This window comes from Arthrobacter sp. Soil736, from assembly GCF_001428005.1.
Taxonomy (GTDB): domain Bacteria; phylum Actinomycetota; class Actinomycetes; order Actinomycetales; family Micrococcaceae; genus Arthrobacter.
This window is the reverse complement of sequence record NZ_LMSB01000002.1, coordinates 1-56,017: the sequence shown is the minus strand read 5'-3', so window position 1 is coordinate 56,017 and position 56,017 is coordinate 1. Positions and strand designations below refer to the sequence as shown.

57 protein-coding genes and 4 pseudogenes are annotated in these 56,017 nt (G+C 64.4%); 33 read left to right on the top strand and 28 right to left on the bottom strand.

Annotated features, from left to right (window positions below; all coding sequences use genetic code 11):
• Positions 1 to 33 precede the first annotated feature (33 nt).
• From msrB to ASG92_RS02605, 6 genes are all read left to right on the top strand, one after another.
• Entirely contained in the window at positions 34 to 495 is a 462-nt protein-coding gene (msrB, locus tag ASG92_RS02630) for a peptide-methionine (R)-S-oxide reductase MsrB (protein WP_056624083.1), read from the top strand.
• Entirely contained in the window at positions 492 to 1,004 is a 513-nt protein-coding gene (gene msrA, locus ASG92_RS02625; RefSeq protein ID WP_056624081.1) for a peptide-methionine (S)-S-oxide reductase MsrA, read from the top strand. The genes msrB and msrA overlap by 4 nt, the downstream gene beginning before the upstream one ends.
• 56 nt (positions 1,005 to 1,060) lie before the next feature.
• On the top strand, positions 1,061 to 1,645 hold the full coding sequence (locus ASG92_RS02620) for a molybdopterin-dependent oxidoreductase (RefSeq protein WP_056624078.1): 585 nt from the start codon (positions 1,061 to 1,063) through the stop codon (positions 1,643 to 1,645).
• Entirely contained in the window at positions 1,642 to 2,367 is a 726-nt protein-coding gene (locus ASG92_RS02615) for a ferredoxin reductase (RefSeq protein WP_240986966.1), read from the top strand. The genes ASG92_RS02620 and ASG92_RS02615 overlap by 4 nt, the downstream gene beginning before the upstream one ends.
• Positions 2,367 to 2,654 (top strand): DUF6510 family protein, encoded by a 288-nt coding sequence (locus tag ASG92_RS02610; protein ID WP_056624076.1) that lies wholly within the window; start codon positions 2,367 to 2,369, stop codon positions 2,652 to 2,654. The genes ASG92_RS02615 and ASG92_RS02610 overlap by 1 nt, the downstream gene beginning before the upstream one ends.
• Before the next feature lie 209 nt (positions 2,655 to 2,863).
• A complete protein-coding gene (locus tag ASG92_RS02605; RefSeq protein WP_056624074.1) occupies positions 2,864 to 3,526 on the top strand; it encodes a dimethylmenaquinone methyltransferase in 663 nt (220 codons plus the stop codon).
• 130 nt (positions 3,527 to 3,656) lie between these two features.
• Here the strand turns inward: ASG92_RS02605 and ASG92_RS02600 are convergent, their stop codons facing one another.
• The 4 genes from ASG92_RS02600 to ASG92_RS02590 all read right to left on the bottom strand — a co-directional run bounded on the left by ASG92_RS02600 (position 3,657) and on the right by ASG92_RS02590 (position 5,416).
• The gene (locus tag ASG92_RS02600) at positions 3,657 to 3,842 is read right to left on the bottom strand and encodes a hypothetical protein (RefSeq protein ID WP_157372060.1); all 186 of its coding nucleotides are present in this window, start codon (positions 3,840 to 3,842) and stop codon (positions 3,657 to 3,659) included.
• A gap of 128 nt (positions 3,843 to 3,970) precedes the next feature.
• On the bottom strand, positions 3,971 to 4,354 hold the full coding sequence (locus ASG92_RS02595; RefSeq protein WP_056624069.1) for an N-acetyltransferase: 384 nt from the start codon (positions 4,352 to 4,354) through the stop codon (positions 3,971 to 3,973).
• A gap of 427 nt (positions 4,355 to 4,781) precedes the next feature.
• Entirely contained in the window at positions 4,782 to 4,910 is a 129-nt protein-coding gene (locus ASG92_RS30210; RefSeq protein WP_277307717.1) for a hypothetical protein, read from the bottom strand.
• Positions 4,907 to 5,416, bottom strand: a complete 510-nt coding sequence (locus ASG92_RS02590) for a hypothetical protein (protein WP_162256288.1) — start codon at positions 5,414 to 5,416, stop codon at positions 4,907 to 4,909. Before ASG92_RS02590 ends, ASG92_RS30210 begins: the two co-directional genes overlap by 4 nt.
• Before the next feature lie 170 nt (positions 5,417 to 5,586).
• On the opposite strand from ASG92_RS02590, the gene ASG92_RS02585 reads away from it, so the two are divergent.
• Positions 5,587 to 6,048, top strand: a complete 462-nt coding sequence (locus tag ASG92_RS02585) for a DUF5709 domain-containing protein (RefSeq protein WP_056624063.1) — start codon at positions 5,587 to 5,589, stop codon at positions 6,046 to 6,048.
• Between the two features lie 1,732 nt (positions 6,049 to 7,780).
• Here ASG92_RS02585 and ASG92_RS02580 read toward each other — a convergent pair.
• The 5 genes from ASG92_RS02580 to ASG92_RS02560 all read right to left on the bottom strand — a co-directional run bounded on the left by ASG92_RS02580 (position 7,781) and on the right by ASG92_RS02560 (position 11,040).
• Positions 7,781 to 8,590 (bottom strand): alcohol dehydrogenase catalytic domain-containing protein, encoded by an 810-nt coding sequence (locus tag ASG92_RS02580; RefSeq protein WP_056624061.1) that lies wholly within the window; start codon positions 8,588 to 8,590, stop codon positions 7,781 to 7,783.
• Positions 8,591 to 8,621: 31 nt separating this feature from the next.
• Positions 8,622 to 9,002 carry an MmcQ/YjbR family DNA-binding protein gene (locus ASG92_RS02575; RefSeq protein ID WP_056624058.1) on the bottom strand — a complete coding sequence of 127 codons (381 nt, stop codon included), beginning with the start codon at positions 9,000 to 9,002 and terminating at the stop codon, positions 8,622 to 8,624.
• 62 nt (positions 9,003 to 9,064) lie between these two features.
• On the bottom strand, positions 9,065 to 9,712 hold the full coding sequence (locus ASG92_RS02570) for a nitroreductase family protein (RefSeq protein ID WP_056624055.1): 648 nt from the start codon (positions 9,710 to 9,712) through the stop codon (positions 9,065 to 9,067).
• Between the two features lie 79 nt (positions 9,713 to 9,791).
• Entirely contained in the window at positions 9,792 to 10,616 is an 825-nt protein-coding gene (locus ASG92_RS02565) for an isocitrate lyase/phosphoenolpyruvate mutase family protein (RefSeq protein WP_056624052.1), read from the bottom strand.
• A 1-nt stretch (position 10,617) separates the two neighbouring features.
• Positions 10,618 to 11,040: a carboxymuconolactone decarboxylase family protein gene (locus tag ASG92_RS02560; protein WP_082579266.1), complete on the bottom strand. Its 423-nt coding sequence runs from the start codon at positions 11,038 to 11,040 to the stop codon at positions 10,618 to 10,620.
• On the opposite strand from ASG92_RS02560, the gene ASG92_RS02555 reads away from it, so the two are divergent.
• Together ASG92_RS02555 and holA are read left to right on the top strand one after the other, a co-directional pair.
• Positions 11,015 to 11,776: a ComEC/Rec2 family competence protein gene (locus ASG92_RS02555; RefSeq protein WP_240986965.1), complete on the top strand. Its 762-nt coding sequence runs from the start codon at positions 11,015 to 11,017 to the stop codon at positions 11,774 to 11,776. The two genes, ASG92_RS02560 and ASG92_RS02555, sit on opposite strands and share 26 nt — an antisense overlap.
• Positions 11,710 to 12,726 (top strand): DNA polymerase III subunit delta, encoded by a 1,017-nt coding sequence (holA, locus tag ASG92_RS02550; protein WP_056624047.1) that lies wholly within the window; start codon positions 11,710 to 11,712, stop codon positions 12,724 to 12,726. The genes ASG92_RS02555 and holA overlap by 67 nt, the downstream gene beginning before the upstream one ends.
• Positions 12,727 to 12,823: 97 nt before the next feature.
• Here the strand turns inward: holA and rpsT are convergent, their stop codons facing one another.
• Complete coding sequence (gene rpsT, locus ASG92_RS02545) at positions 12,824 to 13,084, bottom strand: 30S ribosomal protein S20 (RefSeq protein ID WP_056624045.1); 261 nt, start codon at positions 13,082 to 13,084, stop codon at positions 12,824 to 12,826.
• 198 nt (positions 13,085 to 13,282) lie between these two features.
• A complete protein-coding gene (locus tag ASG92_RS02540; RefSeq protein ID WP_056624041.1) occupies positions 13,283 to 13,858 on the bottom strand; it encodes a type II toxin-antitoxin system PemK/MazF family toxin in 576 nt (191 codons plus the stop codon).
• 193 nt (positions 13,859 to 14,051) lie between these two features.
• On the opposite strand from ASG92_RS02540, the gene lepA reads away from it, so the two are divergent.
• Entirely contained in the window at positions 14,052 to 15,905 is a 1,854-nt protein-coding gene (gene lepA / locus ASG92_RS02535) for a translation elongation factor 4 (protein ID WP_082579249.1), read from the top strand.
• Between the two features lie 54 nt (positions 15,906 to 15,959).
• Positions 15,960 to 17,189 carry a radical SAM family heme chaperone HemW gene (hemW, locus tag ASG92_RS02530; protein WP_056624340.1) on the top strand — a complete coding sequence of 410 codons (1,230 nt, stop codon included), beginning with the start codon at positions 15,960 to 15,962 and terminating at the stop codon, positions 17,187 to 17,189.
• A gap of 22 nt (positions 17,190 to 17,211) precedes the next feature.
• Here hemW and ASG92_RS02525 read toward each other — a convergent pair whose 3' ends face one another.
• Positions 17,212 to 17,628 carry a DUF4870 domain-containing protein gene (locus ASG92_RS02525; RefSeq protein WP_056624037.1) on the bottom strand — a complete coding sequence of 139 codons (417 nt, stop codon included), beginning with the start codon at positions 17,626 to 17,628 and terminating at the stop codon, positions 17,212 to 17,214.
• 163 nt (positions 17,629 to 17,791) lie between these two features.
• The gene (locus tag ASG92_RS02520) at positions 17,792 to 18,646 is read right to left on the bottom strand and encodes a DUF3097 domain-containing protein (protein WP_056624034.1); all 855 of its coding nucleotides are present in this window, start codon (positions 18,644 to 18,646) and stop codon (positions 17,792 to 17,794) included.
• 213 nt (positions 18,647 to 18,859) lie between these two features.
• Here ASG92_RS02520 and hrcA point away from each other — a divergent pair, with 213 nt between their 5' ends.
• The 3 genes from hrcA to ASG92_RS02505 are packed head-to-tail and all read left to right on the top strand — an operon-like array spanning position 18,860 to position 21,832.
• A complete protein-coding gene (gene hrcA / locus ASG92_RS02515; protein ID WP_056624027.1) occupies positions 18,860 to 19,873 on the top strand; it encodes a heat-inducible transcriptional repressor HrcA in 1,014 nt (337 codons plus the stop codon).
• Between the two features lie 58 nt (positions 19,874 to 19,931).
• Positions 19,932 to 21,056, top strand: coding sequence for a molecular chaperone DnaJ (gene dnaJ / locus ASG92_RS02510; RefSeq protein ID WP_056624024.1), 1,125 nt, complete (start codon positions 19,932 to 19,934; stop codon positions 21,054 to 21,056).
• A gap of 2 nt (positions 21,057 to 21,058) precedes the next feature.
• Positions 21,059 to 21,832, top strand: coding sequence for a 16S rRNA (uracil(1498)-N(3))-methyltransferase (locus tag ASG92_RS02505; RefSeq protein ID WP_056624022.1), 774 nt, complete (start codon positions 21,059 to 21,061; stop codon positions 21,830 to 21,832).
• Between the two features lie 28 nt (positions 21,833 to 21,860).
• Here the strand turns inward: ASG92_RS02505 and ASG92_RS02500 are convergent, their stop codons facing one another.
• Positions 21,861 to 22,775 carry a GerMN domain-containing protein gene (locus ASG92_RS02500; RefSeq protein WP_056624019.1) on the bottom strand — a complete coding sequence of 305 codons (915 nt, stop codon included), beginning with the start codon at positions 22,773 to 22,775 and terminating at the stop codon, positions 21,861 to 21,863.
• Between the two features lie 374 nt (positions 22,776 to 23,149).
• On the opposite strand from ASG92_RS02500, the pseudogene ASG92_RS02495 reads away from it, so the two are divergent.
• The 5 genes and pseudogenes from ASG92_RS02495 (at position 23,150) to ASG92_RS02475 (ending at position 28,670) form a co-directional block, all read left to right on the top strand.
• Positions 23,150 to 24,224: pseudogene (locus ASG92_RS02495) on the top strand (PhoH family protein).
• The gene (gene ybeY / locus ASG92_RS02490; protein WP_056624017.1) at positions 24,221 to 24,694 is read left to right on the top strand and encodes an rRNA maturation RNase YbeY; all 474 of its coding nucleotides are present in this window, start codon (positions 24,221 to 24,223) and stop codon (positions 24,692 to 24,694) included. Before ASG92_RS02495 ends, ybeY begins: the two are co-directional and overlap by 4 nt.
• Complete coding sequence (locus ASG92_RS02485) at positions 24,691 to 26,034, top strand: hemolysin family protein (protein WP_056624014.1); 1,344 nt, start codon at positions 24,691 to 24,693, stop codon at positions 26,032 to 26,034. Before ybeY ends, ASG92_RS02485 begins: the two co-directional genes overlap by 4 nt.
• Positions 26,018 to 26,977: a GTPase Era gene (gene era / locus ASG92_RS02480; RefSeq protein ID WP_056624011.1), complete on the top strand. Its 960-nt coding sequence runs from the start codon at positions 26,018 to 26,020 to the stop codon at positions 26,975 to 26,977. Before ASG92_RS02485 ends, era begins: the two co-directional genes overlap by 17 nt.
• Before the next feature lie 118 nt (positions 26,978 to 27,095).
• The gene (locus ASG92_RS02475; RefSeq protein WP_200951865.1) at positions 27,096 to 28,670 is read left to right on the top strand and encodes an LCP family protein; all 1,575 of its coding nucleotides are present in this window, start codon (positions 27,096 to 27,098) and stop codon (positions 28,668 to 28,670) included.
• 57 nt (positions 28,671 to 28,727) lie between these two features.
• On the opposite strand, the gene ASG92_RS02470 is transcribed toward ASG92_RS02475, so the two are convergent.
• The gene (locus tag ASG92_RS02470; RefSeq protein ID WP_056624334.1) at positions 28,728 to 30,680 is read right to left on the bottom strand and encodes a M13-type metalloendopeptidase; all 1,953 of its coding nucleotides are present in this window, start codon (positions 30,678 to 30,680) and stop codon (positions 28,728 to 28,730) included.
• 254 nt (positions 30,681 to 30,934) lie between these two features.
• Here ASG92_RS02470 and leuA point away from each other — a divergent pair, with 254 nt between their 5' ends.
• The 3 genes from leuA to ASG92_RS02455 all read left to right on the top strand — a co-directional run bounded on the left by leuA (position 30,935) and on the right by ASG92_RS02455 (position 34,366).
• A complete protein-coding gene (leuA, locus tag ASG92_RS02465) occupies positions 30,935 to 32,674 on the top strand; it encodes a 2-isopropylmalate synthase (RefSeq protein WP_056624008.1) in 1,740 nt (579 codons plus the stop codon).
• 91 nt (positions 32,675 to 32,765) lie between these two features.
• Entirely contained in the window at positions 32,766 to 33,521 is a 756-nt protein-coding gene (gene recO, locus ASG92_RS02460; protein WP_056624005.1) for a DNA repair protein RecO, read from the top strand.
• A 2-nt stretch (positions 33,522 to 33,523) separates the two neighbouring features.
• Positions 33,524 to 34,366, top strand: a complete 843-nt coding sequence (locus ASG92_RS02455) for an isoprenyl transferase (RefSeq protein WP_056624002.1) — start codon at positions 33,524 to 33,526, stop codon at positions 34,364 to 34,366.
• 43 nt (positions 34,367 to 34,409) lie between these two features.
• Here ASG92_RS02455 and ASG92_RS02450 read toward each other — a convergent pair whose 3' ends face one another.
• On the bottom strand, positions 34,410 to 35,414 hold the full coding sequence (locus ASG92_RS02450) for an alpha/beta hydrolase (protein ID WP_056623999.1): 1,005 nt from the start codon (positions 35,412 to 35,414) through the stop codon (positions 34,410 to 34,412).
• Between the two features lie 130 nt (positions 35,415 to 35,544).
• On the opposite strand from ASG92_RS02450, the gene ASG92_RS02445 reads away from it, so the two are divergent.
• Positions 35,545 to 36,618 carry a quinone-dependent dihydroorotate dehydrogenase gene (locus ASG92_RS02445; RefSeq protein WP_056623998.1) on the top strand — a complete coding sequence of 358 codons (1,074 nt, stop codon included), beginning with the start codon at positions 35,545 to 35,547 and terminating at the stop codon, positions 36,616 to 36,618.
• 142 nt (positions 36,619 to 36,760) lie between these two features.
• On the opposite strand, the gene ASG92_RS02440 is transcribed toward ASG92_RS02445, so the two are convergent.
• Positions 36,761 to 37,360: a DUF3043 domain-containing protein gene (locus tag ASG92_RS02440; protein ID WP_056623997.1), complete on the bottom strand. Its 600-nt coding sequence runs from the start codon at positions 37,358 to 37,360 to the stop codon at positions 36,761 to 36,763.
• A 130-nt stretch (positions 37,361 to 37,490) separates the two neighbouring features.
• On the opposite strand from ASG92_RS02440, the gene ASG92_RS02435 reads away from it, so the two are divergent.
• From ASG92_RS02435 to ASG92_RS02415, 5 genes and pseudogenes are all read left to right on the top strand, one after another.
• A complete protein-coding gene (locus tag ASG92_RS02435) occupies positions 37,491 to 38,921 on the top strand; it encodes a dipeptidase (protein WP_056623994.1) in 1,431 nt (476 codons plus the stop codon).
• A gap of 217 nt (positions 38,922 to 39,138) precedes the next feature.
• Positions 39,139 to 39,528, top strand: a complete 390-nt coding sequence (locus ASG92_RS02430; RefSeq protein WP_056623992.1) for an iron-sulfur cluster assembly accessory protein — start codon at positions 39,139 to 39,141, stop codon at positions 39,526 to 39,528.
• 186 nt (positions 39,529 to 39,714) lie between these two features.
• Complete coding sequence (gene coxB / locus ASG92_RS02425; protein ID WP_056623989.1) at positions 39,715 to 40,587, top strand: cytochrome c oxidase subunit II; 873 nt, start codon at positions 39,715 to 39,717, stop codon at positions 40,585 to 40,587.
• Between the two features lie 10 nt (positions 40,588 to 40,597).
• Positions 40,598 to 42,318, top strand: a pseudogene (ctaD, locus tag ASG92_RS02420) (cytochrome c oxidase subunit I).
• Positions 42,315 to 42,713: pseudogene (locus tag ASG92_RS02415) on the top strand (cytochrome c oxidase subunit 4); the annotation flags it as partial. The pseudogenes ctaD and ASG92_RS02415, both read left to right, overlap by 4 nt.
• A gap of 66 nt (positions 42,714 to 42,779) precedes the next feature.
• On the opposite strand, the gene ASG92_RS02410 reads toward ASG92_RS02415, so the two are convergent.
• Positions 42,780 to 43,073, bottom strand: coding sequence for an HPr family phosphocarrier protein (locus tag ASG92_RS02410; RefSeq protein ID WP_056623987.1), 294 nt, complete (start codon positions 43,071 to 43,073; stop codon positions 42,780 to 42,782).
• Positions 43,074 to 43,236: 163 nt separating this feature from the next.
• Here ASG92_RS02410 and ASG92_RS02405 point away from each other — a divergent pair, with 163 nt between their 5' ends.
• A complete protein-coding gene (locus ASG92_RS02405) occupies positions 43,237 to 44,028 on the top strand; it encodes a GntR family transcriptional regulator (protein ID WP_056623984.1) in 792 nt (263 codons plus the stop codon).
• A gap of 120 nt (positions 44,029 to 44,148) precedes the next feature.
• Here the strand turns inward: ASG92_RS02405 and ASG92_RS02400 are convergent, their stop codons facing one another.
• The 4 genes from ASG92_RS02400 to ASG92_RS02385 form a co-directional block, all read right to left on the bottom strand.
• A complete protein-coding gene (locus tag ASG92_RS02400) occupies positions 44,149 to 45,819 on the bottom strand; it encodes a cytochrome bc complex cytochrome b subunit (protein ID WP_056623981.1) in 1,671 nt (556 codons plus the stop codon).
• On the bottom strand, positions 45,797 to 46,867 hold the full coding sequence (locus tag ASG92_RS02395) for a Rieske 2Fe-2S domain-containing protein (protein ID WP_056623979.1): 1,071 nt from the start codon (positions 46,865 to 46,867) through the stop codon (positions 45,797 to 45,799). Before ASG92_RS02395 ends, ASG92_RS02400 begins: the two co-directional genes overlap by 23 nt.
• A 101-nt stretch (positions 46,868 to 46,968) precedes the next feature.
• A complete protein-coding gene (locus tag ASG92_RS02390; RefSeq protein ID WP_056623976.1) occupies positions 46,969 to 47,757 on the bottom strand; it encodes a c-type cytochrome in 789 nt (262 codons plus the stop codon).
• Positions 47,758 to 47,844: 87 nt separating this feature from the next.
• On the bottom strand, positions 47,845 to 48,483 hold the full coding sequence (locus ASG92_RS02385) for a heme-copper oxidase subunit III (RefSeq protein WP_200951863.1): 639 nt from the start codon (positions 48,481 to 48,483) through the stop codon (positions 47,845 to 47,847).
• Between the two features lie 148 nt (positions 48,484 to 48,631).
• Here ASG92_RS02385 and trpD point away from each other — a divergent pair, with 148 nt between their 5' ends.
• Positions 48,632 to 49,690: an anthranilate phosphoribosyltransferase gene (gene trpD, locus ASG92_RS02380; protein ID WP_056623970.1), complete on the top strand. Its 1,059-nt coding sequence runs from the start codon at positions 48,632 to 48,634 to the stop codon at positions 49,688 to 49,690.
• A gap of 57 nt (positions 49,691 to 49,747) precedes the next feature.
• On the opposite strand, the gene ASG92_RS02375 is transcribed toward trpD, so the two are convergent.
• Both ASG92_RS02375 and ASG92_RS02370 read right to left on the bottom strand, forming a co-directional pair.
• Positions 49,748 to 50,026: an Lrp/AsnC ligand binding domain-containing protein gene (locus ASG92_RS02375; RefSeq protein ID WP_056623968.1), complete on the bottom strand. Its 279-nt coding sequence runs from the start codon at positions 50,024 to 50,026 to the stop codon at positions 49,748 to 49,750.
• 72 nt (positions 50,027 to 50,098) lie between these two features.
• Entirely contained in the window at positions 50,099 to 50,512 is a 414-nt protein-coding gene (locus ASG92_RS02370) for a DUF3054 domain-containing protein (RefSeq protein WP_056623965.1), read from the bottom strand.
• A 129-nt stretch (positions 50,513 to 50,641) separates the two neighbouring features.
• Here ASG92_RS02370 and ASG92_RS02365 point away from each other — a divergent pair, with 129 nt between their 5' ends.
• On the top strand, positions 50,642 to 51,025 hold the full coding sequence (locus ASG92_RS02365; protein ID WP_056623962.1) for a VOC family protein: 384 nt from the start codon (positions 50,642 to 50,644) through the stop codon (positions 51,023 to 51,025).
• A gap of 171 nt (positions 51,026 to 51,196) precedes the next feature.
• A pseudogene (locus tag ASG92_RS02360) lies at positions 51,197 to 51,497 on the top strand (VOC family protein); the annotation flags it as partial.
• 5 nt (positions 51,498 to 51,502) lie between these two features.
• Here ASG92_RS02360 and ASG92_RS02355 read toward each other — a convergent pair.
• The 3 genes from ASG92_RS02355 to ASG92_RS02345 form a co-directional block, all read right to left on the bottom strand.
• Complete coding sequence (locus ASG92_RS02355) at positions 51,503 to 52,231, bottom strand: hypothetical protein (protein ID WP_056623958.1); 729 nt, start codon at positions 52,229 to 52,231, stop codon at positions 51,503 to 51,505.
• Between the two features lie 270 nt (positions 52,232 to 52,501).
• Positions 52,502 to 52,936, bottom strand: coding sequence for an SRPBCC family protein (locus tag ASG92_RS02350; protein WP_056623954.1), 435 nt, complete (start codon positions 52,934 to 52,936; stop codon positions 52,502 to 52,504).
• A gap of 71 nt (positions 52,937 to 53,007) precedes the next feature.
• Positions 53,008 to 54,687: an alkaline phosphatase D family protein gene (locus ASG92_RS02345; protein WP_056624331.1), complete on the bottom strand. Its 1,680-nt coding sequence runs from the start codon at positions 54,685 to 54,687 to the stop codon at positions 53,008 to 53,010.
• A 102-nt stretch (positions 54,688 to 54,789) separates the two neighbouring features.
• Between ASG92_RS02345 and ASG92_RS02340 the strand changes: the two genes are divergently transcribed.
• Positions 54,790 to 55,227 (top strand): GNAT family N-acetyltransferase, encoded by a 438-nt coding sequence (locus ASG92_RS02340; protein ID WP_056623951.1) that lies wholly within the window; start codon positions 54,790 to 54,792, stop codon positions 55,225 to 55,227.
• A gap of 68 nt (positions 55,228 to 55,295) precedes the next feature.
• On the opposite strand, the gene ASG92_RS02335 is transcribed toward ASG92_RS02340, so the two are convergent.
• Positions 55,296 to 55,697: a GNAT family N-acetyltransferase gene (locus tag ASG92_RS02335; RefSeq protein ID WP_056624328.1), complete on the bottom strand. Its 402-nt coding sequence runs from the start codon at positions 55,695 to 55,697 to the stop codon at positions 55,296 to 55,298.
• Positions 55,698 to 56,017: the final 320 nt, after the last annotated feature.

Here is a 56,017-nt window from a genome sequence, read left to right as displayed (position 1 = left end):
CTGGAAACCACTGCCAGAGAAAAGAAGGATCCAATGTCCACCCCCGATTACCGCAAAGATCCCGACAAAGTCGCGAAACTCACCCCCGAGCAGTACGACGTCACTCAGAAGGCGGCGACCGAGCCGGCCTTCCGGAATGAGTACTGGGACAACCACGACACCGGTCTGTATGTCGACATCGTCTCCGGGGAGCCACTGTTCACGTCCATCAACAAATTCGACAGCCGCACCGGTTGGCCGAGCTTCACGGTGCCTATCGACCGTAGCAACATTGTCCTCAACGAGGACCGTAGCTACGGCATAGTCCGAACCGAGGTGCGTTCCAAGCATGGTGACAGTCACCTCGGTCACCTGTTCAATGACGGCCCAGCCGCCGACGGCGGCTGGCGATATTGCATCAACTCGGCCGCGTTGCGCTTCGTCCCTCTTGACCAGCTCGAGGCCGCCGGATACGGGCAGTTCCGCATACTCTTCACCACGGAGGCAGCATCATGAGCCGCGACCACGCCATACTGGCCAGCGGCTGCTTCTGGGGCGCCCAGGAGTTGCTCCGAAAGAAGCCGGGCGTGATCTCCACCCGCGCCGGATACTCCGGCGGCAACACACCGAACGCCGCCTACCGTAACCACGGTGACCACGCCGAAAGTGTGGAGATCGTCTTCGATGCCGACGTCATCTCCTTTCGGGATCTGCTCGAGTTCTTCTTCCAGATCCACGACCCTTCGACCCGGGACCGGCAGGGCAACGACATCGGCCGCAGCTACCGGTCCGCGATCTTCTACACCAGCGACGACCAGAGGCAGGTCGCGCTGGACACCATCACAGACGTCGACGCGTCCGGGCTCTGGCCCGGGAAGGTCGTCACCGAGGTCGAACCCGCCGGCGATTTTTGGGAAGCCGAGGAAGTACACCAGGACTACCTCCAGAAGTACCCCGACGGCTACACCTGCCACTACGCCCGCCCAGGATGGAAGCTCCCGCAGCGCGAGAGCCAGACCGCGTAAACCCGGTCCCCGGCCAAAGGGCCGTGAGATCTGCATGCCGATCGGTTGAAGGAGAAATGATGGCAGTTTTCGGAGGTCGCCGCCGCGACGACAACCCGGCGCTCCCGCCCGGGCAGTACCTGACGGAGTCCTTCCCTGTGCTGTCGGCAGGCCCGACCCCGTCGATCAATACGGAGGACTGGGAGTTCTTCATCCACACCGAAGCCGGGCAGACCCACCGGTGGACCTGGGATCAGTTCATTGCCCTCCCGTCCGAGGACATCAGCGTCGATATCCATTGCGTGACCAGCTGGTCCAAGTTGGGCACTGGCTGGAGAGGCGTGTCACTGGACACCCTGTTCGCAGAGGTCGAGACGGGTTTCGATTTCGTCATGGCCCACTCCTACGGCGGCTACACCACCAACCTTCCGCTTGGGGAGCTCCTCAACGGTCGGGCCTGGATGGCCTACGAGTACGACGGCGACGAACTCGATCCCGAACACGGCGGCCCGGCACGCCTCCTGGTGCCCCATCTCTATTTCTGGAAGAGCGCCAAATGGGTACGGGGACTTGTCATGCAAAGCGAGGACAACCCCGGCTTCTGGGAAGAGAACGGCTACAACCTGCACGGCGATCCTTGGCGGGAAGAGCGCTACGCGTGACCAGCCGGGCCATCGGCTGGCTCACCGGCAACCTCGCGCGTGCACACCCGCTGACCGCCTCCGCGCGCAGCATCACCTTCACCGTGCCCGGTTGGCCCGGTAACGATGCAGGGCAGCACGTCGATGTCCGGCTCACGGCGCCGGACGGGTATCAGGCTGTCCGCTCTTACTCCATCGCCAGCACTGGTACCGGTGAGGAGATCGAACTGGCCATCGACCGGCTGCCGGACGGTGAAGTCTCCCCCTTCCTCGTCGACGACCTCGAACTCGGTGACACCGTCGAACTTCGCGGCCCCCTCGGCGGATGGTTCGTGTGGCGGCCGGAACAGACCCAACCAGTCCAACTGATCGCCGGCGGCTCCGGAGTCGTCCCATTCATCGCAATGACCCGCGCTCACGCCAGTGCCGGCAGCTCCGTGCCCATGCAGCTGCTCTACTCGCTCCGCACACCCGATGACGCGTTATTCCGTGACGAACTGTCCCAGCCCTCCGCAACCGCGCGGACAACCTGGCACTACACCCGCACGGTACCGTCGGGATGGTCTCACTCAGCCGGACGGCTCACAGCGGACGACCTGAGGAATGAGACCTTGCCACCGGAACAAGTACCACTCACCTATATCTGCGGCCCCACCGGATTCGTCGAAACAGTCTCCCATGCCCTCACTAGCCTCGGGCACGCAGCCGACAACATCCGCACGGAACGATTCGGAGGAACCTGATGGACCACCTCGACGGCAACGTCCTCGCGGGCCCGAGCACCGACCTTTTCGCTTTCGACCCGACCACGACACAGTGTCAATGTCAGTCCTGTGCCGATATCGCAACGCTGGGCCAAGCCATGGTGTACGGCCAACCAATGGGTTTCGTGGCCCGCTGTCGCAAGTGCGACAACATCCTCATCGTCATCGTCGAACGCGCCGGCCAGAAATCTTTCAACATGCGAGGACTCCGCTGGCTACGGATCGCTGACCACGCAAGAAACGACCGTATCTCAGCCGAAGATTAAGAGGAGATCCAGGTGCGCCGGACAATAATCATCGGCTCCGCTCCTGCCGGATATACGACCGGGATCCACGCCGGCCGCGCCCGCCTCAATCCGTTACTCGCCGCAAACCCAATAGAAGCTGACGGCGAGTTGCTCAAGACCAGAGGCCGAGAACTTGGGTTCCCAGGCGGAAGCCTTGGCCGCAACCTCATTGTCAAGACGGAACCGCATTGAGGGATTTTAGCAATCGCCGAAAGGGCGCCGTATCCACCGCAGCGCTGACGGATGCGCTCGGCCGCCTTTCGACCCATAGGGCCCATGTCCTGGACCTGGTCTCACCCACGCCAGGGCGCGTATTGCAGGGAAGAGCCGTCACCATCCGGTTTGTCCCCTTTCGGGAGGATGTTTTCGACGCACAGGTCAACAATTTCGCGCGGCTCTTCTATCAGGCGGTTCCCGCTCATCCTGAAGAGACTGTGCTGGTGCTGGACAGCGGCGGTCATCCCGATATCTCGGTGGGTGGCGGGACAAAATTTTCACGATTGCAGAATCGGAAACTCGCGGGGCTCCTCACAGACGGCCGGCTTCGGGATTTCGGTGAGCTTGAACGATACGAGCCTGTCTTCTACTGCAGCGGCGAGACCGTGAAGGCGGGCACGGCTGATCTGATGCCCATTGCTGCGAATGTGCCCGTAGTTATTGGAGGTGTAACTGTACTTCCCGGCGACTTCGTGTACGTAGACGCCGCAGCCGCGGTGATTATTCCATCCACGCTTGTTGACGAAACATTCCAACTCGCAGCAAGGATTGAACTGGAGGACGCTGCCTTTGTGACAAGCATCCGTGGCGAAGACCCGCGTGAGATTCGTATTAGCGGGGCCCAGGAATCCTGAGGTGCCCTCCCCGTTTCGGTGGAAACCAGAACATGAGCCCTCACGCAGGGGGCGCAGCAGAAAGCGCTCGCGCTGCGAAACAGCAATCGGGGCGGTGATCAATAGAAGTCCGACAGCGTGTCCGGGGACCTCATTGAGCAGTCCGAACCATCGCTTCCGGCCCCTGGGTGATGGGACCTGGAGCCTTGAGAATCAGATGCCAAGGGTCTGAATCGGTAGACTGAAACGCAAAGAACTGCATGACCTTTCCGGCCGGCACCCCACACCGTCTGCCAAAATCAAGGAGGACGATGTCGTTGTCCTTGATGGTGCTCACGAAATTGCGTCCATGAAGGTCACTGGTCCTCGGGAGTTCTCTCCTCAATGCCGTGGTCATCTGAGCGTCCTTCACCTCCGATGGTCGCGTACCCGGACGTGATGACGGGTGCACTGACGTGCCCGCGCCTACCCTTTGGTGATATGACCCGGCACAGCCGAATCAACAACATCGGCATACTCGGGATGTGCGCTGACGAATGCTGCCGCTAATGGACAGGATGCAGCGACGGTCTCACCCTGCATCCGCAGCCTGTCAAGGACGCTGCCGAGGAGCCAGGCGGCGATCCCCTTGCCGGGGAAAACGGATGTCGCCCGCAGTGTCAGGCGGTTACCCGCTTTGCTGTAAACGACTCCAGCGACGGCCTCACCCCAAGATACGGCCTCGTAGATACCGCCCTCGCTGTTTTCGGTGATGATGAGGTCTACTGCATCGGGCGTTATCATTGCGGGCCGGTTCACCTCATTGTTCGATGCCGTCAATCTGACCATGCCCTCAGCCTTTCCTGCCATGCTGCCTCCTAATCATTTCTCCTATCGGCCATCGGGAGCGCCCGAACGCCGGATAAAGCGTTTCTTCTCCTACTCGACGACGATCTCGAGCAGAGCATTGGCAGATCCTGCTGAGTGACCGGACCCCCAGAGCCGTACCTGCTGACGAGCCGCCGCAGGCCAGCATCTCTGCCTTGCGGATCCTGACTATGGTCCACCCCGCGCGGCCTTATGGACACCCCTGCCGTCCTGTTCGGCCGCGAGATCGCGACTGTGGACTTCGAGAGCAGCTTTTCATGGCCGCGTAGGCATTACCGCCGACCATCGAGCGGGGGTGGCGCACGACGCTGGACGAAACGGAGCAATGACCTTGGTCTCAAATGTTTGCCGTAGCTGTTTGGGTTGACTGTGGCGCTGGCGCCGAGGGGTTCGACAGTGGCCGCCTTGCTCACAGCCCGCGTTCGTTCTGTGAGATCGTCTCGGTGCCGTTGCCTTGCTGCCAGGCGGTAAAATCGGCCAGCGACATAAAGCAGTAGTAGTCGCAGTACCGGGCCTGCTGCCGCTCCTCGTGGGTCATTCCGTCCCACCCAGCTGCTCACAGCGCATGCGGGAGCGGTTCTCAACCCAGGCGCCGATGATGGCCGTGGCGCGCCGCAGCATGTGGTCCGCCGTTGGCGATGGTGTTGGGAACCTCGTACCAATATATGAGGTCACAGTCTTCGGGGTTGTGGGCCGCCTTGACGGCCTCTTCCAGATCGTTCCACGCAGCGGCGGAACGTTATTGATCAGAACATGGGTCGGACCGCCTGACAGCATGTCGCCGATAGCGATGGTGTGTTCTGTGTCATCGGTCAGATCGGCAGTCATCACACAAACCTCAACACGCGGCGCACAGCCCCTGATGGGGTTGCCGGTCTCGTCGAGCTGGTCGGCAGTACGGGCGAGAAGAATCACATTGGCTCCGACCTTGGCTGGCGACGGTACGATCGCTGCGCCGGTGTCCGGGCCAGCGCCGGTGATCAGTGCGCTCCTGCTAACAAATCCAGCTGTCACTTGACGGTTCCTTTCACGCGATGTGTGCACCCCCTCACCCTTCACCTACATCATCTGTGTCAATCTTTCGCGCCGTCTTACCAACAACCTCAAGTGAGTGGTGCTCGCCGAACAGGTGTGCGAACCTTGCCGCCAGCCTTGTAAGACGACGTGGTTTGGCGCCGCTAACTCATCAAGAACTTGATGAGAGGCGAGCGAATATGACCAACACCGATGATGGCGACAACTTCGAGAATCAGACCGAGAATTTCGGCTTGCTTCCGCCCGACGAGAGCCTCGACACCGATGAACTGGGCGACGATATAGACGAAACCGGGTACTCCCCGTTGGATTGGCGCCCGGCCGACCTCTCCTGGGGCTTCACACTGCGCGAGGCGCGGTCCCGAGAGCCTCTATCCGCCCGCCTTGCCCGAGAGATTCCCGACGAGACGGAAGAAGTTCTCGGAGACGGTATTGGAGACACCACTGACACAGACGGCGAGGTTATCGACGATCAGGTCGGTTCAGTCCGAGCTGGCCGACTGACGTGGGCCTCCCCAGAGAGCTTCGACCCGGCAACGGATTACTGGGCGGACGACAACGGCATTGACGGTGCCGGTGCATCAGCGGAGGAAGCAGCAGTCCACATCGTCCTGGATCAAGACGATCTGCGCTGGCCGTAAACAACGTCGCCGAGTAGGAGAAAAAACGCTTCATCCGGCTGTCTTGTCGCTCCCGATGGCCGACAGGACGAATGGTTAGGAGGCAGCATGGCAGGAAAGGCCGAGGGCTCCGTGCCCCAGGTCCGCTCCGGGCGCCCGGGACTGGACCTCCATCACCCCGAAGTGTCCCCCGCATGCATGGCGCCGCCCGCAGCCATTCAACGGCGGCGCGTGGGACCGGGAAGACCGGTGATGCAGACACCGGGTCCGCCCCGCCGTCCGGGATACCGGCCTATGAATGCGCCCCAGATGCGCAGCAAGCCGGGGGGCCATAATGGCGCTATCAGAAACACGAGAAGGTTGTACTCGAGCAGCTCGAACAGCAGTTCAGAATGGAAGACCCAAAGCTGACTGACTCCATGGAATGGGCCCGTTTCAGGTCCACCTGCCACATCGTTATCCGTGCGGCGGGCATCGTAGCCGGCTTGCTACTCGTGCTGCTAGGTGCAGCACTTCAAGGCCTGGTTCCGAACATCCTTGTCGGGGTCCTTCGTTTTGCCATAACGATCATCGGAGGGCGTGTCACCTTGCAGCACACCTCGGGAGGCAGTAACAAGGCAGCTGACCCCGCCGTTGCCCGGGCGGACGAAGGGCCAGATGCGCAGTCTCGATATTGCCGATAAGGGCACTATGGAACTAGCTGACGGATTCCTGCGGCTGCGGTGGAGAGAAGGCGCGACAGTAGGAGCGGACGAAGCTCAAGCAGCACTGGCTGCCATCGAGGCGTTGGGCCAGGGCGCGAGCCTTCCGATGCTCATCCATATTCAAGGAGTCAATTTCTCACGAGCTGCGAGGCGAATCCTTCCTTCAGCCTCGCAGGTTTCCCGGATTGCCCTCGTGGGGTCATCCGCGGTGGATTACGTTATTGCCCTTTTCGTTTTGCATGTGGTCCCGTTGCCATTCCCCAGCAGGTACTTCACTTCCTCCCAGGAAGCAATAACATGGCTTCGCAAGCCTCCCGAATGACCAGCTGCCCCTGCGATGACTAGGCTGTGGGAGGAACCTGTGGAACGAGTTCGTGCTTCCAAAATCGCTGCCATAAAGCACCTGTCACGGAAGCAACTTTCGGTATGGATGAGGCACGGATGTTGGATACGCGGGTGGATGAATCCGCCTTTGAGGCTGAGTTACACCCCAAGCTGACGTCAGGGCGCCTGACAAGGGAGGATTTAGCCTGTGGGCGGAGCTCCGGCTTGTTCTCAGGCGCCCGCCAATCACAACATGTGACATCGCCGCCCCCCGGCCCCAAGCGAATTTCATCAGGCTCTTTGGACTATTTCGACGATTCTCGAGCTACCCCCCCCCACCCCGGTTTCCTTCTCCTCCGACTGTCAGGGTGGGATCTGAGGACGTCATGAGCCATTGTCAACAAAACGGAATCTCGCACTAATCCGACGCCAACGTCCGTACTTCAAAGTCAAATGCTCGGCATGCTCATGACCCGTGCGACCGGTGGCAGACCGCCCGACTTCCGCGGGGTATGAAATGGTTCTATGTGGATGAAGGGCGAGTGAGGTTGAGCAGATCATCCTCGACAACGCACACCAGTGCGATCAGTGGGAATTGGGGGGGCTCGCGGTGGGGGATGAACCTCAGAATTCGAGGACGTGCTTTATCCCGCCTGAGCGGCCTTCCGCGACCCGATTCGCGATCGGGATGCCGTCCTTGACGGGCGTCGCCTGGACCTCTAGTCTCAGCTCGCCCGCGGCAGCGAGTGCAGCGAGCTCGCGAGTGCCTGCCCGTCAGGCTGCACGTACAGGTTCGAGGTGGTGATTCCGGCAACTGGGTGGGGGGCGTCCGACGTGATGGAACAGAGCCTGCCTCCGTCGACAAGAAGCCTCATCGCGTCTTCAGCGGTGCCCGTTGCGGCGATAAGGACGGCGTCGAACCGGCGAGCGGTCTTGTCCGCCCACCCTTCGACGTGGGTATCGATGACATCGCTGGCGCCGAGTGCGCGAAGCTGATCGGCGTGAGCGGGTCCCACGCCGGCCACGACCTCAGCGCCCCGGAGATGTGCCAGTTGAACCGCGAGTGAAGCGGTTGGGCCGGAAGCTCCGACTACGAGCAGGCGGGTGGAGGCGTCGACCTGGAGCTCGTCGAGAGTCTGCTGGGCGGTGAGCCCCGCAACCGGCAATGCTGCCGCTAACGCCGGAGCCAGGTTCTCAGGTAGCCGTGCGACGTGCGCGGACCTGACAAGGACCTGTTCCGCCCAAGTGCCGCTGCCGCCCGGAAGAGGTGCCTCGTGTACGACCACGAGGTCGCCCGTGCGGAACTCTGTCTCGTCTGGGCCGGTCTCGGCGACACGGCCCACGGCTTCGACGCCCAGCGCTGCCGGCGGTACGAGATTCACGTCCCATCCGCCTGTATGGAGTAGAGCATCCCACGGGCCGATGCCTGCGGCGACCACGTCCAGGATGAGCTCGCCCGCCTCCGGCTGACGGGGGTGAGGAAGATCGAGGATCTCGAGTCCGTCATTCGCGGCTCGAACACCAAGTCCAATCATGATTTCTCCTTCTGCATTGACGAATGTCAGTTCATGTTGTCGTTTTATGCGCCCGGTTCACGGGGCGCGCGGATCTCGGCAGTTTGTCGACTACGAGCTGGTAGGAGTCGGTGACGAGCTCCATCACCAGGTCACTATCGAGGCCCGGTCCGCCCGCTGCCGTGATCCAGTGCTTCTTGTCCATGTGGTAGCCGGCCGTGATCTCCGCGTATTGCTCACGTAGCACCACAGCCTCTTCCGGGTCGGCCTTGACGACCACGACCGGGTGACCCGGCATGTCGGTCATGAGCATGAAGACCTTGCCGCCCACCTTGTACGTTTCCCAGTTCGGGCTGACACGGTGCTCCACCGTCACCTCCGGCAGCCCGCTCGCATGCTCATTCGCTATGGTCTGCAGCTCCTGTCCCTCCATGATCGCTTAGCTCCTCTGCTGCTGTGTCGTCGATAGGTTCGTCATGGCCTGGCCGGGGTGGTTCAGGCGAAGGTGAACAGACGCTCAGGCTCGAAACGTGAGACCGGGGTTTTGTACTGCTTCGCCTCGTCGGGGTAGCCCAGCGCCAGTAGCACGGTCGTGGTGTGTCCGGTCTCGCGGATGTTGAAGGCTTTGTCGACGGTGACCGGGTCGAAGCCTTCAAGTGGCATGGCTTCGACGCCGAGCTCAGCGGCTGCCATCATCGTCAGACCCATCACCATGTAGGTCTGCTTCTCCATCCAGTGGTGCGTGTCCTTGTAGGTGTAGTTGCGCAGATTCACGAAGTCGCGGGTCATGTATTCCCACCGCTCCTGCTTGGTCAGGTCCGGGAACCGGCCGTCAACCCGCTCTTTCGCGAACACCGATTCGAGGTGATGCTCGGGCACGTCCGCCCGCGTGGTCATGATGATCGTGTGCGAGGCGTTGAGGATCTTCTCCCCGTTGTCGGCGAAACGTTCGCCGAGGTTCGCGGCCAGCTTCTCCTTGCCCTCTCGTGTGGATAGAACGTAGAAGTGGTTGGGCTGGATGTTCGTCGACGTGGGCGCGGACCGCAGGAATTTCAGGAGCTTCTGAAGCGTCTCCTCTGTGATGGTCTTGCTGCCGTCGAAGTAGCGGCTGAGGTGCTTGTTCATGATCGTGTCAAGATCCATGGGTGGTCTTCTTTCGTGATGAGAGTAATCGAGGTGGAATGAAGAGTTGGTGGTCGGAGTCAGGCCTACTCGGTGACGATCAGCGCACGCGGCGGCCGAGCAGGGTGCCCATCCGCTCGAAGTCCATACCTGTTGTCGCGGTCGCGAGGTCGCCGCGCAGGAGCGCACCGACCGCATCGTCAAGCGCGCCCATAGCGTGAGCGTACAGAGCCGGTCCAAGGCTGATCCGGCTGACGCCCGCAGTGCGCAACTCGGCGACGGACCGCACAGTGTCCGCCGGCGAGATGAGGACATTGACCGGAGTTGGTGCAACCGCGGCAACGATCGCGACCAGCGAATCGAGGTCGGGCGGGAATGGCGCGTGGACCACGTCGGCCCCGACCTCGGCGAAGGCGGTGAGGCGGCGGATCGTGTCGTCGAGATCGGGTCGCCCCTGGAGGTAATTGTCCGTGCGCCCCGTGACCACGATGCGGCCCTTCGCCGCCGTGACCGCCGCGCGCACCCGGGCGACTGCCTCGTCGAAGTCGCGGATGGGCCGGTCGGAATCGCCGGACGTGTCCTCGATCCCGATGCCTGCCAGCCCGTTCTCGACCGCAGCGTTCACGGTGGCCGCAACGTCCTCGGGAGTATCCCCATAGCCGTCCTCGAAGTCGCCGTTGACAGGCAGGTCAGTCAGGCGAGCGAGCAAGCCTGCATGCTCGAGATGCTCGCCGCGGCTGACCTGGTGTCGCCCGTCCAACCGACCGAGCGACGCTGCGAGGGCAAAGGAGGACGTGGCGATCGCCTCGAAGCCCGAATCGGCGAAGAGCTGCGCCGAGAGGCCATCCCACGCGTTCGGCATCACGAGGCCACCCTCTCGCGTGTGCAGGGCCATGAACTTCTCGTAAATCTCAGAGCCGGACATCTCAAGCCGTCTTCGTCGTAATGGCGGGGATGTCGATGGATGTCTGGTTGACGTTGTTGAGGTAGTTGGTGAGAAGAGACACCACCGCGGTGGTGACGATCGCGAGGATCTCCGCGTCGCTGTATGCGGCGCCACGTACCGCTGCGAGGTCGGCATCACCGACCTGTCCGCGGGTCTCGATCACCCGCTGCACGAAACGCGCCACGGCGGCGCGGCGGGGATCGGTGGAGCTACCAGTAAGCGCGAGCTCGATGTCATCACCCGCCATGCCCCCGAGCTCCGACGATGTATACGTGTGCAGGGCCTGGCAGTAGTCGCAGCCATTGGACTGTGAGACGGCCAGTGCAATCGTGTGCCGGGTCTTCGCGTCGAGGAGGCGGCTGACGTTGCTTTGTAGGGTGAGCTTCCTGTGCCTGGCGGTCATCGCCCTGCTGCTCATCGATCCTGCCCTGGGCACGAGTTTTGGGTTCCTGCTGTCTGTCTTGGCCACGCTGGGGATCATCGTGCTGGGACGGCACATCATGGACTGGGTTCCACACCCGGTCCCGCGCTGGGCGGCCGCCGGCATCGCCGTGCCCCTGTCCGCCCAGTTGCTGTGCGGACCGGTCATCGTGGTGCTGCAACCACAGTTCGCCACGTACTCGCTGCTGGCCAACATGCTCGTGGCGCCGCTGGTGGCACTGGTCACCATCCTGGGGACGGCTGCCGTGCCGTTGGTGCCGCTCCTGCCGTGGCTGGCCACCGCACTGATCGGCATGACCGGCCTCTTCGCTGCCGGGGTGGCCGGCATCGCCAGGTTCACTGCCGGCCTCCCTGGCGCGGCCCCGCCCTGGCCCGAGGGCCCGTTCGGGCTGCTTACCATGGTGCTGTTCTCCGTCCTGACCGCGCTGGCGGTCTGGGCGGCGGCCCATCCGTCCGGAACCATCCGTCTGGTGCTGGCGGCCCACTTTAAGACGGCCTGTGTGCTTGACCGGATAATGGAAGGAAAGTCCACGCAGCCCGGCCGTCTTCGCAGGAACGGCCGCGGCTTGGTGCAGCCGTTGCGCCGTGGCAGGCTTAGAGTCTGCAATCCACATCCCGGGAGGAACCAACAGTGGCCGCTGCCCAGCCCCAACGATCCAGGACGTCGGCCACCAATTCGGCCACGTGGCGGGATGTGACCCCTGCCGGAGTCGTGCTGATCACCGGTCCAGAGGAATATCTCGGCATCCGGGCCATGGACCGGGTCCGTTCGCAGGTGCGGGCGGCAACTCCGGATGTGGAGCTCACCCGGCTCAACGCGGGCGCCTACGAACCCGGCTCGCTGGCCATGAACGTCAGCCCGTCGCTGTTCGGCGAGAGCAAGCTGATCGAGGTTGAGGGCCTCGAGTCGATGAACGACGCCTTCCTTGCTGACGGCCTTAAATATCTTGCCCACCCGGAAGAGGACGCCGTGCTGGTGCTTCGGCACGGCGGCGGAGTGCGCGGCAAGAAGCTCCTCGACGCGGTCAAGGCCGGGGGCTGGCCGGTCGTCGACTGCCAGCCCCTGAAAAAGGATGCCGAGAAGACCGCTTTCGTCGCGGCCGAATTTAAGGCGGCTTCACGGCGGATCGAACCCGACGCTGTGCAGTCCCTGGTGAATGCCGTCGGCGCCAACCTGTCCGAACTTGCGGCGGCCTGCAGCCAGCTCATCGCCGATGCCTCTACGACCGTCGATGCAGAAATGGTTGAACGCTACTACGGCGGCCGCATCGAGGCGACCGCCTTCAAAGTCGCTGATGCCGCCATGGCGGGCAACGGGCCCGCCGCCCTTTCCACCCTGCGCCACGCCCTGGCAACGGGCGCGGATCCTGTTCCGCTGGTGGCGGCGCTGGCCGCGAAACTGCGGACCGTTGCCAAGGTGGCCGGCGCCCAGGGGTCATCGGCCCAGATTGCCAAACAGCTGGGCATGCAGCCGTGGCTCGTGGAGCAGGCGCAGCGTGACGTCCGCCGTTGGACTCCTGAGGGCCTTGCCCGGTCCATCCAGGTGACGGCCGAGGCCGACGCGCAGGTCAAGGGCCTCTCACGGGACCCTGTGTACGCCGTCGAACACGCGGTGACCGTGATCGCCACCGCCGCCCGAGGCCGGTAGCGACTACATGTAAACAGGCAGCGACACCGCGTTAAAGAGATGTGGCCGGCACCATCGGTGCCGGCCACAAGCATCAGTTCAGTTGAACTGGAAAACCTTAGAGTGCGTTGACCTTCTTGGAGATCGCCGACTTGCGGTTTGCAGCGTTGTTCTTGTGAAGAACACCCTTGCTGACAGCCTTGTCCAGCTTACGGCTGGCAGTAACGAGCGCAGTAGCAGCGGCATCCTTGTCGGTGGACGCAACGGCGGTGTTGACGGCGCGGATGGCCGACTTCAGCTCGGACTTGACTGCGTTGTTGCGCAGGCGAGCCTTCTCGTTGGTCAGGATGCGCTTCTTCTGGGACTTGATATTTGCCACGTGTGAACTCTCTTTTTAATGCGGAAATGGTCTAGAGGGCTTTCAGGTTGGCCATTGACTGAGCGGCGTGGGGATACCTATGGCGGCCAACCATCAGTGGCCGTCGACCTGCACGGACACACAGCTATGAATAGTAGCAGATTTCGGCCAACAGTGGCCATTTGGCGCGGGCGTGGCGCGCCCGCGATTACTTCGCAATTACTTCCAGCCGCGCAGCTGCCGAAGGCCGTCGGCCACTAGGAAAAACTGGCCCCGGTCAAGGATGGCGCCCTCCCGGCGGATGTCCGAGGGACGGATCTGGAGGACGCGGTCGAGTTTTGCCTCGCTGGGGCGCCTTTGCCGGTCCCAGGGCCCGGTGCCGATGTCGACATAGTCGCGGCGGCCGCGGGGATGGCCGTCGTGGTCCTTGCTGGTCAGCATGAGGCCGAGCAGGTACCGCCCGTGGCTGCCGACCAGAAGCACCGGGCGGTCCTTGCCCCGGGAATGGTCCTCTTCGTATGGCACCCAGGTCCACACGACTTCACCCGGGTCCGGGCGTCCGTCAGGGGAGGGGGCATACCGGATGGTGGCCGTGCCCATGAAGTCGCCAGGGTAAGTCCCGGTCAGCCCTCCTGTCCCGGTCCGGGACGTGGTCGGGGACGTGGTGCGTGCGGGCGTCCGGACCGATGTGCTTTTCGCCGTGGCCCCGCGGGAGCGCTGCGGACGCCCCAGGCCCTCGAGGAAGCGGAGGGACGATCGGAGCGCATTGCCGATGGTGCGTAGGTTCATGGCCATGTGCGCAAGGATACCGCCGCGGTGGCCGCCCGGGCCGGATCCGGGATCACGCGACGCCCGGGCATGGGGGTGCAGAATGTACTGCCACGGGCCCGGACGTGGGAGACTAGAGGTTCAGATATGCGGCAGGTGGCAGGATGGCCAGAATTCAGCCTGAACTACGCCGCGGTAATGCCAACAGTAAGGACCCTGCGTGTCTCCCATGGCCCGCACCGCCCCGGTGCCCGCCGCGACAGATCCGGCCATCATTCGGAATTTCTGCATCATCGCGCACATTGACCACGGTAAATCCACCCTGGCCGACCGCATGCTTCAGTACACCGGCGTCGTGCAGTCCCGCGACATGAAGGCCCAGTATCTGGACCGCATGGATATCGAGCGAGAGCGCGGCATCACCATCAAGTCCCAGGCCGTCCGCATGCCCTGGGAACTGGACGGCGTCAGCTACGCATTGAACATGATTGACACCCCGGGCCACGTGGACTTCACGTACGAGGTGTCCCGGTCCCTGGCCGCCTGCGAAGGCGCAGTGCTCCTCGTGGACGCGGCCCAGGGTATCGAGGCACAGACCCTCGCCAACCTCTACCTGGCGATGGAAAACAACCTCACGATCATCCCGGTCCTGAACAAGATCGACCTCCCCGCAGCACAGCCCGAGAAGTACGCGGCGGAACTGGCCAGCCTGATCGGCGGCGACCCCGACGACGTGCTCCGCGTCTCCGGCAAGACCGGCATGGGCGTCGAGGCTCTGTTGGACAAGATCGTCCGCGACCTTCCCGCTCCCGTGGGAGACCCGGACGCCCCCGCCCGTGCCATGATCTTCGACTCCGTCTACGACACGTACCGCGGTGTGGTCACCTACGTCCGCGTGGTGGACGGCATGCTGCACCCCCGCGAACGCATCCAGATGATGTCCACCCGCGCCACCCACGAACTCCTCGAGATCGGTGTCAGCTCCCCGGAACCCACCCCCTCCAAGGGGCTCGGCGTCGGCGAGGTCGGCTACCTCATCACCGGTGTGAAGGACGTCCGCCTGTCCAAGGTGGGCGACACCGTCACTAACCTTGCCAAGCCGGCCAGCGATTCCCTCCCCGGCTATGCAGATGCCAAGCCGATGGTCTTCTCCGGCCTGTATCCGCTGGATGGCACGGACTATCCGGTGCTCCGCGATGCCCTGGAGAAGTTGATGCTCAACGACGCCGCGCTTGTGTACGAGCCCGAAACATCCGCCGCGCTGGGGTTCGGTTTCCGCGTCGGATTCCTGGGCCTGCTGCACCTGGAAATTACCCGCGAGCGGCTCGAGCGTGAATACAACCTGGACCTGATTTCCACCGCCCCCAACGTGGAATATGAAGTGACGCTGGAGGACAAGAAGGTCGTCCACGTCACCAACCCCAGCGAATACCCCACCGGCAAGATCGCTGAAGTCCGCGAGCCGATGGTGTCCGCCACCATCCTTGCGCCGAACGAGTTCGTCGGCGCCATCATGGAGCTGTGCCAAAGCCGGCGCGGCGTCATGGGCGGCATGGACTACCTCTCGGAGGACCGGGTGGAAATCCGGTACCGCTTGCCCCTGGCCGAGATCGTCTTCGACTTCTTCGACATCCTCAAGTCCAAGACCCGCGGCTACGGATCGCTCGACTGGAAGGCCGACGGCGAGCAGGTGGCCGATCTGGTCAAGGTGGACATCATGCTCCAGGGCGAGCAGGTTGATGCCTTCTCCGCCATCACGCACCGGGACAAGGCCTACGCCTACGGCGTGATGATGACCGGCAAGCTGCGTGAACTCATTCCGCGCCAGCAGTTCGAGGTCCCCATCCAGGCCGCCATCGGCTCCAGGATCATCGCCCGCGAAAGCATCCGGGCGATCCGCAAGGACGTCCTGGCCAAGTGCTACGGCGGTGACATCACCCGAAAGCGCAAGCTGCTCGAAAAGCAGAAGGAAGGCAAGAAGCGCATGAAGATGGTGGGCCGGGTCGAAGTGCCGCAGGAAGCGTTCATCGCGGCGCTCACCACGGATGAGTCCAAGGACAAGGCCAAGAAGTAGTGGTTGCTGTGGCTTTCCCTGGACATGGCGCCAATCGTGCACAGGGCGGGACACATGCCTAGCGTTCTTCCCCTGGGTGACCCGGCGCCGTCGGACGGTCTCCTGCCGCCGCAGGCGCTGGACGGTGCGGCGGACCGGGCTTTCGGACTCTACGTGCACATCCCGTTCTGCGCCGTGCGCTGCGGCTACTGCGATTTCAACACGTACACCGCCACGGAGCTGGGCGGCGGCGCGTCGCAGGACGCCTATGCCTCCACCGCCATCTCCGAGGTGGCATTCGCCGCCCGCGTACTGGAGCAGTCCGGCCTTCCCGCGCGCCGGCTCCGCACCGTCTTCTTCGGCGGCGGGACCCCCACGCTCCTTCCCGCCGAGGACCTGGCCCGGATACTCGGCGCCGCCATCAGCGAGTGGGGGATCGAGCCCGATGCCGAGGTCACCACGGAGGCCAATCCGGACTCCGTCACGCCCGAATCCCTCCGGGTGCTTGCCGATGCCGGCTTCACCAGGGTCTCCTTCGGCATGCAGTCCGCCGTTCCCCACGTCCTGAAGGTCCTTGACCGCACGCACACGCCCAGCCGGGTTCCGCTGGTAGTGCAGTGGGCGCGCGAGGCGGGGCTGGCCGTGAGCCTGGACCTCATTTACGGCACTCCCGGTGAATCGCTGGAGGACTGGCGCTACTCGCTGGAGACCGCGCTGTCCTACCGACCGGACCACATCAGCGCCTACGCGCTCATTGTGGAGGACGGCACCAAGCTCGCGGCACAGATCCGCAGGGGCGAGGTTCCGGGCATCGACGACGACGACCACGCCGCCAAATATGAGCTCGCCGACCAACTGATTTCCGACGCCGGCCTCGACTGGTACGAGGTCAGCAACTGGTCCGTCACGCCGCAACAGGCCTGCAGGCACAACCTTGCCTACTGGCGCGGGGACGACTGGTGGGGGATCGGGCCCGGGGCGCACTCGCACGTCGGCGGCGTGCGCTGGTGGAACGTCAAGCACCCCACCGCCTACGCCGGGCGGCTTGCCTCAGGCGCCTCTCCGGCGGCAGGACGTGAAACCCTCGACGCCGAAACCCGCGAGGTGGAGAAGGTTATGCTCGAGGCCCGCCTGGCGTCGGGACTGGCCGTCGCTTCGCTGTCCGCATCGGGCAGGCACGCCGTGGCGGGGCTTATTGCGGACGGCCTTGTGTCACCGGCAGAGGCGTTCCGGGGCCGGCTGGTCCTCACGCTCAAGGGCCGGCTGCTGGCGGATGCCGTTGTGCGGAGGATCCTGCCGGACTAGCACTCCGCGGGATCCAGCGGCGCTACTTGATCCAGCGCAGGTTGTACTGGTACCGGTGCGGCTGGCCGCGGTTCACATGGATGCCCGCGGACACCGAGAAGCACGTCAGCGCGATCCAGATGAGGGTCGCAAGCACGGCGAAGATGTTGCCCACCACGGGAAGCAGCACCAGGACGTTCGCGAGGAGCGCCGCGATGGTGGGCGGCAACGAAAAGTTGAGGGCTTCCTTGGATTCCTGCGCGGTGAACGGCCCGCGGTCCCGGAAGATCAGGTAGATCAGCAGCGCCGGAACGCAGCCCAGGATGCCACCGAAGTGGGCCAGTGTGGCCCACTGCCTGTCCTCGCTGGCGGTCAGCGGAAGCGCGTTGGCGGGAACGCCATGGTACTGGGGCAGGTCCTGGCCGGGCGTGTCCCTGCGGTCGCGAGCGTCTTCTGCCACTTGTCTTCCTTAAACTTGCGTTGTTGCGATATTGCCGGTGCCCGCAGTGCTGGCGCGGCCGGCCCGCGGGGCCGGACGGCGGCAGCGCGTGAGGCGCCGTACCAAGAATACTGGGTCGTGCGCGGAATGGACGACCGAACTGCGGCACGTTGTGCGTTTGCGCCTACGGCACCGTGAGAAAGTCGATGACCTCTTCCACCCTGCCCAGCAGGGCGGGCTCGAGGTCGGCATAGGTGCGCACGGAGCCGAGCAGTTTCTGCCAGCCGAGGCCGATGTCTTCCTTCGTGGAGTGCGGCCAGCCGAACGCTGCGAGGATGCCCGTCTTCCAGTCGGTCCCGCGGGGCACCACGGGCCACTGTGCGATGCCGAGCACGGACGGCCTGATGGCCTGCCAGACGTCGACGTACGGATGGCCCACAATGAGCACGTTTCCGGCGGCGCCCGGAGAAGCCATGACGGCGGCGGCGATCCTGGACTCCTTGGAGTCCGGAACCAGGTGGTCAACCAGGACACCCAGCCTCCGGCCCGGTCCGGGACGGAAAGCGGCCACGGCCCCGGCCAGGTCGTCAATGCCGTGAAGAGGCTCGACGACGATGCCCTCCACCCGGAGGTCGTCACCCCAGACTTTTTCCACGAGTTCGGCGTCGTGCTTGCCCTCCACCCAGATCCGGCTCGCCTTGGCCACTTGGGCCCGCCGGCCCTCCACCCGGACGGAACCCGACGCCGTCCGCGCCGCCGTCCCGGATCCCTGCGGTTTGCCGGATGGGGCAGGGGGCATCAGCCGGATCGGCCGGCCTTCGAGGAGGAACCCGAAACCAAGCCGGAATGACCGCGACTTCCCGCGGCGGTCCTCGAGCGCCACGACGTGCATCCCGCCGGACTTCTCCACTCGCGTTACCGCGCCCACCCAGCCGGACTGGACCTCCTCAAGCACCATCCCGCGCTCGACTGGCACTTCCGGCAAGTCATTCTTTGCGGGCGCCGCGATCTCCTGCGGGCCCCAGGTCTGGTACTGCATTCGTTCACACCGCTTTGCACTAGGAAGATGCCGCCCCCGCAACGTATCCGCTGCAGGGCCGAATGGTGCCCGGAATTTCGCCCGGAGCGGTACCAATGCTAACAACGCGGCGTCTCATATTAGACTTGTTAGCACTTAGGCATGTGGAGTGCTAAAAAATGGGTTGCCGGGCGCCGTCCTAAACACCCAATAACGGTCGATCGGAGGTGGACCATGAGCGAACCACGCAAGCTCGAGGTGCTGCGCGCCATTGTCGAGGACTACGTCCATTCCCGGGAACCCGTCGGATCAAAAGCCCTGGTTGAACGCCACCATCTGGGCGTTTCCAGTGCCACCATCCGCAACGACATGGCCGCGCTCGAGGATGAGGGCCTCATCATGGCCCCGCACACCAGCGCCGGAAGGATCCCCACCGACAAGGGCTACCGGCTCTTCGTGGACCAGATTTCGGCCGTCAAGCCGCTCTCCCCGGCGGAGCGCCGCGCCATCCAGTCATTGCTGGAAGGATCCGAGGACCTCGACGACGTCCTTGACCGGACGGCCAGGCTCCTGTCCCAGCTGACCAACCAGGTCGCCGTCGTGCAGTACCCCCACCTGAGCCGTGCCGTGGTGCGCCACATCGAATTTGTGCTGCTGGCCCCCCGCAAGGTCCTCATCGTCCTTATCGCCGACAGCGGCAAGGTTGAGCAGCGGGTCATCGATGCCGGCCAGGAACTGGGGGACGACGCCCTGTCCGACCTGCGCGCGCGGTTCCTCGCGGGCGTCGCCGGCACACCCCTGATCATGCTCCCGCAGCACCTCGCGGCAGTGTTGGCCGGCTGCGGCCCCGCCCAGCGCCCGGCCGCCGTCGCCCTCAGCAGGGCGCTTGAAGCCCTCGCCCACAGCAGCCGGGAGGACCGGATGGTCATGGCGGGCACCGCCAACCTCGCGCGGTCCAACGTGGACTTCCCGCTCAGCATCGGCCCCGTTCTGGAGGCCCTCGAAGAGCAGGTCGTCATGCTCCGGCTCCTCAGCGACATGGCACAGGACCCCCGGGGCGTTGCCGTCAGCATCGGCCGGGAGAATCCCTATGACGGACTCGCCGAGGCTTCGGTGGTGGCCACAGGCTACGGCCCCAACGCCAGCGCCAAGGTCGGCATCCTTGGCCCCACCCGGATGGACTACCCCACAACCATGGCCGCCGTACGCGCGGTGGCCCGCTACCTTTCGAGGATCCTGGGACCGTGATGCCACGGCCCGGCGGTCCCCGTACCCCAGGCAGTACAACGAGGAAGAGATACGAACTTTGAGCAGCCACTACGACGTTCTTGGAGTCTCCCCGGAAGCCACCGGAGAAGAGATCAAAAAGGCCTACCGCAAGCTGGCCCGCACTCTGCACCCGGACGTCAACCCCGGAGAAGATGCCTCGGACCGGTTTAAGGCCGTCACGCATGCCTACGAAGTGCTGTCCGATCCGCAGAAACGCCGCGTCTACGACACCACGGGCAACGAGAACGGCACTGACAACGGCTTCGGCGGCGGCTACGCCGGGCAGGGCTTCGCGTTCCAGGACATTTTTGACACCTTCTTTGGCGCAGGGGGAACCTCGGGTCCGGCGTCGCGGGTCCGCAGGGGGCAGGACGCCCTCATCAGCGTCCGGATCGACCTGCGCGACGCCGTCTTCGGCGTCAACAAGAAGATCGAGGTGGACACCGCGGTCACCTGCCCCACCTGCGACGGTTCATGCTGCCGCGAGGGCAGCCACCCCGAACGCTGTGACATTTGCGGCGGCAGCGGCCAGGTCCAGCGCGCCGTGCGGTCCATCCTCGGACAGGTGATGACCGCTGCCCCGTGCGGTTCGTGCGAAGGCTTCGGAACGGTCATCAAGGATCCCTGCAACGAGTGCAACGGCCAGGGCCGGATCCGCAGCCGCAGGTCCCTGACCATCAAGGTTCCGGCAGGCGTGGCCACCGGCACCCGGATCCAGCTCTCCGGGCAGGGCGAAGCCGGCCCGGCCGGCGGCCCCTCGGGCGACCTCTACGTGGAGATCCGGGTCAACAACGACGCCACGTACGTCCGCGACGGCGACGACCTCCATGCGACCCTCAACATCCCCATGACGGCCGCGGCCCTTGGCACCGAGCTGAGCCTGGACACTTTCGACGGGAAACAGGAGATCGACGTCAAGGCGGGCACCCAGCCCGGCGAAATCATCACCCTCCGCGGCCTCGGCGTCACGCACCTGCGCGGCTACGGCCGCGGTGACCTCAAGGTGCACCTGCAGGTTGAGACGCCGTCGAAGCTCGATCCGGCGCAGGAAGACCTCCTGCGGCAGCTTGCCAAGCTTCGGGGCGAGCAGTTCTCCGAGGGCAAGCTAGCGGCCAGCGGAGGCGTCTTCGCCAAGCTGCGGGACCGCCTCGGTAACCTGTAGCGGTGAGCAACCCCGTATTTTTCACCGCCGCCGGAGCGCTGGACGAGGCGGTACCCGGTTCGCATTTCACGCTGGACGGGGCGGAGGCGCGCCATGCCGTCACTGTCAAGCGGCTGGCAGTGGGGGAGAGCGTTGACATCGCCGACGGAGCCGGCAAGAGGCTCACCGGGACGGTGTCGAGCGTGGCGCCGGCGGCGTTGACGGTTGAGTGTGCGTCCGTGACTGTTGAAGAGCGGCCGGACGTGCGCCTGGTCCTCGTGCAGGCCCTTGCCAAGGGTGACCGTGACGAACTGGCGATCGAGACATCGACCGAGCTCGGCATCGATGCGGTGGTGCCCTGGCAGTCTGAACGTTCCATCGTCAGGTGGAAGGGTGATCGTGCGGCGAAGGCCCACGCCAAATGGCAGTCCGCCGTGACGGCCGCGGCGAAGCAGGCGCGCCGTGCCTGGATACCGGAGGTGCGCTCCGCCGTCGATACCCAGGGCCTTGCCGCCGCGGTGTCGGCTGCCAGCCTTGCGGTAATCCTGCATGAGGACGCCGTCAAGCCGCTGCGCCGGGTTCTGGAAGGGTGGCGTGACGCCGGCCAGCCGGCGGACGGCGGCCCCGGGGAGATTCTCCTGATCGTCGGGCCCGAGGGCGGCATCAGCCCCAGGGAGGTCACCAGGCTGTGCGGGGCGGGAGCGGTGACAGCCCTTCTAGGGCCGCACGTGCTGCGGTCCTCCACTGCGGGGCCGGCCGCCGTCGTCGTCGCGAGTGATGTCCTGGCCCGCTGGTAGCAGCCGCCCGCCGGTAGCGTACTGACGGCTAACGTACGGTGAAGCCCCGTGAGTCCACGTTCAGTTCCTCGTCGGCGTGGGCAGGATCGATCTGGGAAACCCGGATCTCGTAGCTGCCCGGTCCGAGATTGACCGCCATGTTGAAGGCTCCGGAGGCCCCCGGCTCGGTTGCCGCGGTGGTTTCGCCGGCCAGGTAGCGTTGCTTGTCGCCGTTTTCCTGGACCTTGAGGATCTGCCAGTGCAGCTTGCCGCCGGGAACGGTGCTGCGCCCGGTGATCTTAACGCGGCCGTCTGCGACTTCCACGCCCTGCTGGGGATCGATGATCCACACCGGCGCCACCATCCCGGCGCTGCGTGACGTGGGCGAGCCGAGCTTGATGTGCTTGAAAGCCAGGTAGTCCGTGTGCCCGTCGACCAGGATCACCACTTCAATCTGCTGCCCGGCGTCGATCAGGCCGGAACTCGCGCCCGCCGCCGTCGCGGTGTAGACAAGCTGCTGGATCGCCCGCTGGGCCATGTCGGCGTCGAGATTGCTGTTGAAGGCGTCGGCGGACACATCCACAGTGATGACGTTGGTGCCCGAAATCGACGTCGCGAGGTTCTTGGGGTTCTGCCACGGCGTGAAGTAGTCCGGATCGAGGGGTGTTTCGGACATCATGGCCCGCAGGGCCCTGGTGATCGGGTTCTCCTCGTCGGGAACATCGCGGAACTCCCGATACAGGAAGACGTTGCTGTTGCTCCGTCCGATCCAGTAGACCGGTGCCTTGTTGGAGGACTGCATGGTCTCCAGCGGGGCGCTGGTGGTGGGAACACCGTCGGTGCCCGCGGCGCGCAGGGATGACGAGGGAGCATTCGAGGACGTGACGGCGGGGTCCGGATCGGCGATGCAGCCGGACAACAGCAAAGCGGCAGGGAACAGCCCAAGCAGCACCGCGGAGCGCATCCGCGAAGCTACCTTCCGGCTGGAAGTTCCTGACTGCCTGATGTCTGTGGTCCCTTCGTATCAGCAGCATGTTGCCTGCTGGGTGTGTTTGCGGCTGTGGCTGCGGGCAGGCCGAACCGTTGCCCGCTGACTTCATTTCCAGCATTACACACGGCTCCCGGGCCGCGGGGGCCTTTATCGGCTGCCGGGCGAACTGCAACGGGAACGATATGAGGCCGATACAAAGTTGATACCTAATTGCGGGAACCCGTCATGTAACCGCCGCCTCGTTGACTGCCGGGAACGGTGAGCGCGGGCGGGCGCTGGCGTAAGATGGAAGAACTCTGAAGAGTATTTTCGAACTGGAGGGAACAAGAGGCCTGCGGGCCGACACCATGACTGAATCAGCAAACGGAAAGCGCCGCCTCAACACCGGAGACCGCACTACAGGTGAATTCCCCCATACTCTCCCCGGTGTCCGGACGGAGGTGGTCATCTTCGACAACTCTGATCAGATGGTCCAGTCCCTCGGAAGCCACGACGAAGCCCTGCGCTTCATCGAGGATCAGTTCCAGGCGGTCAGTTTCCACGTCCGCGGCAATGAACTCTCCATCAGCGGTCCCTCGGCCGATGTACCGCGCATCATGCGCCTGCTCCACGAGGTGCGGGGCCTGGTGGCACGCGGCACGGTGATCACCCCGGCCGTCCTGCAGCAGCTGGTCCTGCTGCTCCGCAGCCAGTCGCTGCAGAACCCGGTGGATGTGCTGACCCATGACATTCTGTCCAGCCGCGGCAGGACCATCCGCCCCAAGACGCTGAACCAGAAGAACTACGTGGATGCCATCGATGCCAACACGGTGATCTTCGGGATCGGCCCGGCGGGCACGGGCAAGACCTACCTGGCGATGGCAAAGGCCGTGCAGGCCCTGCAGCAGAAGGAAGTCAGCCGGATCATCCTCACGCGCCCTGCGGTTGAAGCGGGCGAGCGGCTCGGGTTCCTGCCGGGCACGCTCAGCGACAAGATCGACCCCTATCTCCGCCCGCTGTATGACGCGCTACCCGGAGTCCATTCCGCGGCTCATGGCGGCGGGAACCATTGAGGTGGCCCCCCTCGCGTACATGAGGGGCCGGACGCTCAATGACGCCTTCATCATCCTGGACGAGGCACAGAACACCACGCCGGAACAGATGAAGATGTTCCTGACCCGGCTAGGCTTCGGATCGAAGATGGTGGTCACCGGTGACGTCACCCAGGTGGACCTTCCGTTCGGAACCCGCTCCGGGCTCCGCATTGTGGAGGAGATCCTCCAGGGCATAGACGACGTCAACTTTTCCTTCCTGGACTCCGCGGACGTGGTGCGCCACCGGCTGGTCGGCGACATCGTCAACGCATACAGCATCTGGGACGAAGTACAGCGAAACCGGGTCAAGCATTCCGTTCCCCGGGAGAGGCGCGGAGAGCACGCATGAGCATTGAAGTAAACAACGAATCGGGCGTCCTCGTGGACGAAGCCCAGCTGGTGGTGCTGTCCCGGTTCATCTTCGAACAGCTGTACATTCATCCCCAGGCGGAGTTGTCCATTTTGCTGGTGGACGAACCCGCCATGGAAAAGCTTCACATCGAACTCATGGACGAGCCCGGCTCCACTGACGTGCTCTCCGTCCCGATGGATGAGCTGACGCCCGGAACCCCGGACAAGCCCACCCCGCAGGGGATGCTCGGCGACATCGCGATCTGCCCCCAGGTTGCCGAAGTCCAGGCCCGCAACGCCGGTCATTCCACGCAGGACGAGATGCTGCTGCTGACGACGCACGGAATCCTGCACCTGCTCGGCTATGACCATGCCGAACCCGAAGAGAAGGCAGAAATGTTCGGCCTGCAGCGTGAGCTGCTCGCGGCGTTCACCGGCAAAGAAGCTCCCTCCGAGACCACGAAGTGACCTCCTTCCTCCTCGTCTGCATGGCGCTGGTGTTCCTCGGCGCAGCAGCGCTGCTCACGGCCGCTGAAGCCGCGTTCAGCTTCCTTCCGCGGCACGACGCCGAACAGGCGCTCCTGAAGAGCCGCGGCACCGCGCTCCGCAGGATCCTGGACCAGCCCATGACGCATATGCGGGCGCTCCGCTTCTGGCGCATCTGGTTCGAGACCGCGTCCGCAGTGGCCGTGGCTGTTCTCCTCTACAGCATCCTGGGCAATGTGTGGCTTGCCGGCCTCGCGGCGACGGGAATCATGGCGGTCCTCGGCTTCGTGATCGTTGGCGTTTCACCCCGGCAGCTGGGCCGCTCGCACTCGGCGGCAGTGGTCCTGTTTTCGGCTCCGCTCATCAGGTTTCTGGCCTGGGTCCTGGGGCCGATACCGGGCTGGCTCGTCAGGCTGGGCAGTTCCGTGGCCCCCGGTTCGCCGGGCGGGGATGAGTCCTTCTTCAGTGAAGAGGAGTTCCGGGAGCTCGTGGACCGGGCCACGGAATCGGACATGATCGAGGACAACGAAGCCGAGCTCATCCAGTCCGTGTTCGATTTCGGCGACACCCTGGTCAGGGCCGTCATGGTTCCGCGGACCGACATCCTGACCATTGATGCCGGCTCCAGCCTGCACCGCGCAATGTCCCTGTTCCTCCGCTCCGGCTACTCCAGGATGCCCGTCATCGGGGAGAACACGGACCAGATCCTGGGGATTATCTACCTCAAGGACGTGGCCGCCGTCCTTCACGACCTGGGCCCTGAGGAAGAGCCGCCGGTTGTGGATGCGCTGGCCCGCGAGGTGCGGTATGTGCCGGACTCCAAGCCTGTGAGTGACCTCCTGCGGGAGCTGCAAAAGGAATCCACGCACGTGGCGATCGTCATAGACGAGTACGGCGGCACCGCCGGGCTCGTCACGCTGGAAGACCTGATCGAAGAGATCGTCGGCGAGATCGTGGACGAGTATGACACCGAGAGTGCCGAAGCAATCGAACTGGGCGACGGAACGTACCGCGTCAGCGCCCGGATGAGCATCGACGACCTCGGGGAGCTTTTCGACATCGAGCTCGACGACGACGAAGTGGACACAGTCGGCGGCCTGCTGGCCAAGGCCCTGGGCCGCGTACCCATCGTGGGCAGCACCGTGGAAGTAGACGGCGTAACGCTGCGGGCTGAGCGGCTTGAAGGCCGCCGAAACCGCGTCAGCCACATCATTGCGGCAGCCGTTCCAAAAGGCGCCGTTCCAAACAATACTGACCTTGAAGACCTTTTCGACGAGGCCGAATCAATGCAACAGGGAGTTCCACGTGAGCAAGCAGAATAAGGCCGACGGCGGCGAACCCTTCGGCGGATACCACGCCGGATTCTCCGTTCTGGTGGGCCGGCCGAACGCCGGAAAGTCCACGCTGACCAATGCCTTGGTGGGCAAGAAAGTTGCCATCACCTCCGCGAAGCCGCAGACCACGCGGCACACCATCCGGGGGATCGTGCACCGTGACGACGCCCAGCTGATCCTGGTGGATACGCCCGGTCTGCACCGGCCGCGCACGCTGCTTGGCAAGCGGCTCAATGACCTCGTCGCCGATACGCTTGCCGAAGTGGACGCCATCGGTTTCTGCCTTCCGGCCAACGAGAAGATCGGCCCCGGCGATAAGTTCATTGCCGCACAGCTCGCAGCCGTGGGACGCAAGCCGATCATCGCCATCGTCACAAAGGCCGACCTCGTGGACCGCCAGGCGCTGACCGAGCAGCTGCTGGCCGTCGCTGCGCTGGGACGGGAAGTGCTGGGCGAGGAAGGCTGGAAGGACATCGTTCCCGTGTCAGCGACCGACGGGTTCCAGGTGGGCACGGTGGCGGACGTCCTGATCAGCCACATGCCGCCGTCGCCGCCGCTCTACCCCGACGGTGAGCTGACCGATGAGCCCGAAGCCGTCATGGTGGCGGAACTCATCCGAGAGGCCGCGCTGGAGGGCGTGCGGGACGAACTTCCCCACTCCCTGGCGGTCGTCGTCGACGAGATCGTTCCCCGCGAGGGGCGGTCCGAAGACAACCAGCTCCTCGATGTCCGCGTGAACCTCTACGTGGAGCGCCCGTCCCAGAAGGCAATCATCATCGGCAAAGGCGGAAGCAGGCTGCGGGATGTCGGCACGAACGCCCGCAAGGGCATCGAGGCCCTGCTGGGAACGCGCATCTACCTCGACCTCCACGTGAAGGTCGCCAAGGACTGGCAGCGCGATCCCAAGCAGCTGGTCAAGCTCGGATTCTGACCCAACGCGTCTGTTGCCCGGCGCCCGGCGCGCCGGGCAACAGGCGCGTTTTCGGTAAATTCCCAGACAGGGCGACTAAAATAGCCCGGATCCCATTTTTTAAGGAAAGGTACACCCTGTGCTGCGACGCCGCGACAACCGCGCACAAGGGCCGGGCACACCCCGGTCCGAGCCAGCTGCCCGGCATGCCGAAGATGCCCGCGTGGGCGCTGCCCGGCACTTGAACGTGCGCAACATGCCGCTGTGGCTGAAGGTGACTACCGCCGTCGTCTCCGTGGCCCTCCTGGGCGGACTTGCCTTCGCCGGATACTGGTACTTCCGGCTGCAGTCAAACATTTCCACGTCCGCACTCGGCGCCGGAAACGGCCGCGCGGACACCGTCGACGATGCCACCGGCCGGATGCAGATCCTGATCCTCGGCTCCGACACCCGTGACGGCAAGAACTCCGGCTACGGCACCACCGACGATTCGACGGGCTACGGCAAGTCAGACGTCATGATGCTCATGGACATCTCCGAGGACAACAAGCGCGTCAGCGTCATCAGCTTCCCCCGCGACCTGCTGGTGGACATCCCCAAATGCACGGACCAAAAGACGGGCAAGGAATACCCGGCGCGCACGGGCGTCATGATCAACGAAGCCATGGGCGAAGCCGGAATTGGCTGCGCCGTGGACACCGTCAACAAGCTGACAGGGCTGCAGGTGGACCACTTCATGATGGCCGACTTCAACGCCGTCAAGGAGCTGTCCAACGCTGTCGGCGGCGTCGAGGTCTGCATCAGCGACGCCGTCTACGATCCCGACTCCCGTCTCCGGCTGCCCAAGGGCACGTCCCCGGTGAAGGGGGAGCAGGCCCTGGCCTACCTGCGCACGCGCCACGCGTTCGCCGACGGCGGTGACCTTGGCCGCATCAAAGCCCAGCAGGGGTTCCTGTCCTCCCTGACACGGAAGATCAAGGACGACGGGACCCTGTCCGATCCGGCGAAGATGCTCACCATTGCCGACGTCGTGACCCAGAACCTCACGGTCGATGAAGGACTGGCGTCCGTTCCCGCGATGATCACCATCGGAAACCGGCTTAAGACGATCGACGTGGGGAAGGTGGCCTTTGTTGCCGTCCCCACGACGCCTGCTGCCAGCGACCCGAACCGGCTGGAGGCCGCGCAGCCTGCCGCGTCCCAGCTTTTTGCGGCCCTGAAGGATGACGTCGACCTCACTGACCCGGAGGGGAAGGCGGCGCCATCGCCGTCGGCCAAACCGACGGCGAGTGCCACGCCGTCGGCCACACCAAAGCCGACCACGCCTGCGGCCCCGTATGACAAGACGCTGCAGCCGGTCACTGTCGCCAACGGGACGGGTGTCCCCACGAGGACGCAGGAGATCGCGGAAGCGGTGATCGCGGGCGGATTCACCCAGGTCGCGCCGCTGGAAGCCGAGCCCGCAGCGAAGACCTTCGTCTACTACGGACCCGAATTCGCGGATGTGGCGGCGGATGTCGCCGCGCTGCTTGGCATCCCGGCCGGCCAGATCGCGCCGTCAGCCGGCGTCTCAGGCGTGCAGGTGTACCTCGGTGCCGACTTTACGTCCGGAACCAAATTCGGCAAGGCGACCGTGCCGAAGGACATCGTGAACCAGACCGCCGGGGACACCGTGTGCCAGCAGGCCAACCCCGAGCTGATCGTCCAGCCGTAGCCTGCCCAACGGAAAATGCCGGGCCAACCCGCGGGTTGGCCCGGCATTTCGCTGGTGTCACCAGATGCTGACGCGCTCCTCCGGCGCCATCCACATTCCGTCTTGCTCCGCGACGCCGAAGGCGGCGTGGAAGGAATCCAGGTTCCTGGCGATCGCGTTGGTGCGGAACTCGTTGGGGGAGTGGGGGTCCGTGGCGAGCCGCCGGACGGCCTCCTCGGTCCGGATGACCTGGCGCCAGCCCGCCGCCCAGGACGCGAAGAACCGCTGCTCGCCGGTCAGGCCGTCGAGGACCGGCGGTTCCTCCCCGTTGAGGCTCAGCCGGTAGGCCTTGTGGGCGATGGTGAGGCCGCCCAGGTCGCCGATGTTTTCACCGAGGGTGAGTTTTCCGTTGACGTTGTGCCCCGGGGCCGCGTACGGGGACAGGACCTCAAATTGGGCCACGAGCCGGCTGGTCAGCGCCTCAAAGGCGTTGCGGTCGTCCTCGGTCCACCAGTTGCGGAGCTCTCCCGTGCCGTCGAACTGCGAGCCCTGGTCATCGAAGCCGTGGCCGATTTCGTGGCCGATGACCGCTCCGATTCCGCCGTAATTGACGGCGTCGTCAGCGTCTGCTGTGAAGAACGGCGGCTGGAGGATGGCGGCCGGGAAGACGATTTCGTTGAGCATCGGGTGGTAGTACGCGTTGACCGTCTGCGGCGTCATGAGCCATTTGTTGTGGTCGACGGGCTTGCCCACCTCGTCAAGGTGGCGGTCGACGTCGGCGTTGTGGGCCCGTTCGACGTTCCCCAGCAGATCAGCGGGGTCGATCACCACTGCCGAGTAGTCAATCCACTCGTCCGGGAAGCCGATCTTTGCGCGGAACGCCCCCAGCTTCCTGAGCGCCTCGGCCTTGGTGTCCTCGCCCATCCACCTGAGATCGGTGATGCTTTCCCGGTACGCCTCGATCAGGTTGCCGACGAGGGTCTGCATACGGGCCTTGTGGCCCTCCGGGAAGTGCCGGTCCACGTAGATCTGGCCGACCGCCTCGCCGAGGGCCGCTTCGACGACGGCGACTCCGCGCTTCCAGCGGTCCTTGTTCCGCGGGGTGCCGCTGATGGTGGTGCCGTAGAACGCGAAGTTGGCGTCCACGAAGGCCGAGGATAGGTACGGGGCCGCCGAGTTGATGACCCGCAGCGCCAGCCATTCCTGCCAGACAGGCAGGGATTCCGAGACCAGCAGTGCAGCGGCGCCGGCGAAGAAGTCGGGGGTGCTGACCACGATCTCCTGCCGCTTTTCCGGAACGATCTCGGCGGCGTCAAACCAGGTGTCCAGCAGGGGAAAGAGTTCACTGGCCTCGCCCGCGGACTTCAGGTTGTACGTCTTCTGCGGATCACGAAGCGTGACATTGTCCCAGTGGTGCGAGGCGAGTGCCGTTTCCAAGGCCACCACGCGGGCGGCGGCGCCTTCCGGGTCCGGTACGCCGGCCAGGCCGAACATGGTGCCGACGTATTCGCGGTAGGACTGCACCAGCGGGGCGAATTTTTCCTCGCGGTAATACGACTCGTCCGGGAGCCCCAGCCCGCCCTGGCCGGTGTAGAGCAGGACGCGCTCCGGGTTGCCTGCGTCCGGGGCAGGGTAAATGTAGAACAGGCCGGACACGTCCGCGCGGAACAGCCTGCCGGCCAGCGCAAGCAGCTCGCCAACCGTGGCCGTGGCAAATACGTCGGCCAGCCGTCCGCGGATCGGGTCCATTCCCTCGGCCTCGACGGCGGCCTCGTCCATGAAGCTGTTGTAGAGATCGCCGATCTTGCGCTCAATCCCGCTGGCGTCGACACCCTTGCCTGCCGCTTCCTCGATGATTTCCTTCACCGCCAGCTCCGCGCCGTCGCGAAGGGCGGTGAAGGTTCCTTCCAGCGGGCGGTCGTCCGGAATCGTCGTGCTCGTGAGCCAGGCCCCGTTCACATGCTTGTACAGGTCGTCTTGCGGCCTGACGCCGTGGTCGATGTTTGACAGGGCGATCCCCGAATTAGGCACAGAGGCTCCTTCGATGACGGGCTGCTGCCGGCACTGGCACCGGTGCAGCGTCTGCATGGTGGACGTTGCTGGAGGTGTTGCTCCTTCATCTTACGCACCCGTGTTACTGTGAAATGGTGCGTGCAGAGCTCCTTCTTCTTAGCTGCCGCGGCGAGGCCTCAGACGCGATCTAGCGCAAGGCCCACCCTCGCTGCGGAGTTTGTGTTGCCCGGCCACCCTTTCACTCAGGAATCACAGAAAAGGCCACGATAGTAATGCGAAACGCACAGAAGCCCTCAGGAATGCCGGTCCACCGCTACGTCCCGTTCCAGGACCAGATCACGGTTGAGCTGCCGGACCGCACCTGGCCGGACAAGGTCATCACCAAGGCCCCGCGCTGGTGCGCCGTGGACCTGCGCGACGGCAACCAGGCCCTGATCGACCCGATGAGCCCCGCCCGCAAGCTGAAGATGTTCCAGCTGCTGGTCCGGATGGGCTACAAGGAAATCGAAGTCGGGTTCCCTTCCGCCTCGCAGACGGACTTCGACTTCGTCCGGCAGCTGATCGAGGGCAACCACATCCCGGACGACGTCACCATCCAGGTCCTGACCCAGGCCCGCGAGCACCTGATCGAGCGGACCTATGAGTCCCTGGTCGGCGCCAAGCAGGCAATCGTGCACCTGTACAACTCGACGTCGGTCCTGCAGCGCAGGGTCGTCTTCAACCAGGACGAGGACGGCATCCTGGACATCGCCCTCCAGGGCGCACGGCTGTGCAAGAAATACGAAGAGACCCTGCAGGACACGCACATCACCTACGAGTACTCGCCGGAATCCTTCACGGGGACCGAGCTGGAGTACGCCGTCCGCGTCTGTAACGCCATCGCGGACGTGTTTGAGGCCTCCGCCGACAGCCAGGTCATCATCAACCTGCCCGCCACGGTGGAAATGGCCACCCCCAACGTCTACGCCGACTCCATCGAGTGGATGAGCCGCAACCTGCACCCGCGCGAGGGCATCATCCTGTCCCTGCACCCGCACAACGACCGCGGCACCGGCGTCGCAGCCGCGGAACTGGGCTACCTGGCCGGCGCGGACCGGATCGAAGGCTGCCTGTTCGGCAACGGCGAACGGACCGGCAACGTGGACCTGGTGACCCTGGGCCTGAACATGTTCGTGCAGGGCATCGACCCGATGATCGACTTCTCTGACATCGATGAGGTCCGCCGCACGGTCGAGTACTGCAACCAGCTGCCCGTGGCCGAGCGCGCACCGTACGGCGGAGACCTCGTCTTCACCGCCTTCTCCGGCTCGCACCAGGACGCCATCAAGAAGGGCCTGGAAGCCCTGGAGAAGGACGCCGCCGCCGCCGGCAAGGACATTGCCGACTTCACCTGGCAGGTCCCGTACCTGCCGGTCGACCCGAAGGACCTCGGCCGCAGCTACGAGGCCGTCATCCGGGTGAACTCCCAGTCGGGCAAGGGCGGCGTCGCCTACCTGCTGAAGAGCGAGCACAACCTGGACCTGCCGCGGCGCGCCCAGATCGAATTCTCGGGCGTCATCCAGAAGCAGACCGACACCGTCGGCGGCGAAATCAGCGGCGCCCAGCTGTGGCAGGTCTTCCAGGATGAATACCTGCCTTCCGGCACGGCCGACGCGCAGTGGGGACGCTACGCCCTGGGCTCGTTCAGCACCGAGACCGACGAGGACGGTTCCATGTCGCTGCACGCAGCGCTCAAGATCGACGGCACCCCGGTCCACCGCACGGGCACCGGCAACGGCCCGATCGCCGCCCTGCTGAGCATCCTGCGCGAAGACGGCGTCGACGTCCGCGTGCTGGACTACAGCGAACATGCCCTGTCCGAGGGCGGCAGCGCCCTCGCCGCGGCCTATGTCGAATGCGCCGTGGGGGAACGCGTGCTGTGGGGCGTCGGGATCGACGCCAACACCAGCACGTCCTCGCTCAAGGCCGTCATCTCGGCGGTAAACCGGGCCATCCGGGACGCCCGCGCCTAGGCTGTCAGGAACTGCGCCGCCGGGTCATCCGGCGGCGCAGTTCTGTTTCCCGAAAGGCAGCGTTTCCCGAAAGGCAGTGCGAAGATTAACCGTGGCCCAACCATCCTCCTTTGCCTCCCGCGCCTACCGCGATGACGCCGTGGTACTGCGCACCCACAAGCTGGGGGAGGCAGACCGCATCATCACTTTGCTGACCAAGCATCACGGTCAGGTCAGGGCGGTGGCCAAGGGCGTCCGGCGCACGAGCAGCCGTTTCGGTGCCCGGCTGGAGCCGTTCATGGTGGCGGACTTGCAGCTCATCTCCGGAAAATCGCTGGACATTGTCACCCAGGCGGTGGCCAAGGGCGCCTACGGCGGGAACATCGCCGCCGATTACGGCAGGTACACGGCGGCCGCCGCCATGACCGAGACCGCCGAAAAGCTGACCGACGTTGACGGCGAAGCCGGAACAGCACAGTACAACCTGCTTGTCGGCGCCCTCGCGTCCCTGAGCCGGGGGGACCACACTCCGGAACTGATCCTGGACTCCTACCTGCTGCGCGCCCTGTCCACCGGCGGCTGGGCACCCAGCTTCACCGGTTGTGCGCGGTGCGGCGCGGCCGGACCGCACACGGCGTTCTCCGCACCGCTGGGCGGCATGGTCTGCGGAGACTGCCGCCCGCCCGGCTCGCCGGCCCCCGCCGCGGAAACCGTTACTCTGCTGGGCGCGCTGCTCACCGGCGACTGGACGACGGCGGATTCCTCGCTGCCGCTCCACCGGCGGGAAGCGGCCGGCCTCGTGGCCAGTTATCTGCAGTGGCATCTTGAGCGTGTCCTGAAATCCCTCAAACATGTGGAGCGTACCTAACAGTGTCCTTGGGAAAGAAGACCAGCCCCGCACGGCGCCGGACCGATCCGGTGGTGCACCCCTATCCCCATTCTTCGGGAGCCCTCCCGCCCTCCATTCCGGCGGAGTTCGTGCCACAGCACGTGGCCATCGTGATGGACGGAAACGGCCGCTGGGCCAACCAGCGCGGCCTGCCCCGCATCGAGGGGCATAAGGCCGGAGAGCCGGCCCTGCTTGACGTCGTCGCCGGGGCCATTGAGCTGGGCATCAAGTACGTCACCGTCTACGCGTTTTCCACGGAGAACTGGCGGCGTTCTCCCGAGGAAGTCCGCTTCCTGATGGGATTTAACAAGGATGTGCTGCGCCGGCAGCGGAACCAGTTGGACGAGTGGGGCGTCCGGATCCGGTGGTCGGGCCGCCGGCCGAAGCTGTGGGGCTCGGTCATCCGTGAGCTGGAGGAGGCCGAGGAGTACACCGCCGGAAATAGCACGTGCACGTTAACCATGTGTGTTAATTACGGCGGCCGTGCGGAAATAGCGGATGCAGTGTCCGCCATTGCGCAGGAGGTGGCTGCCGGCCGGCTCAAGCCCGGCTCAATCACGGAGAAAACCATCCAGAAGTATCTCGACGAACCGGACCTTCCCGACGTCGACCTGTTCCTGCGCAGTTCAGGCGAACAGCGCCTTTCCAACTTCATGCTGTGGCAGTCGGCGTACGCCGAGTTCGTTTTCATGGACACCCTGTGGCCCGACGTCGACCGCCGCACCCTCTGGGATGCCGTGCTTGTGTACGCTCAGCGGGACCGCCGCTACGGTGGCGCGGTGGACGCGGCGCCAAAACCGGCGGACGCAACCAGGACCGGGTAGAGCGTTCCTTCGTCCTGTAGGGCCGCCAGTCCTGCAGTCCGCGTTACGGGAGTTCCCCATCGAAATCTCCGTCGGCGGCCGCGTACCCGTGGATCCACCTGGCCAGCCGCCGGTACGCGTCTGCCCGGACCTCGGCGCGGGACAGGAACACGTCATGAAGGGCGCCGTCAATGCGCTCCACGGACACACTCCGGCCGAGGGACAGGGCCCGCGTGGCGATGACATTGACGTCCAGCACGGCATCGGTGCTGCGCATCGCCTCATTCCAGACCAGACCGTTCTCGCTTGCCCCGGAAATCATGACGAGGATGGGGATGTCGATGCCGAGGCCCCGCGCGACCTTGGCGTGGCCGGCGAGAACCGCGCTGAGCCAGGCTGCGCGGACCGGAAACGCCATGGGCGGCCGGTAATTATCGTCCAGGCTCCATTCGCCCTCGGCCGAGCTGCTGATGCTCCGCCAATAGAAGCCGCGCTCCGGCAGCCTAAGCACTGCCTCGGGACGCAGCCGGGCGAGGGGTTCCACCATGGCCCAGGCGGCACGGCGGACCAGCGTGCTGCCATGCATTTCCAGCCACGGGCTATTCAGGACCAGCTGGGACGCGACTCCGGGATGCCGGCTCACCCACAAGGCCGCCACCAGGCCTCCGGTGGAGTGGCCCATCAGGGCAAGCGACAGCGGCGCTTGCGGGCCGGACGCGGAAATCATTTCGATTGCGGTGCCGATTTCGGCGTCGTAGTTTTCGAGGTCCGCAACATAACCGCCGTGGGTATCGGGCTGAAGGCTGCGGCCGTGGTTGTGCATGTCCAGGGCAAAGAATTCGAAGCCCTGCCTGTCCCAGAAACGTGCCAGCTCAGTGTTGAAGAAGTAGTCGCTCCAGCCGTGCAAGAACATCGCGGCACGGCGCCGGCCGGCCGGCGGGGAGGGGTTTCCGTCCTTACGCGGGACGAAACGGACCAGGGTTGCGGTGCGCGTGACACCGTCGCTGCCCGTGGCATCGAAGGCGCAGGACTCGAAGTCCGCGCCAAGGATGTCACTCTGCCACTCCATGGCACCAGCCTAGACTTTTGCAGCCCCGCCGTGGCCGCACGCACGGCAGCGCACGCCGGTGTGCTGTGTAGCCGGGCGCTTGTGTCGGTCCGGGTTTGGTCTGCACCGCCTGAGACGGAAAACTAGAGGCATGCGCGTATATCCCACATTCTTCAGGCTGGCCTTTTCATGGATGGACGCCGAACGCGCCCACAAAATCGGGTTCAAGGGCATCCGGCTGGCCCACACCACCGGCGCAGGCCGCCTGCTGGAACGGTTTACCGCCCCGCCGGCGTCGCTGCAGACCAGTGCCCTCGGCATGACGTTCCTGTCGCCGTTCGGGCTCGCGGCCGGCTTTGACAAAGAGGGCCACGGCATCGAGGCGTTGACTGAACTTGGGTTCGGCCACGTCGAGGTAGGCACCATCACGGGCCGCGCCCAGCCGGGCAACGAGAAGCCGCGGCTGTTCAGGCTCATCGAGGACCGCGCAGTCATCAACCGGATGGGATTCAACAACGACGGCGCCTCGGCCGTCGCGCCCCGGCTCAAGTCCGCCCGTGCTGCCCTCCAGCGCCGGCACCCCAAGGTCCGCCCCGTGATCGGCGTGAACATCGGCAAGAGCAAGGTGGTGGAGCTTGAAGACGCTGTGGAGGACTACCTCATCAGCGCCCGCAGCCTGGCCCCGGCAGCGGACTATCTCGTGGTGAACGTCAGTTCGCCGAACACGCCGGGGCTTCGGCTCCTGCAGAATGTGGAAACGCTGCGGCCGCTGCTCAAGGCCGTGGGGGAGGAGGCCGACAAGTCGGCGGGACGCCACGTTCCGCTGCTGGTCAAGATTGCGCCGGACCTGAGCGACGAAGACATCGACGACGTTGCGCGGCTCGCGCTGGACCTGGGCCTGGACGGCATCATCGCCACTAACACGACCATCGGACGTGCCGGGCTCTCGTCATCCGCGGAAAAGGTCGAGACCTGCGGTGCGGGCGGGCTGAGCGGCGCTCCCTTGAAGGGCCGCTCCCTGGAGGTACTGCGCCGGCTGAAAGCGGCAACCGGGGGCAGGCTGACCCTGATCTCCGTGGGCGGAGTGGAGACTTCCGAGGATGTCCAGGACAGGCTGGACGCCGGCGCCACCCTGGTTCAGGGATACACCGCGTTCCTGTACGAAGGGCCGTTTTGGGCGGCCCGCATCAACAGGCAGCTGGCGAAGAGCCGCCGCGGCGCCTAGCCCTGTCCTGAAGGTGCAACTGTCCTGAAGGTGCAGCAGCCTTGAACGCAGCAGCCCCCGGCGGTACTACCGCCGGGGGCTGCTGCACTCTGGAGAGTCCTGGACTGCCCTTAGAACGGGACAGCCTGGAGAAACGGGATGATCAGGACGGGTACTGCCCGCGCTTGACCAGGGGCTTGGGCAGGCGGAGCTTCCGGAACTGCAGGGAGCGCATCGAGCCGTACCAGACAGTGCCGCGCTCCACTTCGCCGAACTTTGCAGCGAGTCGCTTGCGGAGTTTGCGCGAGAGGATGAACACGTCAGCGAAGACGGCCAGGAACATGACCCAGAATCCGCCCAGGACGTAGATCATCTGCTCGCTCGTGGACGGGACCACCAGCGAGATGATCACGAACACCAAGGCGCCGAACATGAGGTACTCGCCCAGGCTGAAGCGGGCATCCACATAGTCGCGGGCAAAGCGCTTCTGGGGTCCCTTGTCACGGATCGGCAGGAATTTCTCGTCGCCCGTATCCATGGCCTGGCGCATCTTGAGGCGCTGGTCCGCGATGGCAGCACGCTCTGCCGCCTTGGAGGCCTTGCGGTCCTCGGGCACAAGGGGGCGCTTGCGGGCGGCCTCCTGGGCCTTGCGCTTGGGCGTGGGTGCGCCCTTGCCCAAAGCTTCACTCTGGGCCGCTGCCTGGGCTGCCTGCTGGTCTACTACGTCCTGCGCCGCTGGCGCTTCCTTTTTACGTCCGAACACGACAACAGAATACCTTGCAGGACGCAGCCGCCCGTCATGCCGGCGGGCAGGCAGCACGTGCTTCGGACCCGCGCCGGGTGGCCCGGAACCGCGGTTTGTTGTGGTGTGTGACACAGGTAGTGTTTGGGCCATGACTTCATCACCAGCGGCGACCCCGCAAGAGATCGGTGGTTCAGTGGCCGGCGTCGACACCGACGCCCTGCGGAGCGCCGTAAGTGCATCCTTTGATTCCACGGTTGCCCAGTTGAAGAACCTGGTCAGTATTCCAGGCATAGCGTGGCCGAGTTTCGATCCCGCGCCGCTGGACCGCAGCGCTGAGGCTGTCGCCGCCCTCGTCCGGAGCGCCGGCATTGCCGACGTCCGTATCCTTCGGTGCGATAAGGAAGACGGCACACCCGGGGGGCCGGCCGTTGTGGCCCGCCGGAAAGCTGCGGAAGGCAAGCCGACCATCCTGCTGTACGCACACCATGATGTCCAGCCGGCGGGGGACCAGGCCCTGTGGGATTCCGAGCCATTTACCGCCGTCGAACGTGACGGCCGGCTATACGGCCGCGGCGCCGCGGACGACAAAGCCGGGATCATGGCCCACATCGCGGCCTACGGGGCAGTGACGCAGGTGCTCGGCGACGAGTTCGGGCTCGGCGTCACGCTGTTCTTCGAGGGAGAGGAAGAAGCCGGCTCGCCGACATTCCGGACATTCCTTGAAACCCACCGCGAGCTGCTCCGTGCAGACGTCATTGTGGTGGCCGACTCCAGCAACTGGAAGGTGGGCGTTCCGGCGCTCACCACCAGCCTCCGCGGGCTGATCGACGGAACCGTCGAGGTCCAGGTACTGGATCACGCCGTGCACTCCGGAATGTTCGGCGGACCCGTGCTGGATGCGCCCACACTGTTGTCACGGCTTATCGCCACCCTGCACGATGCCGAAGGCAATGTAGCGGTGGCCGGGCTGGTCAGCCGCGACGACGTTGAAGTCGATCTCACCGAAGCGGAATACCGTGCCGACGCGTCGGTGCTCGACGGCGTGCAGCTCGCCGGGAGCGGAACCATTGCGTCGCGCCTGTGGACCAAGCCCGCGCTGTCCATCATCGGATTCGACGCGCCGGCCGTGGATGTCGCCTCCAACACGCTGCTCCCCAGGGCCCGCGCCAAGTTCAGCCTGCGTCTGGCCCCCGGTCAGGTCCCGGCCGAGGCCATGGAGGCCGTCCGCAGGCATGTCGAGCGCAACGCGCCGTTCGGGGCGAAAGTGGTCTTCACGCCCGGGGAGAGCGGCAACGCGTTCCAGACGGATACCAGCTCCGCTGCCGCGGGATTCGCGCTCTGGGCACTCGGGGAAGCATGGGGAGTGCCGGCCGTGGAAATGGGCATAGGCGGTTCCATCCCGTTCATTTCCGACCTGACAGACATGTATCCGGCTGTCCAGATCCTCGTGACGGGAGTTGAGGACCCGGATTCACGGGCGCACTCCGCCAACGAATCCTTGCACCTCGACGACTTCCGGAACGCGGTTCTGGCCGAAGCGCTCCTGCTGGCCCGCCTCAACGCCGAGGACATGCGCTGACGGATCAGGTCCTGGCGGCGAAACCGCGGAGCTTGCCGCAGTCCCCGGGGCGGCCGCCGTAACCGTCCCGGGAACAAGTCCGGGAAGGCCTCGGTTACGTCTGTAGTTAGAGCTACAGGCGTGATCGACGTAGCATGTAGCTATAGCCCATACCGTTTCCGTAGGGGCAGGCACCGTGCAAGCGGGGCCGCCAGGACCGTCGTTAGAAGGTAGGCCAATGAGCACTACGACCAATGAAAACAGCACCGAACCCACCGGTACGGCCAGTGACGAACTGGCGAGCCACGAGGTTCAGCTGACCGACGTTGCAGCAGGAAAGGTCCGCAGCCTCCTTGAGCAGGAAGGCCGCACAGACCTGCGTCTCCGCGTTGCCGTGCAGCCGGGCGGCTGCTCGGGCCTGATTTACCAGCTCTACTTCGACGAGCGACTCCTTGACGGAGACGCTGTTCGCGACTACGACGGTGTCGAGGTCGTCGTCGACAAGATGAGCGTGCCCTACCTCAGCGGGGCCAGCATCGACTTTGAAGACACCATCTCCAAGCAGGGCTTCACCATCGACAATCCCAATGCCGGCGGATCTTGCGCCTGCGGTGATTCTTTCCACTAACGGGCACTTCTGCCCTTCCTAAACCGTTGTGGCGGCGTCGGTGACAACCGACGCCGCCACACTGTTCAGACATGTGGGCGAAATCCCGCGGGGGACGGTAAGCTCTACACCGAGTAGTAAAACTTTTAGTGTGCCCGGGAAGCTTCATGCCTCCTTGGCAACAGCAACAAGTAGGAAGGGCCGTCTGTGAGTTCGCAGAACCGAACCGGCAGCCGACGCAAAACGATCACCTCGATCTCTGGCTTGGCAATTGCCGGCGCGTTGGTTTTGACTGGATGTTCGCCAGAGGTAACGAAGGGGTGGCTGCCCACCGAGCGTGGCACCACCAATCACACTGACCGCATCATGGACCTCTGGGTCAACTCATGGATTGCCGCCCTCGTGGTGGGCATCATCACCTGGGGACTCATCGTCTGGTGCATCGTCGCCTACCGGCGCCGCAAAGGAACCGTGGGCTTCCCGCGGCAGACCAGCTTCAACCTTCCCCTCGAGGTCTTCTACCTGACCATCCCGCTCTTCATGGTGCTGGTGTTCTTCTACTTCACCGACCGTGACCAGCAGGCCATCGATGACCGCTCCAAGCCCGCCGACGTCGTTGTTGACGTCCGCGGCAAGCAGTGGGCCTGGGACTTCAACTACAAGCAGGGCGACGTCGTTACCGGGGACGTCCACGAAGCCGGTGTCCAGGCGCACCTGACCGGCAAGGAAGTGGACAAGGAGAAGCTGCCCACGCTTTACCTGCCCGTCAACAAGTCGGTTGATCTTGAACTGAACTCCCGCGACGTCATCCACTCCTTCTGGGTTCCCGCCTTCTTGCAGAAGCGGGACATGATCCCGGGCAAGACCAACTACATCCGGCTCACGCCCACCAAAGAGGGAACCTACGACGGCAAGTGCGCCGAACTCTGCGGTGAATACCACTCCGAAATGCTGTTCCGCGTGAAGGTGGTGTCCGAGTCCGAATTCCAGGCTCACCTGACCCAGCTGCGCCAGGACGGCAACACGGGCCTGCTCGGCGAAGAGTACGACCGCAACCCGAACCTGAACGAAACAAAGTAAGGGGAGCGACGTGGCTACTTACACACCATCCGCACCTGTCGGGACCCTTGATGCTCCCGTAGTTCCTAAGTCCAAGGGACGCGTTGTCGTCAACTGGATCACCTCCACCGACCACAAGACCATCGGGTACATGTACCTGATCGCGTCGTTTATCTTCTTCTGCTTCGGCGGTGTGATGGCCCTGCTCATCCGCGCCGAGCTGTTCGAACCCGGCATGCAGATCCTGCAGACCAAGGAACAGTACAACCAGCTGTTCACCATGCACGGCACGGTCATGCTGCTGATGTTCGCCACCCCGCTGTTCGCAGGGTTCGCGAACGTCATCATGCCCCTGCAGATCGGTGCGCCTGACGTCGCCTTCCCGCGGCTGAATGCCCTGGCGTTCTGGTTCTTCCTGTTCGGTTCGACCATCGCGGTGTCCGGCTTCATCACCCCGCAGGGTGCGGCGTCGTTCGGCTGGTTCGCCTACGCACCGCTGTCCAACACCACGTTCAGCCCGGGCATCGGCGGTGACCTGTGGGTCTTCGGCCTGGCGCTCTCCGGCTTCGGCACCATCCTGGGCGCGGTCAACTTCATCACCACCATCATCTGCATGCGCGCCCCCGGCATGACCATGTGGCGCATGCCGATCTTCACCTGGAACACGCTGGTGACGGCGATCCTCGTGCTGATGGCCTTCCCGCCGCTGGCCGCCGCGCTGTTCGCCCTCGGAGCCGACCGCCGCTTCGGCGCCCACATCTTCGATCCGGAAAACGGCGGCTCTGGCAGCACCTGTTCTGGTTCTTCGGCCACCCCGAGGTCTACATCATCGCGCTGCCGTTCTTCGGCATCGTCTCGGAGATCTTCCCGGTCTTCAGCCGCAAGCCGATCTTCGGCTACAAGGGCCTGGTGTACGCCACCATCGCGATCGCCGCACTGTCCGTGACCGTGTGGGCGCATCACATGTACGTCACCGGCTCGGTGCTGCTGCCGTTCTTCTCGTTCATGACCATGCTCATCGCGGTACCCACGGGTGTGAAGTTCTTCAACTGGATCGGCACCATGTGGCGCGGTTCAATCACGTTCGAGACTCCCATGCTGTGGAGCATCGGCTTCCTCATCACGTTCCTCTTCGGCGGCCTGACCGGCATCATCCTGGCCTCCCCGCCGCTGGACTTCCACGTCTCCGACTCCTACTTCGTGGTGGCGCACTTCCACTACGTGGTGTTCGGCACCGTGGTGTTCGCGATGTTCGCCGGCTTCTACTTCTGGTGGCCGAAGTGGACGGGCAAGATGCTCAACGAGCGCCTCGGCAAGATCCACTTCTGGCTCCTGTTCCTGGGCTTCCACGGCACCTTCCTGATCCAGCACTGGCTCGGCGTTGAAGGCATGCCCCGCCGCTACGCGGACTATCTGGTGGAGGACAACTTCACCTGGATGAACCAGTTCTCCACCATCTCCTCGTTCGTTCTCGGTGCGTCGCTGATCCCGTTCTTCTGGAACGTGTACATCACCTCGCGGAGTACGGAAAAGGTCCAGGTGGACGATCCCTGGGGCTTCGGTGCATCGCTGGAATGGGCAACCTCCTGCCCGCCGCCGCGCCACAACTTCACGTCCCTGCCCCGCATCCGCTCGGAGCGTCCTGCCCTGGACCTGCACCACCCCGAGCTGTCACAGTCACACACCGTTGAGTCACCGGCACCGGCAGCAGCTGTGCTCGGCAACGCCGATCAGAAGGACACCGCGCAGTGAAGATCGAATCATGGATTTTTGGAGCAGGAGTCTTCTTCTTCGTCCCTGTCTCAATGATTTACGGCTTCCTGACCCACTGGAATGAGTGGGTCGGCATCCTGGGCATCCTCCTCGTGGGCGGCCTGGCCGGAATGATCGGCGCCTACCTCGGATTCACCGGCAAGCGTGTCGGCATGCGTCCCGAGGACCGTAACGACGCTGAGATCCACGAGGGCGCCGGCGAGCAGGGCCACTTCAGCCCTTGGAGCTGGTGGCCGCTGGTGCTGGGCCTGTCCTGTGCAACCGGCTTCCTCGGTCTTGCGATGGGCTTCTGGCTCGTCTTCATCGCAGCTGGCATGGCCCTTGTGGCCCTCATCGGCTGGGTCTACGAGTACAGCCGCGGAGATGGGCCCCACCATTTGGTGGGGCCCGCCGTCGTTGTTCTTGTTGTTGACCGCGGCAATGGCCGCCTCCGGTTAGTGTCAGCCCGCCTTCTGGGACGCCAGCAGCTCTGCCAGGCCCAACAACGCCGACTCCGCCTCCACAACGCTGCGGCCGGCCGGTAGGGCCGACTCGGTGACGCCGAGCTCCACCTCGCAGCCGCAGTTAAAGTCGGCGGTCATGACCTCGAGCAGCGAACGGGCGTCGACAGCGTCAATGCCGTCTTTGCGGATGGTCACCGGCAGCCCGGTCTCCGTCACGGCACGCACAAAGACCGCTGCCGGGCGGGCGTGCAGGCCAATGGCGGCTGTGACGATGGCCTTACGAACTGGCAAATGGACTCCTCTTCCTGGACGGAACGACGCCGTCGTCTTTCGTGTTTGACGTTAAGAATATCGGGCCGGCACGGCCGCCGCGGACGTTCAGCCGCGTGGTCTAGACCTGACGGGTGAATGGCCTACCCTTGAATTGTGAACATGCATTCCAGGAGCACTTGCTGTGGCCGCTAATGCCTCCGGCATTGCCGGCGAGATCGACAGGAAAAGCGGAACCCCGATCTACGTCCAGCTTCGCGAGATCCTCAGGACGTACATCGCTACCTCGTGCCCGCCCGGCTCCGGCCTCCCGTCGGAGCGTGACCTGGCGGAGCGATTCGGGCTGGCGCGGATGACCGTCCGGCAAGCCATCGATGCTCTCGTGGGTGAGGAGGTGATCGAACGTGTGGTCGGGCTGGGCACGTTTGTACGCAAGCCCAAACTGGATCTCCAGGTCAAGCTCACCTCCTACAGCGAGGAAATGCAGCGCCGCGGAATGGTGCCGGCGGCCAAAGTACTCAGCTTTGAGCAGATCGCCGCAAGCGCCTTCCTCGCGCGCGAACTCCAGCTGGAGGAGGGAACACCCCTGGTCCGCTTCCGGCGCCTCCTGCTGGCCGATAACGAGCCAATGAGCGTGGATGAGAACTTCATCCCGGCGCACCGCGTTCCGGGCCTGCTCGACGGCGAGCCGCCCACCTCGCTGTACAACGTCCTGAGCGAACAGTTCGGCCTCGTCATGGAATGGGGCGAGGACATGATCGAGGCGACGGCCGCATCGCCCTCCACTGCAAGGCTGCTGAACGTTGAAATAGGGTCGCCGCTGCTAAAGATCCAGCGGCACGCATTTGTGGCCCGCGCAATGGTTGACTATTCCGTCTCCTACTACCGTGCCGACCGCTATAAGCTCTGGGTGCCATTGCAGCGGCCCGGCATCCGGCCCGCGCGAAACTACGCCTCGGGCTATCGCCACCAGTAGCCGGACCGGTCGGGGAGGATTCCGCCGGGGCCCGCCGGAGGAGCATTGAATGAGACGCAGAAAGGCCCGGTCCAAGCGGACCGGGCCTTTCTGTGTGCTGACCGTGACTAGCAGGTAGTCCTAGTGGCTGAGCGTCTTCTGCGCCTCGCCGGCTTCCACTGCCTCGTGGTGGCCGTGGCCGGCCTCGAGCTCAGCGGGACTTGCCGGAGCAACTCTGTCCTCGAAGAACCACTGGGACAGCTTCGCCCGCCGGTTCTCCTTGCGGGTGACGACGCCATGTTCGTTCGGCACGGCCGGAAGGGGAACAGGGGACTCGAAGCCGACAAGCTTGTAGCGCTTGTACTCGCTGAGCGGGGCGTGGACTTCGATGAACTCGCCGTGCGGCAGGCGCACGATGCGGCCGGTCTCGCGGCCGTGGAGGGCAATCTCGCGGTCCTTGCGCTGCAGGGCCAGGGCGACGCGCTTCGTGACGACGAAGGCGATGATCGGGCCGAGGAAGAACAGTGCGCGCAGCCAGTAGGTGACGTCGTTCAGTGCCACGTGGAAGTGCGTAGCGATAAGGTCCGAGCCGGCGGCTGCCCACATGACGCAGTACCAGGTGAAGCCCGCTACACCGATAGCAGTACGCGTCGGCGCATTGCGCGGACGGTCCAGCACGTGGTGCTCGCGGTCGTCCTTCGTAACCCAACGTTCGATCCACGGGTAGGTGAACAGCACGGTGAAGATGATGCCGGCCGGCACGAGCGCCGGCAGCAGGACGTTCAGCGTCAGCACGTGGCCGAAGATCACGTACTCGAAGTGGAAGTTACCGATGACACCCGGCATCAGGCGCAAGGCACCGTCAACGAAGCCGATGTACCAGTCAGGCTGGGTGCCTGCGGACACCGGGGAGGGATCGTAGGGGCCATAGTTCCAGATCGGGTTGATGGTGAAAAACCCGGCCATGAGGGCGATCACGCCGAAGACGATGAAGAAGAATCCACCGGCCTTGGCTGCGTAGACCGGGCCGAGAGGGTAGCCGACGACGTTGCCGTCGTTGCGTCCCGGGCCGGGGTACTGGGTGTGCTTGTGGACGACCACCATGAACAGGTGAAGGACGATCATCAGCAGGATCAGGGCCGGCACCAGCAGGATGTGCAGCGTGTACAGGCGGCCGATGATCATCGTGCCGGGGAACTCGCCGCCGAAGAGGAAGAACGAGATGTACGTGCCGATTACCGGAATGGATTTGATGACGCCGTCGATGATGCGCAGGCCGTTGCCGGAGAGCAGGTCATCGGGGAGTGAATAACCGGTGAATCCTTCAGCCATGGCCAGGATCAGCAGGACCCCGCCGACAACCCAGTTCATTTCGCGGGGTTTGCGGAAGGCACCCGTGAAGAAGACACGAAGCATGTGAACACCGAGGGACGCCACGAAGAGCAGAGCTGCCCAGTGGTGGACCTGGCGCATGAACAGTCCGCCACGGACGTCAAAGGAGATGTCCAGGGATGAGCTGAACGCGACCGACATTTCGACGTTCTTCAGTGGCGTGTACGAGCCCGTGTAGTGGGTTTCCGCCATGGACGGATCAAAGAAGAACGTCAGGAACGTGCCGGACAGCAGGAGGATGACGAAGGAGTACAGCGCCACTTCGCCGAACATGAAGGACCAGTGGTCAGGAAAGACCTTGCGGCCAAATTCGCGGAGGATGCCGGAACCGCCAACGCGCTGGTCGACGAAATCGGTAATGCGGCCGCCTTTAGTTTTGGCGGCGAAGGCGGGGGCTTCAGCTGTTGATGTTGCGCTCATGCTCATCACGCTCCCAGTAGCTCGGTCCGACAGGTTCGTTGAAGTCGCTCGTGGCGACCAGGTATCCCTCATCATCGACTGCGATGGGCAGCTGGGGGAGGGGACGGCTGGCCGGGCCAAAGATAACCTTGCATTCCTTGGTGAGGTCGAAGGTCGACTGGTGGCACGGGCACAGCAGATGGTGCGTCTGCTGCTCATACAGGGCAACGGGGCATCCGACGTGGGTGCAGATCTTGGAGTACGCGACGATGCCGTTGTAGCCCCAGTTCTCCCGGCCGGGAGACGGGTTGAGCGAGGCCGGATCGAGGCGCATGAGCAGAACGACGGCCTTGGCCTTCTCGTTCAGCTTGCCTTCGTGGAGTTCGTTCAGCCCTTCCGGGATGACGTGGAAAGCAGAACCGATGGTGACGTCCGACGCCTTGATCGGCGTTCCGTCGGGGTCGCGGGTCAGGCGCTTGAGCTTGCCCTCCTGCGGGGCCCACATGGTGTGCGACAGCTTGTCATCAGGCCGGGGACCAAGGTCGCCGAATACTGCCAGGGCCGGGAGCGGCGCCAGCGCCACGGCGCCGAGCAGGGTGTTCCGGATGAGGGGACGGCGCTTGATGCCCGTTTCCTCGACGATGTCGTCAACGATGCGTACCGCTGCCTGGCGGTCGTCTTCCTCGCGGATTGCGTGACGTTCCTCGGATACTTCGTGGTCCGGCATAAGGGCCTTGGCCCAGTGCACAATGCCTGTACCGATGCCGAGCATGGCGAAGGCCGTACCCACGCCCAGGAGCGCGTTCTGCAGCCTGATCGTAGCGATCGTTGAGTCATCGCCCAGGTCAATAGCGAAGTACGCCACCAGGAAGATCACGGTGCCAACGACCGACGTGCCGAACAGAATGGCTACCTGCCGTTCTGCTCGCTTTGCGGCCTTCGGGTCCGTGTCAGCCAGGCGCAAACGGTGCGGGGGAATTCCAGGATCCTGGAACTTCTCCACCTCATTCTGACCAGCCGTAGCTACGGTGCCCGAGTGGTTCGGACTGCCGTCACTATGGTTGCCCATGATTCGCCTCATCCTTCTCTCGTCTCGGCGTTGCCGAGTTAATGTTCAATTTCAAACCTGCTGAACGGTCAGCAGGACATTCTTGTTGTGTTCTGCGCGTGCTAGGACGTGCGGGAGGTCAGCCAGATGGTGAAGGCGATAATGACGCCGAGGCCCGCGATCCAGACGAACAGGCCTTCCGATACAGGGCCGATGGCACCAAGGTCGGCGCCGCCGGGCGAGCCGTTGGCCTCGATCTGCTTGAGGAACGTAATGACGTCCCGCTTGCCCTCCGGAGAGATGTTCGCGTCATTGAAGACCGGCATGTTCTGCGGTCCGGTGACCATTGCTTCGTAAATGTGCTTGCCCGAAACATCGGCGAGGGCCGGAGCGAACTTACCGCGGGTCAGGGCGCCGCCCGCTGCAGCAGCGTTGTGGCACATCGCGCAGTTCGTGCGGAACAGCTCGCCGCCCTTGGCGGCGTCACCCTTCTCGTCGAGGACACCGGCTTCAGGGATGGAGGGCCCGGGGCCGAGGGAGGCGACGTAGGCGGCCAGCTGGTGGGTCTGCTGGTCATTGAACTGAGCCGGCTTCTTGTAAGCCTGAGGTCCGTTCATCTGCATGGGCATGCGGCCGGTGCCTACCTGGAAGTCAACGGCAGCAGCGCCGACACCTACCAGGGACGGACCGTCCTTAGTTCCGCTGGCACCCATGCCGTGGCAGGTGGCGCAGTTGGCGGCGAAGAGCTTTCCGCCTTCCTCTGTGTCAGTGGCGCTGAACTCGGCGGTGCTGGCTTTTGCCTGGTTGACGGTGGTGGCAACGGCGTACAGCCCACCAGTGAGGAGGAGTCCCATCAACAAGAGCGCAATGGCTGCCAGTGGGTGACGTCGCTTCTGCGAGAGTGCCTTCACGTGGTGGTTCCTTTATTCGATCGTGCGTCGGCTCCGGGAGCCGCTTCTTGAAATTCTGTCTCTTGTGGAAAAAGAGCCAAGTCCTGGCTACTGGAGGACATAGATGACCAGGAAGAGGCCAATCCAGACGACGTCCACAAAGTGCCAGTAGTACGAGGTGACAATCGCCGACGTCGCCTCGAAGTGACCGAACTTCTTCGCAGCGAAGGAGCGGCCCATGATGAGGAGGAACGCGATCAGGCCGCCGATGACGTGCAGGCCGTGGAAGCCGGTGGTCATGTAGAAGGCGGAACCGTAAGCGTTGGTCGAAAGGGTCACGTGCTCGGAAACGAGCATGGCGTATTCCGTCGACTGGCCGGCCACGAAGAACGAGCCCATGAGGAACGTCAGGGTGAACCACTCGTTCATGCCCCAGCGGGTGAACTGCAGCGGACCGCCGCTGCGTCGCGGCTGGAGCCTTTCGGCGGCAAAAACGCCCATCTGGCAAGTGAATGAACTTGCCACGAGGACGATCGTGTTGACGAGCGCAAAGGGGAAGTTGAGCTTTGCTGTCTCTTCGGCCCACATCTGTCCGGACGTAGACCGGAGGGTGAAGTACATGGCGAAGAGGCCGGCGAAGAACATCAACTCGCTGGACAGCCAGACTACGGTTCCAACAGAAACCATATTGGGGCGGTTCAGCGTGGGGTGCGCCGGGGTACTGGGGGCATGGGTCGCAGATGTCACATAGACATTATGTCTGTAAAACTCCGTCCTGCCCAACGCAAACCGTCTTTTGCGGAGACTTTTTCTACAAAGACGCGAAATCGCGCGGAAAAGTTCCCGGCACCGTTCACATTGGTTTTCTGAACGCGCACCTCGATAGCATCAGGAGGTGACTTCTCAGGCATCGGCACTGGCGGCAGGCAACACCTGGCCGCGGCTCATCTCCGCACTTATGGACGGTAAAGACCTGACTGCGGACAACACCGCATGGGCCATGGACACCATCATGTCCGGGGAGGCGACGCCCGCCCAGATCGCCGGCTTCCTTGTTGCGCTGCGCGCCAAGGGGGAGACCGTGGAGGAGCTCGCCGGCCTCGTCGACGCCATGGTTGCCCACGCGAAGCCCATTGACATTGCGGGCGAGAAGCTCGACATCGTGGGCACCGGCGGGGACCAGCTGAACACAGTTAACATCTCCACCATGGCCGCACTCGTTTGCGCCGGAGCCGGCGCAAGAGTGGTCAAGCACGGAAACCGTGCCGCGTCGTCGTCGTCGGGTTCTGCTGATGTTCTCGAGGCCCTCGGAGTGCGGCTGGACCTTTCCATCCCTGATGTTGCCCGCAACGCGGAAGAGGCGGGCATTACGTTCTGCTTTGCCCAGGTGTTCCATCCGTCGTTCCGCCACACCGCCGTGCCCCGCCGGGAGCTCGCCATACCCACGGCCTTTAACTTCCTTGGGCCCCTGACCAACCCGGCCGGGGTCCAGGCCTCCGCCGTCGGGGTGGCCAACGCGCGCATGGCGCCCCTGGTGGCTGGCGTGCTGGCCCGGCGGGGAAGCCGCGGCCTGGTATTTCGCGGCAGCGACGGCCTGGATGAACTGACCACCACCGGCCCGTCCACTGTGTGGGAGATCCGCAACGGTGAAGTGACCGAACAGCAGTTTTCGCCGCAGGACCTTGGCATCCGTCCCGCAACCGTGGAGGAACTTCGCGGCGGTGACGCCCAAGCCAATGCCGCCGTCGTCCGCGACGTCCTGGCCGGCGTGGCCGGCCCCGTCCGCGACGCCGTCTTGCTGAATGCCGCGGCAGGGCTCGTTGCCTACGATCTTGACGCCACCGGACCGCTGACGGAGCGCATGCGCCTGGCGCTCGGACGTGCCGCAGAATCGATTGATTCCGGCGCCGCTGCCGCCGTCCTGGGCAAGTGGGTCAGCCTGACACAGGCGTAAAGCAGAAGGAGGATGGCCCGGCACCAACGTGCCGGGCCATCCTCCTTCGAGCGTTAGCTACTCGAAGCCCAGTGCAAATGCGGCGTCGAGGTCATGCTGCGAATATGCGCGGAAGGCTATATGCGTGGTGGTGTGCACCACAGCGGGCACCTTGGACAGTTTGTCAGCGATCACGTCTGCAAGGTCTTCATGCTGCGCCACGCGGGCCACGGCGATCAGGTCCCATTCCCCGGTGACGGAGTAAACCTCGCTGATGCCCTGTATGGCGGAAATCTCCTCGGCCGTCTCCGGTATTCGAGAGGCGTCGGTCTTGATCAGGACAAATGCGGTGATCACTATGAACCCTTCCGGATCAGTTGTGCCGTGACGGTGCCCGGCTCGTGTGCGCTGTGGTGCCAGCCTAGTACATCAGCCTCGCTGCCGGGATCGCCGCAGCCGGAGCAGGCCAGTGACCAGAAGACGGTAGCCGAGGAGGAAAACGGCGAGGCTCAGGAGCGCCACAATGATAAACGGCAACACCACTGCCTGCCCCGTCAATGCGCGGATGACCATCCCGATGCCCACGGCGCCAAGCCATACCGCAACGCCGGCCGGCCACACCGCCAGGGGGCGGTGCCACACGCGCAGCAGGAGCCAGGCAGCGGCCGCGCCGGCCAGGAACGGCCAGGCGGTAAGCAGGACCCCGGCCACGGATTCCCCCCGGGAATGGGCGTCCCGGCCTATGGCGGCGAACGTCAGGATGAGCGCGGTGTCCGCGGCCGCCGCGGCGGCAATGAGTCGGGGAGCGGACCGCTGGGTCGCGGTTTCTTCTGTGGAACGCATGCCTCCGAGCCTATCGGTTCTGAGGCAATCTGTTCCGGGTCTGTCCGGTCCGGGCACGGTGTTGCCCCGGCCGGGAAAATCGCCGACGATGGCTCGACGGACAGTGCAACATCCCGCGAAGGAGGACCATTGAGACTCATTCAGGTCGCACAGCGCGCCGAGAACCTCGACCGGGCGGCGGAGTTCTATTCGGTCCTGCTTGGGACCCGGCCGCAGGCCGTGTTTGATCCGCCGGGACTGCTTTTCTTCGATCTCGACGGCGTCCGCCTCCTGCTCGAGAGGGGAGCTCCGGCGTCGCTGATCTACCTGGCCGTCCCGGATGTCAGGCGGCTTATGGAGGAACTGGAAGCCGGGGGAGTCGAGGTGGTCGCCGCACCCCAGGTGATCTTCCGCCACGAGGATTCGAAGCTGGGCCCCGCCGGGACCGACGAATGGATGGGTTTCATCAGGGACAGCGAAGGCAACACTGTGGGACTGGTCAGCCAGCTGCCGGGCGGCGGGCCGCCCGTCTAGGACGACTGTCAGGGCGGCCTTGCTGGTGGCAAGAATGATGATTGCGAACCAGGCCATTCCTTCGACGTTGTGAACCAGCGGCAGCAGGATTCCCATCAGGAGCGGGGAAGCGTCCGGCGGCAGAAACTGCGGGATCATCGCCATGTAAAAGGCGCCCACCTTGGGGTTCACTTCCAGGCGCTGAACGGGGGGCCCGCGTTCTCATTCACCGCAGCGGTGTCATTCGTGATCGACTGCGCCTCACAGGATGAAGTGGACCGTTACTGGAACGCACTGACCGACGGCGGGACCGAGAGCCAGTGCGGGTGGCTCAAGGACAGGTACGGGGGTCTCGTGGCAGATCGTGCCGTCGGTGCTCGGCCAGCTCATCGGCGGGCCGGATCCGGCAGGATCCCAGCGCGCTGTCCAGGCCATGCTGGGCACGCGGAAGCTTGACATCGCCGAACTTCAAAAAGCGTACGACGGCGACTAGTCACGTCATGTTGTCCGCGACACAATTGAAATCACTGCGCTGAGGAAAACAGGTAGTGCGGCTGCCGACGCGGCAACGATGATGCCTGCTCCCACCCAGGCAGGTGTGTGCGCCCTCCCGCGCGTGCCCGGTGAGAACGCCGGGAAGATCGTCATCCAGGTCAGCAGCGCCAGTGCGCCCAACCCCACGGCGAGCGCTGCAGGCGGGAAGAGCACGAATCCAGTGAGCAGTGGAACGTAGTATTTGGCTGTCCTGTCGGCCCACAGGGGTAGCCGCTCACTCCACCAGCCAGCCGCTGCGGCGGCGACGGCGCCGTGCAGGATCGACAGGCCGGTGAACAGAACGATTGCGAGCCACCCGGGTCCCACAATGTTGAAGTCAATGTTGTCTGCCCGCAGGGGATCGAGCAGGGCGCCCAGCCAGATGAGAACGAGTATCCCAAGCAAGGGTCCAGCCAGCCGGCCGGCCGGGAGCCAGCGGTGCAGGACAACGTACAGGATCGCGACGAGGTAACCCGCGGGCAGTCCGGCGAAGAGGAACAGGGCCAGAGACCCTTCAAGGGTCGGAAAGCCGACGTTGGCCTGGGCCTCCGTCAGCCGGCCCTGCGCCGAGTCCGGCGAGGTGAACGCAAGGACCCGCATGATCAGCCGGCCGCCGGGCCACGCGGCCAACAATGCGGAGGCAAGCGCCGCGAAGGTGGCGACGTTGGCCCACCAAAGATACGTCCGGAGCACAGCAATTTTGGCGTCCGATGGGTCCTCCCGTGCTCCTCGGACTGCGCCCGGCGACGGGCCTGCAGAGCCAAGCGGGAGAGAAGGAGCGGCGGGGACGCCGGCAGGGGCGGCCGCGGGACTTTTAAGCGGATGGCCTCCCCACCTGATGACTGTGAGGAGACCGAGCAACAGCAAGACGGTGCACCCGATCACTATTGCGAGGGCCATTTCCAATCACCACCGGGGTAGGGATGTGACCATTGTGCTCCCGGGAGCCCGCCTTCGCCATCCCTAGCCGGCTTCGATGACTCCCTTGAGGTTCGTGAGCTGGGCGACTTCGGATTCCATGGTTTTGGTGACAAGGGAGTCCAGGACTCTCATCACAAGCGGAAGCTTGAGATCAAGGCTGAAGCGGACCGTGGTGCTTCCATCATGTTCCGTTAGCTGGTAGCGGCCCGCGGGACGGGCAGGTCCGGCCACTACCTGGAACCCCAGGAGGCGGCCCGGTTCGGCGTCGGTGATCTCGTAGTCTCCCTGCAAGGGCCGCCCTTTGGGACCCGTCAGCGTTTGGCTGTAGACGGCTCCGGGTTCTCCGGCGGCGCCGCTCTTGAGCGCAATTTTTTGGACGCCCGGCCGCCACTTCGGGTTGTTGAGCCCGTCCGCGAGGAAAGCATAGACCTCCCCGGCGGGTCGGTTGATGGTGATGTCGTTCTCGGCGTGCGCCATGTAGTTCCTTTCGGGTCAGGCACTTCTCGGGTCAGGCACTTCGATCATGGGACTTCGACCAGACCGTAAGGCTACAGCCTCCGTGCAGGCTCGGCGCTCCTCGGAGCCAGCGTCAGGGACGCGACGCGTTCCAGCCTGGGGTGCAGGTGGTCGCCGTCGTCCACCACGCCTGTCTCCCACCAAAGGTTCAGCCCCTCCGGCGCCACCTCGAGGCAGGCCAGGCTGTTGTAGAACCACAGGCCCTTGAGTCCGGACCAGCGGAATGGCGGGTCCGGAACGTGCGCCGAATGCGCGGCCAGGGAACCTACCGGCGTGGCCAGGCCGTAGGACATGACGGCCGCGAAGGACCTCATTATCCGGGGCAGCGGGTTGCGGATGGGGGAGCAGACTGCCTGCACGATCCGGCTGCCCGCAGCACGCTCCACCTCCGAAACGTAGGAGTAGTGGACGTCACCGGAGAGGAATGCGATTACTTCAGGCGCGGGGCCGCGTTTGCCGTCGGCGACCTCGGCCACCATGTCCGCGACCTTCCGGAAGCTCTTCTGGAACGCAGCCCAGTGTTCTAGGTCCAATGCCTGGCGCAGCTTCTCGCCGGCCCGGGCAGCCAGTTTCCCCCATGCGCCTTCGGAAACGGCCTCATTCCAGGACTCCACATAGTGCAGGCCCATCGGCAACAGGAACGGCAGCGACGTCGCCACCAGCAGGTGGCGGAAACCGCCACGCATCCGGTTATCGAGCCAGGTCATTTCCGCCTCGTCAATCAGGGCGCGGTCTTCAGGGGCCAGGCTCCGGGCGGCGCGGGAGTCCACCACTATCAGTCGCGTGTCCCCGAAATCCCGGCAGAAGCTCCACCGGTAGGATGTCGGATCCTGGTTGGCCCGTTCGGCGAAGCTGTCCAGCTCTACGGTCACGTCGAGCTCAGCCTCGCCGGCGTGCCCGGCGATCTGCTGCCAGACAGCATCCTCAGTCCGCTGCTGCGGCGACAGGTTCCCCAGATGCTGGTAGACCCAGTACGAGGCCAGCCCCGCGACAATCCGCTCATGCCACCACGAGGTGGCTTCCATCCTCTTCCTCCAGCTCCTTGAGGCGTTCCAGTCGTCGCGGATGTCGTGGTCGTCAAAGATCATGGCGCTGGGAAGCGTGGACAGCAGCCACCTGTTTGCCGGGTCCGACCAGGCCAGATAGTAGAGGTGGGAGTATTCCTCGTAGTCCTTGAGCTCCTTGCCCGGAGGAGCCTCGATGTCCCGGCGGGCGCGGATGAATTGCTGCATCTGCTCGCTGGTCAGGTCGGCGTACACTTGGTCGCCGAGGAAGGCCACCAGGTCCGGCCACGACCGGCCACTGCCGGTGGCCATGCCTAGCGCGTAAGCACGGAGCGAGTCGACGCCGTGGGACCGGTTGCCGGATGCGTCGTGCGGGACACTGGTGCGGCAGGAGCCATAGGCCATCCGAAGCGGCTTGCCGGGTTTCAGTGTCGCGATGACCGGCGGCGGGAACCCGGACAGGGGTTCGGGCCAGACCTGGGTCCCGTTGGCTTCGAGGGTGTAGGGCGTGACCGTTCCTGCCGGCAGTCCGTCCACGGCCACCAGCGCGTAGTGGTGGCCGTGCACAGCGAAGGTGCGGGCCTCCCATTCCCTGCCCCCGGCACGGACCGCGACCCGGGCGGCTTCCTGGGTCTCCACCCAGATACTCGCCGAGGTTTCATCCACGTACCGCATCATCGGGCCGAGCACCAGGAGCGAGGTCGTCATGGTTCCGTTGTACCTGCTGGTGCCAGGAGCGGCCATGGCTCGGCGGCAAAGCCGACTCCTGCTCGGGAATTTGTGGATGTGCCGCGCGGGTGGTGTGGCCAGATGCCCAACCTCACCATTAGACTCGCCGCAGCAGCCGATGCGGACGACGTCTGGAGTCTCGTTCAGGATTTCGCCCCGACATTCCGGCCGGAGCGGGAAGCCTTTGACCGAACATTCCAGTCGCTCGTCGAGGCGTCCCAGGTGCTCGTCCTCGTAGCCGAACAGAGTGACGGATCCGTTGTCGGCTATCTCATAGGCCATTGTCGCGCCACGTTTCTTGCCAGCGGCCGTGTTGCCTGGGTCGAGGAGGTTATGGTCCACGAGCGAGAACGCCGGAATGGACTGGGCCGGGCCTTGATGCTTGAAGTCGAGTCATGGGCTGAATCGCAAGGCGCTGCCTATGTGTCGTTGGCGAGTCGTCGTGCCGGTGATTTCTATCGTGGCCTCGCGTACGAGGACGCCGCGACCTTCTTTAAGAAGGCCCTCAATTCGCAGTGAGGCACTCGTACAGGCGTCGGATGGCCCTCAGAGTCGCAATGTTCGGCGCCGTCCCAGCGCTGGCTGATCTAGATAGTGAGCTGGATTAGTCCAGCATTGGTGGGACGGAAACCGCACGCATCGAAGTAGAAGCTTTTCAACTGATCTTCGAAGTCAACGTGAAGCCATTGGCAGCCTGCTTTCCTGGAGTGCTCCGTTGCAACGGCCACGAGTATCTTTCCGATGCCCTGCCGGCGCGCCCGATGTGCCACCAAAGTGTCTTCGATAAATGCATGCACCCGACCGTCCCAGATCACGTTGACGAAGCCTACGAGCCCCTGGCCGTCGCGTGCTGTGACCCACCCCAGGCTGAGGCGCGAGAGCAGATCAGCCCAATCGTCATCAAAATAGGCATGATTGAAGCCTTCGGCGTGCAATTGATTGATTTCTTCGTTCCGAAACGCTCCGCGCCATTCCCAAGTGATCGTCATGCTGAACAGCATTGCAGATTGGACCCCTGCCAACGGAGGGGGCAGTAGGTTACTCGGATGATGAACGCCGGATGCATCCCGGCCGGGACCAATCACCGGCGCAGGCATAGGGCCCATCGGAGTCACGAAAGTTGTCTCGGCTGTGAAACGGGGGCCACGACGCTGTGGCGCCCCCGACAACTATAGGCGAAATGTGACTCATGCAACACCCGGCGACGAGACTCACCAATAGTGCTCGCGAAACGGGGTGCATGCCTCATTTGAGAAACGCTCGCGAAATCACGGGCCGCTACGGGCACGGCGGTGACGATGAGGGATGG

What these genes read in the sequence shown, in the direction of transcription:
- ASG92_RS02445 (WP_056623998.1), top strand. Translation starts at nt 35,545, where the DNA reads ATGCGCGTATATCCCACATTCTTCAGGCTGGCCTTTTCATGGATGGAC.
- ASG92_RS02560 (WP_082579266.1), bottom strand. Translation starts at nt 11,040, where the DNA reads ATGACCGCCAGGCACAGGAAGCTCACCCTACAAAGCAACGTCAGCCGC.
- ASG92_RS02345 (WP_056624331.1), bottom strand. Translation starts at nt 54,687, where the DNA reads ATGACGACCTCGCTCCTGGTGCTCGGCCCGATGATGCGGTACGTGGAT.
- msrA (WP_056624081.1), top strand. Translation starts at nt 492, where the DNA reads ATGAGCCGCGACCACGCCATACTGGCCAGCGGCTGCTTCTGGGGCGCC.
- hrcA (WP_056624027.1), top strand. Translation starts at nt 18,860, where the DNA reads ATGAGCGAACCACGCAAGCTCGAGGTGCTGCGCGCCATTGTCGAGGAC.
- ASG92_RS02575 (WP_056624058.1), bottom strand. Translation starts at nt 9,002, where the DNA reads ATGGAGGGACAGGAGCTGCAGACCATAGCGAATGAGCATGCGAGCGGG.
- ASG92_RS30210 (WP_277307717.1), bottom strand. Translation starts at nt 4,910, where the DNA reads ATGACCCACGAGGAGCGGCAGCAGGCCCGGTACTGCGACTACTACTGC.
- ASG92_RS02430 (WP_056623992.1), top strand. Translation starts at nt 39,139, where the DNA reads ATGAGCACTACGACCAATGAAAACAGCACCGAACCCACCGGTACGGCC.
- ASG92_RS02370 (WP_056623965.1), bottom strand. Translation starts at nt 50,512, where the DNA reads ATGCGTTCCACAGAAGAAACCGCGACCCAGCGGTCCGCTCCCCGACTC.
- ASG92_RS02520 (WP_056624034.1), bottom strand. Translation starts at nt 18,646, where the DNA reads ATGCAGTACCAGACCTGGGGCCCGCAGGAGATCGCGGCGCCCGCAAAG.
- ASG92_RS02580 (WP_056624061.1), bottom strand. Translation starts at nt 8,590, where the DNA reads ATGATTGGACTTGGTGTTCGAGCCGCGAATGACGGACTCGAGATCCTC.
- ASG92_RS02610 (WP_056624076.1), top strand. Translation starts at nt 2,367, where the DNA reads ATGGACCACCTCGACGGCAACGTCCTCGCGGGCCCGAGCACCGACCTT.
- ASG92_RS02335 (WP_056624328.1), bottom strand. Translation starts at nt 55,697, where the DNA reads ATGACGATCACTTGGGAATGGCGCGGAGCGTTTCGGAACGAAGAAATC.
- ASG92_RS02595 (WP_056624069.1), bottom strand. Translation starts at nt 4,354, where the DNA reads ATGGCAGGAAAGGCTGAGGGCATGGTCAGATTGACGGCATCGAACAAT.
- ASG92_RS02400 (WP_056623981.1), bottom strand. Translation starts at nt 45,819, where the DNA reads ATGAGCGCAACATCAACAGCTGAAGCCCCCGCCTTCGCCGCCAAAACT.
- ASG92_RS02500 (WP_056624019.1), bottom strand. Translation starts at nt 22,775, where the DNA reads ATGCGCTCCGCGGTGCTGCTTGGGCTGTTCCCTGCCGCTTTGCTGTTG.
- ASG92_RS02570 (WP_056624055.1), bottom strand. Translation starts at nt 9,712, where the DNA reads ATGGATCTTGACACGATCATGAACAAGCACCTCAGCCGCTACTTCGAC.
- ASG92_RS02565 (WP_056624052.1), bottom strand. Translation starts at nt 10,616, where the DNA reads ATGTCCGGCTCTGAGATTTACGAGAAGTTCATGGCCCTGCACACGCGA.
- leuA (WP_056624008.1), top strand. Translation starts at nt 30,935, where the DNA reads ATGCGAAACGCACAGAAGCCCTCAGGAATGCCGGTCCACCGCTACGTC.
- hemW (WP_056624340.1), top strand. Translation starts at nt 15,960, where the DNA reads ATGCCTAGCGTTCTTCCCCTGGGTGACCCGGCGCCGTCGGACGGTCTC.
- ASG92_RS02435 (WP_056623994.1), top strand. Translation starts at nt 37,491, where the DNA reads ATGACTTCATCACCAGCGGCGACCCCGCAAGAGATCGGTGGTTCAGTG.
- ASG92_RS02350 (WP_056623954.1), bottom strand. Translation starts at nt 52,936, where the DNA reads ATGGCGCACGCCGAGAACGACATCACCATCAACCGACCCGCCGGGGAG.
- ASG92_RS02395 (WP_056623979.1), bottom strand. Translation starts at nt 46,867, where the DNA reads ATGGGCAACCATAGTGACGGCAGTCCGAACCACTCGGGCACCGTAGCT.
- ASG92_RS02540 (WP_056624041.1), bottom strand. Translation starts at nt 13,858, where the DNA reads ATGGCCATGAACCTACGCACCATCGGCAATGCGCTCCGATCGTCCCTC.
- msrB (WP_056624083.1), top strand. Translation starts at nt 34, where the DNA reads ATGTCCACCCCCGATTACCGCAAAGATCCCGACAAAGTCGCGAAACTC.
- ASG92_RS02450 (WP_056623999.1), bottom strand. Translation starts at nt 35,414, where the DNA reads ATGGAGTGGCAGAGTGACATCCTTGGCGCGGACTTCGAGTCCTGCGCC.
- ASG92_RS02620 (WP_056624078.1), top strand. Translation starts at nt 1,061, where the DNA reads ATGATGGCAGTTTTCGGAGGTCGCCGCCGCGACGACAACCCGGCGCTC.
- ASG92_RS02585 (WP_056624063.1), top strand. Translation starts at nt 5,587, where the DNA reads ATGACCAACACCGATGATGGCGACAACTTCGAGAATCAGACCGAGAAT.
- ASG92_RS02340 (WP_056623951.1), top strand. Translation starts at nt 54,790, where the DNA reads ATGCCCAACCTCACCATTAGACTCGCCGCAGCAGCCGATGCGGACGAC.
- ybeY (WP_056624017.1), top strand. Translation starts at nt 24,221, where the DNA reads ATGAGCATTGAAGTAAACAACGAATCGGGCGTCCTCGTGGACGAAGCC.